Annotated in this window: 56 protein-coding genes and 1 riboswitch (1 of these 57 running past the window's edge); of the genes, 37 read left to right on the forward strand and 19 right to left on the reverse strand. The window is 31.9% G+C overall.

Annotation, left to right across the window (positions count from 1 at the left end; translation table 11 throughout):
• Window positions 1–161: 161 nt before the first annotated feature.
• The 9 genes from BMX03_RS02315 to BMX03_RS02355 all read left to right on the forward strand — a co-directional run bounded on the left by BMX03_RS02315 (window position 162) and on the right by BMX03_RS02355 (window position 7,991).
• Window positions 162–779: a MotA/TolQ/ExbB proton channel family protein gene (locus BMX03_RS02315; protein ID WP_015561859.1), complete on the forward strand. Its 618-nt coding sequence runs from the start codon at window positions 162–164 to the stop codon at window positions 777–779.
• A 2-nt stretch (window positions 780–781) separates the two neighbouring features.
• Window positions 782–1,201, forward strand: a complete 420-nt coding sequence (locus BMX03_RS02320) for an ExbD/TolR family protein (protein ID WP_015561858.1) — start codon at window positions 782–784, stop codon at window positions 1,199–1,201.
• Window positions 1,202–1,264: 63 nt separating this feature from the next.
• Window positions 1,265–1,445: riboswitch (cobalamin riboswitch) on the forward strand.
• A 218-nt stretch (window positions 1,446–1,663) separates the two neighbouring features.
• On the forward strand, window positions 1,664–2,671 hold the full coding sequence (locus BMX03_RS02325; RefSeq protein ID WP_091693517.1) for a sirohydrochlorin cobaltochelatase: 1,008 nt from the start codon (window positions 1,664–1,666) through the stop codon (window positions 2,669–2,671).
• 172 nt (window positions 2,672–2,843) lie between these two features.
• The gene (gene cobI, locus BMX03_RS02330; protein ID WP_008539399.1) at window positions 2,844–3,551 is read left to right on the forward strand and encodes a precorrin-2 C(20)-methyltransferase; all 708 of its coding nucleotides are present in this window, start codon (window positions 2,844–2,846) and stop codon (window positions 3,549–3,551) included.
• A 20-nt stretch (window positions 3,552–3,571) separates the two neighbouring features.
• The gene (locus BMX03_RS02335) at window positions 3,572–4,534 is read left to right on the forward strand and encodes an ABC transporter substrate-binding protein (RefSeq protein ID WP_008539400.1); all 963 of its coding nucleotides are present in this window, start codon (window positions 3,572–3,574) and stop codon (window positions 4,532–4,534) included.
• Window positions 4,535–4,546: 12 nt separating this feature from the next.
• Window positions 4,547–5,572 carry a FecCD family ABC transporter permease gene (locus tag BMX03_RS02340; RefSeq protein WP_091693520.1) on the forward strand — a complete coding sequence of 342 codons (1,026 nt, stop codon included), beginning with the start codon at window positions 4,547–4,549 and terminating at the stop codon, window positions 5,570–5,572.
• A gap of 1 nt (window position 5,573) precedes the next feature.
• On the forward strand, window positions 5,574–6,368 hold the full coding sequence (locus tag BMX03_RS02345) for an ABC transporter ATP-binding protein (RefSeq protein ID WP_091693523.1): 795 nt from the start codon (window positions 5,574–5,576) through the stop codon (window positions 6,366–6,368).
• Window positions 6,369–6,387: 19 nt separating this feature from the next.
• Entirely contained in the window at window positions 6,388–7,251 is an 864-nt protein-coding gene (locus tag BMX03_RS02350; protein WP_008539403.1) for an ABC transporter ATP-binding protein, read from the forward strand.
• A gap of 2 nt (window positions 7,252–7,253) precedes the next feature.
• Window positions 7,254–7,991 (forward strand): ABC transporter permease, encoded by a 738-nt coding sequence (locus BMX03_RS02355; RefSeq protein WP_022228452.1) that lies wholly within the window; start codon window positions 7,254–7,256, stop codon window positions 7,989–7,991.
• Between the two features lie 51 nt (window positions 7,992–8,042).
• Here the strand turns inward: BMX03_RS02355 and cobO are convergent, their stop codons facing one another.
• Both cobO and BMX03_RS02365 read right to left on the reverse strand, forming a co-directional pair.
• Complete coding sequence (gene cobO / locus BMX03_RS02360) at window positions 8,043–8,582, reverse strand: cob(I)yrinic acid a,c-diamide adenosyltransferase (RefSeq protein ID WP_022228451.1); 540 nt, start codon at window positions 8,580–8,582, stop codon at window positions 8,043–8,045.
• A gap of 25 nt (window positions 8,583–8,607) precedes the next feature.
• Window positions 8,608–9,588, reverse strand: a complete 981-nt coding sequence (locus BMX03_RS02365; RefSeq protein WP_075554919.1) for a cobalamin biosynthesis protein — start codon at window positions 9,586–9,588, stop codon at window positions 8,608–8,610.
• 145 nt (window positions 9,589–9,733) lie between these two features.
• On the opposite strand from BMX03_RS02365, the gene BMX03_RS02370 reads away from it, so the two are divergent.
• The 6 genes from BMX03_RS02370 (at window position 9,734) to nirJ2 (ending at window position 15,429) form a co-directional block, all read left to right on the forward strand.
• Entirely contained in the window at window positions 9,734–10,729 is a 996-nt protein-coding gene (locus BMX03_RS02370; RefSeq protein ID WP_022228449.1) for an asparaginase, read from the forward strand.
• Between the two features lie 89 nt (window positions 10,730–10,818).
• Window positions 10,819–11,376: a chromate transporter gene (locus BMX03_RS02375; protein WP_075554917.1), complete on the forward strand. Its 558-nt coding sequence runs from the start codon at window positions 10,819–10,821 to the stop codon at window positions 11,374–11,376.
• 43 nt (window positions 11,377–11,419) lie between these two features.
• Window positions 11,420–11,986, forward strand: a complete 567-nt coding sequence (locus BMX03_RS02380) for a chromate transporter (protein ID WP_091693526.1) — start codon at window positions 11,420–11,422, stop codon at window positions 11,984–11,986.
• 90 nt (window positions 11,987–12,076) lie between these two features.
• The gene (locus BMX03_RS02385) at window positions 12,077–13,024 is read left to right on the forward strand and encodes an HTH domain-containing protein (RefSeq protein WP_091693528.1); all 948 of its coding nucleotides are present in this window, start codon (window positions 12,077–12,079) and stop codon (window positions 13,022–13,024) included.
• A 228-nt stretch (window positions 13,025–13,252) separates the two neighbouring features.
• Window positions 13,253–14,443, forward strand: a complete 1,191-nt coding sequence (nirJ1, locus tag BMX03_RS02390) for a putative heme d1 biosynthesis radical SAM protein NirJ1 (RefSeq protein ID WP_008539412.1) — start codon at window positions 13,253–13,255, stop codon at window positions 14,441–14,443.
• Window positions 14,443–15,429: a putative heme d1 biosynthesis radical SAM protein NirJ2 gene (gene nirJ2 / locus BMX03_RS02395; RefSeq protein WP_008539413.1), complete on the forward strand. Its 987-nt coding sequence runs from the start codon at window positions 14,443–14,445 to the stop codon at window positions 15,427–15,429. The genes nirJ1 and nirJ2 overlap by 1 nt, the downstream gene beginning before the upstream one ends.
• 51 nt (window positions 15,430–15,480) lie before the next feature.
• Here nirJ2 and BMX03_RS02400 read toward each other — a convergent pair whose 3' ends face one another.
• The 3 genes from BMX03_RS02400 to cbiM are packed head-to-tail and all read right to left on the reverse strand — an operon-like array spanning window position 15,481 to window position 17,955.
• Window positions 15,481–16,155, reverse strand: a complete 675-nt coding sequence (locus BMX03_RS02400) for an energy-coupling factor ABC transporter ATP-binding protein (RefSeq protein ID WP_091693531.1) — start codon at window positions 16,153–16,155, stop codon at window positions 15,481–15,483.
• Window positions 16,152–16,982 (reverse strand): energy-coupling factor transporter transmembrane component T, encoded by an 831-nt coding sequence (locus BMX03_RS02405; protein ID WP_091693533.1) that lies wholly within the window; start codon window positions 16,980–16,982, stop codon window positions 16,152–16,154. The genes BMX03_RS02400 and BMX03_RS02405 overlap by 4 nt, the downstream gene beginning before the upstream one ends.
• Window positions 16,960–17,955, reverse strand: a complete 996-nt coding sequence (cbiM, locus tag BMX03_RS02410) for a cobalt transporter CbiM (protein WP_091693536.1) — start codon at window positions 17,953–17,955, stop codon at window positions 16,960–16,962. The genes BMX03_RS02405 and cbiM overlap by 23 nt, the downstream gene beginning before the upstream one ends.
• A 205-nt stretch (window positions 17,956–18,160) precedes the next feature.
• Between cbiM and BMX03_RS02415 the strand changes: the two genes are divergently transcribed.
• Complete coding sequence (locus BMX03_RS02415; protein WP_091693539.1) at window positions 18,161–19,348, forward strand: MalY/PatB family protein; 1,188 nt, start codon at window positions 18,161–18,163, stop codon at window positions 19,346–19,348.
• 58 nt (window positions 19,349–19,406) lie between these two features.
• Here BMX03_RS02415 and BMX03_RS02420 read toward each other — a convergent pair whose 3' ends face one another.
• Window positions 19,407–20,258 (reverse strand): HAD-IIB family hydrolase, encoded by an 852-nt coding sequence (locus tag BMX03_RS02420; RefSeq protein ID WP_091693541.1) that lies wholly within the window; start codon window positions 20,256–20,258, stop codon window positions 19,407–19,409.
• Between the two features lie 273 nt (window positions 20,259–20,531).
• Here BMX03_RS02420 and BMX03_RS02425 point away from each other — a divergent pair, with 273 nt between their 5' ends.
• Window positions 20,532–20,876, forward strand: coding sequence for a hypothetical protein (locus tag BMX03_RS02425; RefSeq protein ID WP_022228440.1), 345 nt, complete (start codon window positions 20,532–20,534; stop codon window positions 20,874–20,876).
• Window positions 20,877–20,928: 52 nt separating this feature from the next.
• On the opposite strand, the gene BMX03_RS02430 is transcribed toward BMX03_RS02425, so the two are convergent.
• The 6 genes from BMX03_RS02430 to BMX03_RS02455 all read right to left on the reverse strand — a co-directional run bounded on the left by BMX03_RS02430 (window position 20,929) and on the right by BMX03_RS02455 (window position 27,697).
• The gene (locus BMX03_RS02430; RefSeq protein ID WP_015561839.1) at window positions 20,929–21,822 is read right to left on the reverse strand and encodes a 4-deoxy-4-formamido-L-arabinose-phosphoundecaprenol deformylase; all 894 of its coding nucleotides are present in this window, start codon (window positions 21,820–21,822) and stop codon (window positions 20,929–20,931) included.
• A gap of 87 nt (window positions 21,823–21,909) precedes the next feature.
• The gene (locus BMX03_RS02435) at window positions 21,910–22,941 is read right to left on the reverse strand and encodes a bifunctional UDP-4-keto-pentose/UDP-xylose synthase (RefSeq protein ID WP_015561838.1); all 1,032 of its coding nucleotides are present in this window, start codon (window positions 22,939–22,941) and stop codon (window positions 21,910–21,912) included.
• A 37-nt stretch (window positions 22,942–22,978) separates the two neighbouring features.
• A complete protein-coding gene (locus BMX03_RS02440) occupies window positions 22,979–23,896 on the reverse strand; it encodes a formyltransferase (RefSeq protein ID WP_022228437.1) in 918 nt (305 codons plus the stop codon).
• Entirely contained in the window at window positions 23,889–24,842 is a 954-nt protein-coding gene (locus BMX03_RS02445) for a glycosyltransferase (protein ID WP_015561836.1), read from the reverse strand. Before BMX03_RS02445 ends, BMX03_RS02440 begins: the two co-directional genes overlap by 8 nt.
• A gap of 10 nt (window positions 24,843–24,852) precedes the next feature.
• Complete coding sequence (locus BMX03_RS02450) at window positions 24,853–26,019, reverse strand: DegT/DnrJ/EryC1/StrS family aminotransferase (protein WP_015561835.1); 1,167 nt, start codon at window positions 26,017–26,019, stop codon at window positions 24,853–24,855.
• A gap of 28 nt (window positions 26,020–26,047) precedes the next feature.
• The gene (locus BMX03_RS02455; RefSeq protein WP_091693544.1) at window positions 26,048–27,697 is read right to left on the reverse strand and encodes a phospholipid carrier-dependent glycosyltransferase; all 1,650 of its coding nucleotides are present in this window, start codon (window positions 27,695–27,697) and stop codon (window positions 26,048–26,050) included.
• A gap of 217 nt (window positions 27,698–27,914) precedes the next feature.
• Between BMX03_RS02455 and BMX03_RS02460 the strand changes: the two genes are divergently transcribed.
• Both BMX03_RS02460 and BMX03_RS02465 read left to right on the forward strand, forming a co-directional pair.
• Window positions 27,915–28,280 carry an EamA family transporter gene (locus BMX03_RS02460; RefSeq protein ID WP_008539496.1) on the forward strand — a complete coding sequence of 122 codons (366 nt, stop codon included), beginning with the start codon at window positions 27,915–27,917 and terminating at the stop codon, window positions 28,278–28,280.
• Window positions 28,281–28,317: 37 nt separating this feature from the next.
• Window positions 28,318–29,076, forward strand: coding sequence for a hypothetical protein (locus tag BMX03_RS02465; RefSeq protein WP_022228435.1), 759 nt, complete (start codon window positions 28,318–28,320; stop codon window positions 29,074–29,076).
• Between the two features lie 60 nt (window positions 29,077–29,136).
• Here the strand turns inward: BMX03_RS02465 and BMX03_RS02470 are convergent, their stop codons facing one another.
• The 3 genes from BMX03_RS02470 to BMX03_RS02480 all read right to left on the reverse strand — a co-directional run bounded on the left by BMX03_RS02470 (window position 29,137) and on the right by BMX03_RS02480 (window position 32,876).
• The gene (locus BMX03_RS02470) at window positions 29,137–30,822 is read right to left on the reverse strand and encodes a phospholipid carrier-dependent glycosyltransferase (RefSeq protein WP_091693547.1); all 1,686 of its coding nucleotides are present in this window, start codon (window positions 30,820–30,822) and stop codon (window positions 29,137–29,139) included.
• A gap of 85 nt (window positions 30,823–30,907) precedes the next feature.
• Window positions 30,908–32,197 (reverse strand): sensor histidine kinase, encoded by a 1,290-nt coding sequence (locus BMX03_RS02475; RefSeq protein ID WP_091693550.1) that lies wholly within the window; start codon window positions 32,195–32,197, stop codon window positions 30,908–30,910.
• Between the two features lies 1 nt (window position 32,198).
• Entirely contained in the window at window positions 32,199–32,876 is a 678-nt protein-coding gene (locus BMX03_RS02480; RefSeq protein ID WP_022228432.1) for a response regulator transcription factor, read from the reverse strand.
• A 307-nt stretch (window positions 32,877–33,183) separates the two neighbouring features.
• Between BMX03_RS02480 and BMX03_RS02485 the strand changes: the two genes are divergently transcribed.
• The 4 genes from BMX03_RS02485 (at window position 33,184) to BMX03_RS02500 (ending at window position 39,098) form a co-directional block, all read left to right on the forward strand.
• Window positions 33,184–34,449, forward strand: coding sequence for an S-layer homology domain-containing protein (locus BMX03_RS02485; protein ID WP_075554902.1), 1,266 nt, complete (start codon window positions 33,184–33,186; stop codon window positions 34,447–34,449).
• 101 nt (window positions 34,450–34,550) lie between these two features.
• A complete protein-coding gene (locus BMX03_RS02490) occupies window positions 34,551–36,113 on the forward strand; it encodes a purple acid phosphatase family protein (RefSeq protein ID WP_075554901.1) in 1,563 nt (520 codons plus the stop codon).
• Window positions 36,114–36,332: 219 nt separating this feature from the next.
• Complete coding sequence (locus BMX03_RS02495; protein WP_177159341.1) at window positions 36,333–37,862, forward strand: purple acid phosphatase family protein; 1,530 nt, start codon at window positions 36,333–36,335, stop codon at window positions 37,860–37,862.
• A gap of 102 nt (window positions 37,863–37,964) precedes the next feature.
• A complete protein-coding gene (locus BMX03_RS02500; RefSeq protein ID WP_091693555.1) occupies window positions 37,965–39,098 on the forward strand; it encodes a YibE/F family protein in 1,134 nt (377 codons plus the stop codon).
• A gap of 72 nt (window positions 39,099–39,170) precedes the next feature.
• On the opposite strand, the gene BMX03_RS02505 is transcribed toward BMX03_RS02500, so the two are convergent.
• Window positions 39,171–40,523: an esterase-like activity of phytase family protein gene (locus tag BMX03_RS02505; protein ID WP_091693558.1), complete on the reverse strand. Its 1,353-nt coding sequence runs from the start codon at window positions 40,521–40,523 to the stop codon at window positions 39,171–39,173.
• A 267-nt stretch (window positions 40,524–40,790) separates the two neighbouring features.
• Between BMX03_RS02505 and BMX03_RS02510 the strand changes: the two genes are divergently transcribed.
• Both BMX03_RS02510 and BMX03_RS02515 read left to right on the forward strand, forming a co-directional pair.
• Entirely contained in the window at window positions 40,791–41,495 is a 705-nt protein-coding gene (locus BMX03_RS02510) for a tetratricopeptide repeat protein (RefSeq protein WP_008539481.1), read from the forward strand.
• A gap of 105 nt (window positions 41,496–41,600) precedes the next feature.
• Window positions 41,601–42,887, forward strand: coding sequence for an MFS transporter (locus BMX03_RS02515; protein ID WP_091693561.1), 1,287 nt, complete (start codon window positions 41,601–41,603; stop codon window positions 42,885–42,887).
• 36 nt (window positions 42,888–42,923) lie between these two features.
• Here BMX03_RS02515 and BMX03_RS02520 read toward each other — a convergent pair whose 3' ends face one another.
• Complete coding sequence (locus BMX03_RS02520; RefSeq protein WP_091693564.1) at window positions 42,924–43,640, reverse strand: HAD family hydrolase; 717 nt, start codon at window positions 43,638–43,640, stop codon at window positions 42,924–42,926.
• A gap of 230 nt (window positions 43,641–43,870) precedes the next feature.
• Here BMX03_RS02520 and rpsO point away from each other — a divergent pair, with 230 nt between their 5' ends.
• The 6 genes from rpsO (at window position 43,871) to BMX03_RS02550 (ending at window position 49,175) form a co-directional block, all read left to right on the forward strand.
• Window positions 43,871–44,137: a 30S ribosomal protein S15 gene (rpsO, locus tag BMX03_RS02525; RefSeq protein ID WP_008539476.1), complete on the forward strand. Its 267-nt coding sequence runs from the start codon at window positions 43,871–43,873 to the stop codon at window positions 44,135–44,137.
• A 118-nt stretch (window positions 44,138–44,255) separates the two neighbouring features.
• Window positions 44,256–46,325, forward strand: a complete 2,070-nt coding sequence (locus BMX03_RS02530; protein WP_022228573.1) for a polyribonucleotide nucleotidyltransferase — start codon at window positions 44,256–44,258, stop codon at window positions 46,323–46,325.
• An 18-nt stretch (window positions 46,326–46,343) separates the two neighbouring features.
• The gene (gene trmL / locus BMX03_RS02535; RefSeq protein ID WP_008539473.1) at window positions 46,344–46,826 is read left to right on the forward strand and encodes a tRNA (uridine(34)/cytosine(34)/5-carboxymethylaminomethyluridine(34)-2'-O)-methyltransferase TrmL; all 483 of its coding nucleotides are present in this window, start codon (window positions 46,344–46,346) and stop codon (window positions 46,824–46,826) included.
• 14 nt (window positions 46,827–46,840) lie between these two features.
• On the forward strand, window positions 46,841–47,758 hold the full coding sequence (murB, locus tag BMX03_RS02540; protein ID WP_022228574.1) for a UDP-N-acetylmuramate dehydrogenase: 918 nt from the start codon (window positions 46,841–46,843) through the stop codon (window positions 47,756–47,758).
• Between the two features lie 103 nt (window positions 47,759–47,861).
• Entirely contained in the window at window positions 47,862–48,458 is a 597-nt protein-coding gene (locus BMX03_RS02545; protein WP_255361392.1) for a LysE/ArgO family amino acid transporter, read from the forward strand.
• Between the two features lie 114 nt (window positions 48,459–48,572).
• Window positions 48,573–49,175, forward strand: coding sequence for a DUF1847 domain-containing protein (locus BMX03_RS02550; RefSeq protein ID WP_091693569.1), 603 nt, complete (start codon window positions 48,573–48,575; stop codon window positions 49,173–49,175).
• A gap of 363 nt (window positions 49,176–49,538) precedes the next feature.
• On the opposite strand, the gene BMX03_RS02555 is transcribed toward BMX03_RS02550, so the two are convergent.
• Entirely contained in the window at window positions 49,539–50,753 is a 1,215-nt protein-coding gene (locus BMX03_RS02555; protein ID WP_008539469.1) for a dicarboxylate/amino acid:cation symporter, read from the reverse strand.
• A 162-nt stretch (window positions 50,754–50,915) separates the two neighbouring features.
• Entirely contained in the window at window positions 50,916–51,515 is a 600-nt protein-coding gene (locus BMX03_RS02560; protein WP_018998852.1) for a TetR/AcrR family transcriptional regulator, read from the reverse strand.
• Between the two features lie 187 nt (window positions 51,516–51,702).
• Between BMX03_RS02560 and BMX03_RS02565 the strand changes: the two genes are divergently transcribed.
• The 6 genes from BMX03_RS02565 to BMX03_RS02590 all read left to right on the forward strand — a co-directional run.
• Window positions 51,703–52,164, forward strand: coding sequence for an HPP family protein (locus BMX03_RS02565; protein ID WP_015561817.1), 462 nt, complete (start codon window positions 51,703–51,705; stop codon window positions 52,162–52,164).
• 20 nt (window positions 52,165–52,184) lie between these two features.
• Window positions 52,185–52,640 carry a metal-dependent hydrolase gene (locus BMX03_RS02570; RefSeq protein ID WP_022228578.1) on the forward strand — a complete coding sequence of 152 codons (456 nt, stop codon included), beginning with the start codon at window positions 52,185–52,187 and terminating at the stop codon, window positions 52,638–52,640.
• A 20-nt stretch (window positions 52,641–52,660) separates the two neighbouring features.
• The gene (locus BMX03_RS02575) at window positions 52,661–53,545 is read left to right on the forward strand and encodes an NAD(P)-dependent oxidoreductase (protein WP_022228579.1); all 885 of its coding nucleotides are present in this window, start codon (window positions 52,661–52,663) and stop codon (window positions 53,543–53,545) included.
• Window positions 53,535–55,301 carry a DNA helicase RecQ gene (recQ, locus tag BMX03_RS02580; RefSeq protein WP_255361397.1) on the forward strand — a complete coding sequence of 589 codons (1,767 nt, stop codon included), beginning with the start codon at window positions 53,535–53,537 and terminating at the stop codon, window positions 55,299–55,301. Before BMX03_RS02575 ends, recQ begins: the two co-directional genes overlap by 11 nt.
• Before the next feature lie 40 nt (window positions 55,302–55,341).
• A complete protein-coding gene (locus BMX03_RS02585) occupies window positions 55,342–56,856 on the forward strand; it encodes a phosphohexomutase domain-containing protein (RefSeq protein ID WP_091693577.1) in 1,515 nt (504 codons plus the stop codon).
• Between the two features lie 207 nt (window positions 56,857–57,063).
• Window positions 57,064–57,671: the 5' end (the start) of an ATP-binding protein gene (locus BMX03_RS02590; RefSeq protein ID WP_091693580.1), read on the forward strand. It continues 622 nt past the right edge of the window; the window shows 608 of its 1,230 coding nt (coding positions 1–608); the start codon lies at window positions 57,064–57,066; its stop codon lies off the right edge, out of view.

Below are 57,671 nucleotides of genomic sequence, written 5' to 3' on the forward strand. Positions count from 1 at the left end.
TTCACAAGCAAGAAAATGCTAATATGTAGGATTCGTTGTATCCGAATTTAAGCCTTTGGAGAATCATATCAAACGAAAGTAGCTATGGCAAAATCGGATTCAATGAAGAAGGAAATAAACAAATTTTTATATTTTTATAGATTTTTGGCAACGGTCTTTTCATGGACTTATTGATGCAAGGTGTAGAGTATTTTCATAAGGGCGGATTAGTAATGTATATATTATTAATATGCTCAATTTTTATTATCACTATTGGTGTAGAACGCTTATTATATTTTATGAAAGCTGATTCAGGAAGAGCTTTTGCACAAAATTTTTATAAATTGATGATTAATAATAAAATTGAAGAGGCTAGAAATTTAGCACAAAATAGCAAGGGGGATTTAGCTTTTTTAGTCGATTTTGCTTTCAATAAAATGCAAAATAAAAATATCAATTTGATGATGTTGTTGGAAGTTCAATCAGGGATAAGTATTTCTAAATTTAGAGAAAGACTTTATTATTTAAATGTAATTGTTACTATGGCTCCTTTATTAGGTTTATTGGGGACAATAATTGGTATGATTTCAGCTTTTAGCGTATTTAATTTAGAAGAAGGTCAAGCTATTGCTATCACTGGGGGTGTAGGTGAAGCATTAATCGCAACAGCTACAGGACTTTGTGTAGCTATTGTTTCTTTGGCTATTCATGCATATTTTGTGCAGAGAATAGATCGTATCGTAACTGATATGGAACAGGCTTTTTCACTAATTGAAGGTTATATAACTAGAGGTGAATAACAATGCGTTTAAAAGATAGAAGAGCGTTTTCTAAGCCTGAAGTCATGATTATACCAATGATTGATATTATGTTTTTCTTATTGGTATTTTTTATGCTCAGCACGCTATACATGGTGGATTTAAAAACTATTCCTGTAAATATGCCTAAAGTGCAAAATGCCCAAAGTCAAACAAATGTTAATTATTTAGTCACGATGAAAGCTGATGGCACTTTGTATTTAGAAAATAAATTGATAGATGAAGATACATTACTTCAAGGTGCAAAAGAAAAATATGAAGAAAATAATAATTTTGCTGTAGTAATTCGTGCTGATGAAAATGTAGATTATGGAAAAATTATGGCATTATTAGATAAATTTAAAGCTGTGGGGATAACTAAATTTGGTTTGGCTACAGAGACTATGGTAGATGAACATAAATAATGTCTTGACAGATATACTCTTAAGTGTTATCGTAAAAATGAAATTATTTTTCTAACAATTTTATATTTATTGAGTGGAATAGGTGCCCCTTTTGGGCTTAATAGAGAAAGCAGTAAAAGCTGCTACGGTCCCGCCGCTGTGAAAGTGAGCAACTTCAAATTTATGTCACTGAGATATTTCTTGGGAAGGCTTGAAGAAGCGATGAACTTGAGTCAGAAGAACTACCTATTTGTCAATCACCGTTATGACCTGCGAGAGATAGGTAGGAGATTTATTATAGTAAACACTATCTCTACAAGAATATTTATTTTGTAGAGATTTTTTTTATCTATAAGCCATAATATTCTCATGGAAATAAGTGATACTCAATAATGACTTTATAATCGAATAGATGAAGTATTTAATATTTATTTAAATATCAAATTTAGGACATTATAAATAAATTAAGAGAGGAACGATATTATGAAATCTAATTGGAAAAAAATGTTAATCGCATCTATGGCATGTGTAGCTTTAACAGGAGTATCTGCAACATCTTTTGCAGCAGGATATAGTTTAAATCCAGAAGTAAAAACAGCAACTCCTGCACTTTTACAAGCTTCTGAAATCGGTGTACGTACATATAATACAACTGATGCAGAACTTCAAAAAGCTCCAAATAAAGATGCTATTGTAGTAATGAGCTTTGGTACAACATACAAAGATACTCGTGCAAAAACAATTGAAGCTACTGTAGAAGAAATTCAAAAAGCACATCCAAATACAAAAGTTGTATTAGCATTTACTTCTCATATTATTATTGACCGTGTAAAAGCAAATGAAGGTATTACTATTCCTACACCAGAAGAAGCATTGGCACAACTAAAAGCTGAAGGCTATAATCGTATAGCACTTACTTCCTTAGATGTTATTCCTGGTATGGAATATGCTTATAAAACAGCTGTATATGATATCTATAAAACACAATTCAAAAAAATGACTATTGGTACACCTCTTATGTATTGGATGGGTCAAGAAGGTCAAAGAGATGACGTTGAAGCAGTAATGCAAGCAATTGGTTCTCAAATGCCAAAATTAGGTAAAAAAGATGCAGTATTAGTGATGGCACATGGTACACCAGATCCATCTAATGCTTATTATTCTGTAATGCAAGATCGTTTAAATAAACTTTATGATGGTAAAGTAATGATTTATACAGTTGAAGGCTGGCCATCTCTTGAAGATATTATTCCTCAATTAAAAGCAAAAGGTATCAATCATGTTACAATGATGCCTCTTATGATGGTTGCAGGTGATCATGCAAATAATGATATGGCTGGTGCAGAAGAAGATTCTCATAAATCCATCTTAGAAAAAGAAGGTATTAAAGTAGACGCATACATTCATGGTCTTGGTGAAAACCAAAACGTTCGTCAATTATTTGTAGATAGAGCAAATGAAGCATGGAACGCTCTTGAAGCAGAAAAATAATAGATTTTGAATAAATCCTGTATGCTTGACGCTTTTATATGCCAAGTGTAAAATAAATAAGAGCATTATTTTATTAAGTAATTTAGTTTCTACTAAAATATGCAAAATGTAATACAGTAAGGTATGTGGCAAATTTTGTCACATACCTTTTTATGCAGGAGGATTTTTAATCATGGCAGGAACTTTTTATGGTATTGGTGTAGGTCCTGGAGACCCAGAATTATTGACAATGAAAGCTATTAAAGCTATTGAAAAAGCTGATGTACTCATTGCACCAAAAACAGAAAAAAAAGATGGTAGCGTAGCTTTAAGCATAGCTAAACCTTATTTAAAAGATGATATTGAAATTGTATATCAAGTTTTTCCAATGGTAGTTAATTTTGAAACTACTGATGCATGGCAGAAAAATAAAGAAGAGATTTTAGCTTTATTACAAGCTGGAAAAAATGTAGTATTTTTAACATTAGGCGATCCAATGTTTTACAGTACATATATTTATGTATATCGTCTTTTAGCAAAAGAAAAAGATATAAATATTGAAACTATCCCAGGTGTGCCAGCATTTTGTGCGATTGGTAGTAAATTAGGTTATCCTTTAGTTGAAGGCAATGATATCATCAGTGTAATTCCAGCAACTGCTGATAAAGAAACTATTGATAAAGCTTTAGCTGTTTCTAATAATGTGGTAATGATGAAAGTTTATAAAAATTATCCTGAAGTAGTAGATGCTTTAGCTGAAAATGATATGGTGGATAATGCTGTACTTGTAAGCCGTTGTGGTCTTCCAGATGAAGAAATTATAAATGATTTACAAGCTCAAAAAGATAAAAAATTAAATTATTTATCAACTATTTTGACTAGAAGGAGTAAAGGTATTTAATTGCCTTAGATAATGTTACTATGAAAAAATTAAATGGTTTGTTTTGTATATTAGCTTTAGTAATATGTTTTTCAGTAATATTAGTTGGTTGTGGTAGTCAAACAGAGGAAAAAAATGCTTCGAGTGGAACTGATAGTTATTTAACTATTACAGATGATGCTGATAGACAAGTAGTTTTGACGAAAAAACCAGAAAGAATAGTACCATTATCAGCATCTTTTTTAGAGCCACTTCATGCTGTTGATGGAAAAATAGTGGCTAGGGTATCAGCAAAAACAGGTATTCCCAAAGAAGATGAAAATCTACCACAAGTAGGAAATGTCTATAATATTAATATTGAGAAAGTAATAGAAGCTCAACCAGATTTAGTAATTGCTTATAAGGGTATGAATGATAAATTTGTATCTACATTTGAAGAAAATGGTATTCCTGTAGTTGTTCTTGAAATGCGTACGTATGACCAAGTAAAACATACTGTAGATGTTTTAGGACAGATTGCAGGAAATACCGATAAAGCCAAAACTTTGATACAAGATATGGATAATAAAATAGCAGAAATAAAAGCCAAATTGCCAAATGAACATAAACGTATAGCGATACTACATAGTACAGCTCAAAATGTAACTGTACAATTAGAAGGTAGTATTGCAGGTTCAACGGCAGAGATTTTGGAATTTGAAAATATTGCTAAGGGATTGACTCCACTAGAAAGCAATCCAACTTCTGCGCCATATAGTTTGGAAACATTAGTATCAGCAAATCCAGATGTTATCTTTGTTACAAGTATGGGAAAACTAGAAACTATAAAGAAATCTATGATGGAGAATGTAGAAAATAATCCAGCATGGCAGACTCTTCCAGCAGTAAAAGAAAAGAAAGTATATTTCTTGCCACAGGAATTATTTTTACTAAGTCCAGGCATTCATTATCCAGAAGCGGTTGAAGCTATGGCTAAGCTTGTTTATCCAGATAAATTTAATTGATGGTGAATTGATATGACTATGCAAAAACAAGAAGTTTTACAAACCACAAAATTTGGCATAGCGATTAATAAATGGCGAATACTAATGATGATAGTATTCGCCATTTTAGCTTGCTCGGGCATTATATGCAGTATAATAAGTGGAGCAGTAGCTATTCCAATAAGTGAATTGAAAAATATTTTTATCGATGGTGTAAATAGTCCTCATCAGCAGATTTTATATAATATTAGATTGCCAAGAACGATAGTAGCAGGATTAGTAGGCATGAATTTGGCTATGGCAGGAGCTATTTTACAAGCTGTGATGAAAAATCCTTTAGCTGATCCACATATCATAGGGATTTCTTCTGGGGCAGGGCTTACAGGTATTTTAGTGATTGTATTATTTCCTGCTATGGAATATCTAATAACGCCTATAGCTTTTGTTGGTGCTATGATTGCAGCTATTTGCATTTATTTATTGGCATGGAAAAATGGTATAAGACCGTTGCGTATTATTTTAGCAGGGGTGGCAGTATCAGCATTTTTAGGTGCAGGTATTTCCGCTATTTTAGTTTTATATAGTGATAGAATACATGGTGCTTTGATGTGGATGGTAGGGGGCTTATCGGCTCGTTCATGGCCACATGTAGATATTATTTGGCCTTATGCTTTAATTGGATTTATTTTAGCAATGCTGGGTTCACGCCATTTGAATATTTTGCAATTGGGTGATGATATAGCAAAGGCTTTAGGAGTTAATGTAGAATTAACACGCATTTATTTGACTGCTATAGGAGCATTATTGGCAGCAAGTGCTGTATCTGTAGCTGGTTTATTAGGTTTTGTAGGACTTATAGTGCCACATACAGCTCGTTTGATTGTAGGTTCAGATTATCGCTACTTGATACCTTCGTCGGCACTTTTGGGAATAGCTGTAGTTACTTATAGTGATACTTTCGCCCGTGTAGCTTTTGCTCCACTGGAATTGCCTGTGGGAATTTTCATGGCGATATTAGGAGCTCCATTCTTTTTATTTTTACTTAGAAAGGAGCTTTGATATGGTTAATTTAAAAGTATCTGATTTAATGATAAAAATATATGATAAATTGATTTTAGATGGAATTAATATTGATTTTAAAGCTGAAAAAAAGACATCTATCATAGGGCCAAACGGTTGTGGTAAATCGACTTTATTAAAAGCTATCTCAGGATTAAATCGTCAATATAAAGGCGAAATCTTGATTGATGGAGAAAATATTTTGCATTTATCCAGAAAAAATCTAGCGAAGAAAATGGCAATATTACCACAGGGAGCGACAACACCAACAGATTTAACGGTAAAAGAGCTTGTGAGTTATGGCAGATTTCCTTATCGCTCCATGTTTAAATCATTGAATAGTAGAAAAGAGCAAGCGGTTATTGAAGAAGCAATGGAAAAAACACATATTACATCTTTTTCTCATCGCTTAGTCAGCACTTTATCTGGCGGTGAAAGACAGCGTACATGGATTGCAATGGCACTTGCTCAACAGCCAAAGATTTTATTATTAGATGAGCCAACTACTTATTTAGATATTGCTCATCAAATAGAAGTCATGCAGATAGTAGATGAATTGAATAAACGCGAAAAAATGACAGTGATTATGGTCTTACACGATATAAATCATGCTCGTATGTATGCTGATGATATAGTTATCTTGAAAGATAAACATGTATTTGAGCAAGGTGAGCCAAATACTGTACTTGATGTAGAAAATTTAGCTAAAGTATTTGGTGTGAATGCTAAGATGTATCAAAACTGTCAAAATCCAGAAGATAAAATAATTTTTCCAGTATCTTTAGTTAAAAATTAATATAATAAGGGGAATAAATATGCTTGAAATAAAATCCCTAAAGAAAAATTTTGTTTCTAAAAATAAACAAGGTAAAAATATAGAAAAAACGGCTGTAAGAGATTTAAATTTGACGATTGATGAAGGTGAAATCTTTGGACTTTTAGGGCCAAATGGAGCAGGTAAGACGACAACTATTCGCATGCTTACCATGCTTACAAAGCCTACAGCTGGAGAAATTTTATATAAGGGAAAAGATATATTCAGCGACGAATTAAATGTAAAAAAATATATAGGAGTAGTACCGCAACATATAAATTTTGATCAGGATTTGACTGTTTGGGAAAATATGGAATTGCATGGAAGATTGCATCACATTCCCAAAAGTGAGCGCCATGCTCGCATTGAAGAATTATTAAATTATGTAGAGCTTCAAGATAGAGTTAATGATAAAGTAAAAAGTTTATCTGGTGGTATGAAAAGGCGTTTATTGATTGTGCGAGCTTTGATGCATAATCCTAAAATCTTATTTTTAGATGAGCCAACGGTGGCTTTAGACCCACAGGTGCGCCGACGTATTTGGGATTTAATACGTCGATTGCCAAAAGATGGTGTTACTGTAGTTTTGACTACACATTACATTGAAGAAGCAGAAAATCTATGTAATAGAGTGGCTATTTTAAATAAAGGTAGTTTAATAAAATTGGATACGCCAAAGGCTCTTTGTGAGCAAATTGGCAAATATGTTGTAGAATGGGATAGCGAAGAGTCTAGAGAGTATAAATTTTTTAATTCTCGTAAAGAATGTGCTGATTTTGCTGGAACTTTAGATGTAGCGACAACTATACGTCATTCCAATTTAGAAGATGTCTTCGTAGAATTGACAGGAAGGACGGTGAGCTGATTATGCTATATGATATTTGGACTGTTTTTTGGCGAGACTGGGTAGTATTGAAACATCGCATGATAAAATTCATCTTAAGCCGTATGGTGGCACCTATTTTATATATGGTGGCTTTTGGCTGGGGTTTAGGTAGAAGTATTAATACAGGGACTGGTTCATATTTAGATTTTTTAGTTCCAGGGATTTTGGCTTTAAATTCTATGAATATAGCTTTTAATAGTTTGACTCCTGTACATGCAGAGCGTATATACCATAAATCTTTAGAGGAATATTTAGTATCACCTATTCGACCAATAGCTTTTGTAGCAGGAAAGATTTTAGCTGCTGTGCTTCGTGGTATGATTTCTTCGGCTATTATCGTTGTTTTAGCTTATTTATTTGGTGCGAAATTTGCGATTACGCCATTATTTATAATTGTATTGATTATAAATTGTATTATCTTTGCTGAAATTGGCTTTTCAGCAGCAATGATAGTACAGACTTTTGAAGATATGGCAAGATTTAATACGTATATTTTATTGCCGATGTCATTTTTATGTGGCACATTTTTCTCTACGGATAAATTGCCATTATTACTGCATTATTTTATTGAAGCTTTGCCACTGACACATACATCAACTTTGTTGCGTGCTATCACACATAATCAAGAGATTTCTATATTGTCTATTGGTATTTTATGTTTATATATGGTTGTATTATTTATTATTTGCAATCGCATTTTAGGTAAGATAAAAAATTAAAAAATGCACTCCAATAGGAAAACTTTCCTTGGAGTGCATTTTTGTTTAAATTTAAAATTCAATACCTTTTTGGGCTTTGATGCCTTCTTTATAAGGGTGTTTGATTTCTTTCATTTCCGTTACTAAATTAGCCTTTTGAATGATTTCTTCTTTGGCATTTCGTCCTGTCATAACGAGATGTAAATCAGCAGGTTTTTCGGCGATTAAATCTAAGACATCTTTTAAATTGACTAAATCAAAATCAATAGCATAATTTATTTCATCTAAGATAATCATATCCCATTTATTGCTTATCATTTCCATTTTTGCTTCTTGAAGTGCTTTTTTAGCAGCTTCTTGATGGATTTTTATATCTGTATTGCCTCGGCGAGTAAAACCTTCACCACATTGTTTCACTGTGATATCTGGAGCAAATTTAGCTAAAGCTTTTAATTCACCATATTTCCAACTGCCTTTGATGAATTGGAGAATTAAAACTTTTAAGCCTTCGCCCCATGCACGGATTGCAAGCCCTAAAGCTGCTGTAGTTTTTCCTTTGCCGTTTCCAGTGTGAACGATTACTAATCCTTTTTTATATTGAGTATCTTGCATTATCTATTATTCACCTACTTATGATTTAGAGACTAAGTTCTTGATATTTTGTGATTACGATATAACCAATGCACATAATGATTAAAAATAAAGTAGAAACATTGTACATTAATTTTATGGTTTGTTGAATATGTCGAGCATTTAATTCATTGATAGCTTCGCCCATATAAGCTCGGAATGATTGACGACCAAAATAATAGTTTATACCGCCTAGGCGAATATCTAGTGCGCCAGCTACTGTAGCTTCTGTATAACCACCATTAGGGCTAGGATGTTTTTTAGCATCACGCATCATCATTTTTAAAGCACCTTTGGCATTTAATTTGGAATAAAAGGCTACAACTATTAATAAAAGTCCTGTTATGCGCGCAGGAATGAAATTCAAAACATCATCAATGCGGGCAGCTGTTCTGCCGAAATAAAGATATTTATCATTTTTATAGCCAATCATAGCGTCCATGGTATTACTCATGCGGTAAAGTACAGCGAGCGGTAGTCCACCGATAAAGAAATAAAATAAAGGTGAGATAATACCATCTACGATATTTTCTGCTACGGTTTCTACAGTGGCACGAGTGATATCTTGTTCATTCATGCGATTGGCATCGCGACTTACGATATAATTTACTTTTTTGCGAGCTTCATCAAGATTGTGATTGATTAATTCATCATAAATATCTTTGCCTGCTTTAGCTAGAGATTTTGGTGAAATCATAAAGCTTAAGATTACAGCTTGGATAAAGATATTGAGCCAACTAGGACAATTAAATATATCAAGAAGTGTGATTATGCCATAAGTTATGCCATAGCTAAAGCTCAATAATATAGCCACCAAAATAAAGCCACAGACTAATTTTGTAGGTTCAGTAGCATTATCTTTGCGCAATAATTTATCGAGGATATCAATTAATTTTCCCATCAAAGCTACGGGATGATATTTAGAATTAGGGTCGCCAATTATGCAATCAATGACAAAGGCTAAAAAAGCAATTAAAGCTATTTCCATTACATTCAACTCACATTTTTAAAATTTTTCTATGCATATTAATTATAGAAGCTAGATATTTTAAAATCAATAAATTACTACAAAAAAATAAAGTGCTATGGTATGATAAAAGATAATCTAAAGATTTTATTATTGAGGTGAGAAAATGAGTGTAGAATTATTACATTACACAAGAGGAAAATATGTAGAAAATATTCATCGAGGCGATGCTGTTTGTGTTGGCGTTGATGGCAATATTATTGATAAAGTAGGCAATGCTCACCTACCAATGTTTTGGCGCAGTGCAGCGAAACCTTTTCAATTATTACAGTTCGTAAAATTAGGTGGCGTTGAAAAATATAATTTAACACAACAAGAATTAGCAATACTTGCTTCTTCTCATAGCGGTGAAGATATTCATGTAGAAACAGTAAAATCTATTTTGCATAAATTAGGTTTAACTGAGGAAGTATTAAACTGTGGTTCTGCTCGTCCTATGAGTGGAAAAGCTTTCAAAGAATTAGTAAAAAATAATTTAAAACCATCAGCATTGCATAATCCTTGTTCTGGTAAACATTCAGCAATTATAGCTCTTTGTCAGTTGTTGAATATACCAGTAGAAGATTATATAAAACCAGACCATGAAGCTCAAAAAATCATTCATCAAATAGTAGCTATGTCAGCTGGTATTCCTGAAGATGAATTGGATATTGGTATTGATGGTTGTGGTGTGCCTGTATTTTATTTACCACTTGATAAAATGGCATATGCTTATGCTCGCTTGATGAATGCAGAAGAAGGAAATTGGGGCGAATACACAGAAGCTGCGATAAAAATTCGCGATGCTATGTGTGCATATCCGCAGATGGTTTCTGGAACAGGTAGAATTGATAAAGCAGTAGCAGAAGTAACAAATGGACGAGTATTGGCTAAAATTGGTGCAGATGCAGTATATTGCTTAGCTTCTCGTGAATTAAAATCTGGTATGGCTTTTAAAATCGAAGATGGAAGTTATGCAGCAGTAACTCCAATGGTAATTGCAATGCTCAAACATTTTAATTATATTAATGAAGAAGAATATAATAAATTATTGTCAATGTATCCACCTGTATTGAAAAATCATCGTGGCGATATCATTGGTGAAATTAAAGCTGTTTTTTAAATGGTATTTTAAGTTAATTTGAAATCACTATTATTGTATATTCAATCGATAATAGTGATTTCTTTATTTTATGTAAAAGGAATGTTGAAATGGAAAAGGCAGAGAATTTTTATTGGAAATTATTTAAATCCACATTTATTATCAGTGCTTTTACTGTGGGTGGCGGTTTTGTAATCATACCGCTATTGAAGGCAAAATATGTCGATGAATATAAATGGATAAAAGAAAAAGATGCCTTAGACTTAGTAGCTATAGCTCAATCTATGCCAGGGGTAGTGGCGATTAATTCTGCTGTAATTTTGGGATATAAAATGCGTGGCGTAAAAGGAACTTTGACAGCTTTACTAGCTACTGTATTGCCACCGCTTATCACTTTATCTTTAATTTGTATTTTTTACAATTTATTTGCTACAAATCCATATGTGAATTTGCTATTAAAAGGTATGCAATGTGGTGCTACAGCATTGATTATCAATGTAGCCTACGATTTGTTGAAAAAAGAAATAAAGAAAAAATATATATTATCCTTATTTATTATTTGTTTTACCTTTGGTATGAGCTTTTTTACAGATATAAATGTAATGTATTTAATCGTTATTGATGGAATTATTGGTTTAATTTTGATGAGGGATAAAAAATATAATTAAAATAATTAATTTAGTGATAGAAAAATAGCAAAGGATTTTTACCATGATTTATTTAGAATTATTTTGGAGCTTTGTTCAAGTAGGTTTATTTTGTGTTGGCGGTGGATATGCTTCTATGCCACTAATTCAAGCACAAGTAATAGATGTGCATGGCTGGCTTAGCATTAGTGAATTTATAGATATTTTTACAATTTCTCAGATGACTCCTGGTCCTATCGGTATTAATGCAGCGACTTTTGTCGGCATGAAAGTAGCAGGGTTTTTAGGTGCTATTGTGGCAACATTGGGATTTGTAGCGCCATCGTTTATTTTAGGCATTATTTTAGCGAAATTATTTTTTAAATATGGAAATATTGGGGTGATTAAAGGTATATTAAATGGCTTAAGACCAGCTGTTGTAGCATTAATTTGTTCTGCTGGTATGAGTTTTATATTTTTAGCTTTGTTCAATACAGAAAAAATGCCAATAAATGTAGCAGATATTGATTATTTAGGTTTATTTGTATTAATTGTAGCTTTTATTGCTGTTAGAAAAAAAGTGGGAATTATAAAAATTTTGGCTGGTTCTGGTGTATTAGGGCTTATTTTAGGACTAATTGGAAAATTTTAGGGGGATTTTTTAGCATAATATATTGAATTTATCAATGGTATATATTATGATTATAAATAAGATATATACATATGAAAGAGGCGAAATGAATTGGCAGCAAAAGTATTTACCGAAGAACAAAGAAAAATTCTCAGTAAAAACCCTAATGTAGAGTCAGTAGAAAAAACAAGAATTATTTATACAGAAGCATTTAAATCTTATTATGTAAAAAATTATTTAGCAGGGAAAAAACCTACAGAAATTTTTATTGAAGCAGGTTTTGACCCATCAATTTTAGGCAATAAACGCATAGAAAGAGCTTCAGCAAGATGGAGAAAATTATATGCTGATGGTCAATTAATCATAGATACTAAAGAAAATATATCAGTAGAAACAAAGGAAGAAAAAATAATGAATAGTGAACCAACAAAAAAAAGAAGAGGTCGTCCTCGTAAAAATCCTGTGGTAGAAACAGTAGCAGAAACAAAAAAAGAAGAATATACAGTGGATATGCCAAAGAAAAAACGCGGTCGTCCTCGTAAAAATCCAGAAGTTGTATCACAAGTAGAAGCTACAGAAAATAAAGCAAAAACAGTTAAAAAACGTGTAAATAAAATTGCTGCTATGGCGCAAAATATAAAATTAGCTGAACCTATGGTTAAAAAAGAAGTAAAAGAAGAAGCACCACAGAAAAAAAGAAGAGGCCGTCCACCTAAAAATGCACAAAAAGCAGTAGAAACAAAAGTGGAGACTAAGGTGGAAAAAGTAGAAACACAAGTAAAAGCAAATGAACAAGTAGCAAAGAAAAGAAGAGGTCGTCCTCGTAAAATTGTACAAAATGTAGATGAAACACCAGTACAGAAAAAAGAAAATATCGAAGTAAAACCAGTAGTTAAAGCAAAAGAAGAAAGCATTTCTAAAGTAGAAAAAGTGGAAAAAGTAGAAACTGTAGAACAAGCAAATCCAGTAGCTGCTTTAGTAAAAGCTATCAATAGACTTACACGTGAAGTAAATTCTTTAAAACGTTTAGTCGCTGGTAAAAAAAGAATAAATTATTAAGATGTAAATATCTTTTTATCTCTGTAGAATATATGGGGATAAAAAGATATTTTTTTGGTCAAAATAGAAAAATTATTATAAAAGCTTTTTATTGACCTTTAACCTTTATATTGTTATTATAAATATATTGTAAATGTGAATGTCGTTCATAATTACTTATACATATATTGAATATATAAATATTTGCTTGTATAAACTAGAATTAAAATAAGGAATAGGTGAAATAACTTGATAAGCGTAACGAAATTATTATTTGCAACAGAATATTTTGGAGACTCTCTTCGTTATACAGATAATGCTCATAAAGCAAGAAATGGCGTAAGAGAAGGCATGGGACCAGTAGTAGTTTGGAACTCTACACGTACATGTAATTTAAAATGTCGCCATTGTTATATGAGTTCTGATGCTAAAAAATATCAAAATGAATTGACTACAGCGGAAGCAAAACAATTCATTGATGATTTAGCAGATTTCAATGTGCCAGTATTATTATTTTCTGGCGGAGAACCATTAATTCGTCCAGATTTCTTTGAACTTGCAGACTATGCAGCGAAAAAAGGTGTACGTCCTACATTATCTACTAATGGTACTTTGATTACACCAGAAGTAGCTCGCAAAATCAAAGATATTGGTGTAGGTTATGTGGGCATTTCTTTAGATGGTCTTCGTGAAGTAAATGATAAATTTCGCGGAAAAGCTGGAGCTTTTGAAGCTGCTATGAATGGTATCAAAAACTGTGTAGCAGTTGACCAACGCGTAGGACTTCGCTTCACTATCAATCATCACAATATCCAAGAATTAGAAAATATCTTTGATTTCATTGAAGAAGAAAATATCAATCGTGTATGCTTTTATCATTTAGTATATTCCGGTCGTGGCAATCAAATGATGGATGAAGATGTAACAGCTGAAGAATCTCGCCGTGCTATGGATATAATCATTCGTCGCACTCGTGATTTTGAAGAACGTGGTTTGAAAAAAGAAATCTTGACTGTAGATAATCACTGCGATGGTGTATATATGTATTTAAAAGCACTTCAAGAAGGCAAAGATGAACTTGCTCAGCAGATTAAAAAATATATCGCAATGAATGGTGGTAACCGTTCTGGTATGGCTTTTGCCGAAGTTGACCCACTTGGGTATGTACATCCTGACCAATTTACACAACACCATACTTTTGGCAATGTTCGTGAACGTAAATTTGGTGATATTTGGCAAGATACAACAAATCCTATTATGGCAGGATTGAAAGATAGAAAACCATTATTAAAAGGTCGTTGCAGTAAATGCAAATTCTTAGATAATTGTAATGGTAATTTCAGAACACGTGCTGAAGCTCGCACTGGAGATTTTTGGGAATCAGACCCTTCTTGTTATTTAACTGATGAAGAAATTGGTATTACAGGAGCTGAAAAATAATGATTATTTCATGGAATACAACAAATGCTTGTAATATGTTTTGCGACCATTGTTATCGTGATGCTGGTTGTAAAGCAGATGAAGAATTAAATACGCAAGAAGCGAAAACGCTTTTAGAACAGATTGCTAAAGCTGGCTTTAAAATCATGATTTTTTCTGGTGGAGAGCCACTTATGCGTCCAGATATCGTAGAACTTGTGGAATACGCTACAAAATTAGGTCTTCGCTCTGTATTTGGTACAAATGGCACGCTTATCACAGAAGAAATGGCTTTAAAATTAAAAAATGCTGGCGCTATGGGCATGGGAATTTCTCTTGATTCCATGGATGCAGAAAAGCATAATAATTTCCGTAAATTCCCTAATGCTTGGGAAGGCGCTGTTCGTGGTATGAGAAATTGTCGTAAAGTAGGGTTGCCATTTCAAATTCATACAACAGTGATGGATTGGAACCAACATGAATTGGAAGCTTTAACAGATTTTGCCGTTAAAGAAGGCGCTGTAGCTCACCATATTTTCTTTTTAGTGCCAACAGGTAGAGGAAAAAATATCGAAGCAGAAACACTTCGCGCTAAAGAATATGAAGATGTTATCACAAGAATTATGAAAAAACAGCAAGAAGTGGATATCGAATTAAAACCTACTTGCGCACCTCAATTTATGCGTATAGCTGACCAAATGGGCATGAAACTTCGTTTCCGTCGTGGTTGCTTGGCTGGTACATCTTATTGCATAATCAGCCCTCGAGGAAAAGTACAGCCATGTGCTTATTTAAATATGGAACTTGGCGATGTTCGCAAAACTCCATTTGATGAAATCTGGAAAAACAGCGAAGTATTGAATAAATTGCGTACTTTTGAATTTGAAGGCAATTGTGGTAAATGTAAATATAAATTCAGCTGTGGTGGCTGTAGAGCTAGAGCTGCTTATTATAATGATGGCAATTATATGGCAGAAGAACCATGGTGTTTATATAGTCATAAATAATAAAAGTGTTGTATATGGTCTAGGCTATATACAACACTTTTTTAGTTGATTTTAATTTAAAATAGTATGCTTATCATTGAATTTTATAATGCGACTATGAGGCAGAGATAATAATTCTTGTTCATGCGTGGAAATTAAAATAGTTTTATTAGCTTTGATAAAATCTATGAGAAAATCTTTAAACCATTGTCTAGTCTTATTATCAAGCCCATTTAAAGGCTCATCAATCATAAGTATATCTGGATTTAGAGCTAAGATTGCAGCAAGAGCCACCTTTTTCTGTTCGCCACCACTTAGATGATAAGGTGGTCTATCTTGTAAATGTTGTATATTTAAATAAATTAAAAGTTCATTTACACGTTGATGAATGATATCTTCATTTAAATTCATTTGTCTTGGGCCGAAGGCGATTTCATCATATACTGTAGCATTGAATAATTGCACATCTGGATTTTGAAAAATATAACCAATGCGTTTATGAAAGTTTTTAGCAAATATATTATCTTGCAAAGTATTTTTATCGATTTTCTTATTATCAAAGTAATATTCACCTTTAGTAGGAAAGATTAGACCATTTAAAAGTTTAAATAAAGTGGATTTACCACAACCATTAGGGCCTGTAAAAAAGATTAATTCTCCGGCATAAATTTCAAGAGAGATATCATTTAAAGCAGAAACTTCTTCATAGTTATAGCTTATATGAGATAGATTTATAATTGGTGTCATAGAAAATATCCTTCACTGAAAAAATAAAATAATAGATAAATGATAATTACGATAGTATGCCAAATATATTTTAATTTAAATTTATGTTTAATAACTGGCGTGTAATTTTCATCAAAACAACGACATATCATAGCATGATATGTTTCTTTGGTATAAATCTGTGATTTTAGAAATGTAGTGCCTGATATAGAAGCTAGACTTTGATATTTAAAATTATTTTTACCGACAGAGCGTAATTTTAGAGAAATTAATAAATTGGTAAAGGTATCTCCTAAAATCACGATATATTTTAGTGTTAAATCTAAGGTTAAAATAAATATCGCAGGAATATGAAATAGGCGAAGAATTTTACTTAGTCTATAAAAAGGGATAGTTTGAGCGATATAAGCTAAAAGAAGAACAGTTATAAAAATTTTAAAAGGCAGATAGAAAAGGCGAGTATTATTTAGTAATAGAGAAGGTAAAATTATTATCAAAGAAAATAAAGTTGATATCAAAGTCGGTTTTAATATAGAAATGATGATTTTTGTATTTAAAGTCGATAGACAAATTAAACTAAAAGCTAAAATAATTAAAGGAAAAAATATTTTTTGTGCAGAATTTATTAAAATTATGGTGAGAAAAATGAACAATAATTTTTCACTGGGATTTAGCCAACTATTTTTATGGGGATAATTATGATGGCGAAGAAAAATTAATTTAGTAGTAATGGAAAATAAAGTTTTTTGCCAAAAATTATCTTTATCCTTTGGGGGTGTGTACTCATCTGTAGTTAAAAGCCATTTAGGAATTTTAGCAGAATTATCAAAGTGATTGTTTTTTTGCATAAATAATATTTCCAAGCATTTTAAAGATAATGATTAAAAGAGCGACACCAATAATAGCTGAAGCTATATAAGCTAAAATATCAGTTGTCCCACTCATAGTATAATCAGGAAAAAAAGCTTCATAATTAAATCCATTTAATAATTTTTCTGGAATAAATCCAAGAGGAACCCCCGAAGAAGTATCATTTAAAATTTCTTCTGGAGCCCATTCACCCCATGCAGTGCCTTCAGCTATGAGTCCAAGTGGAGAAATGATAATTAAAAATGCTAATAAAGAAAAAATAGAATTTAATTTTATCTGTTGGCAATCATAAATTATATTTGGAGATGTCTTGAGGATAAAAAGATATAAAGATAAAGTAAATAAACCTTCTGCTATGCCGGCAATCGTCAAGTGAGATAAAGCCATGGCAGGTATTGATATCCAAAGAGGATACGGACAATAAAGCGGTTGACCTAAATTATCTACAAATAATAATGGCTGAATACCAAGTTCTAAAGCTGTGAAAAAGGCGGCTAAATTTATACTGATATAAGCAGATAGAAAAATAGTGCATTTATGATAAAACGGAGATAAATGAATTTTATTTAAAATTTTATAAATAAAAAAGCCTGTGAAAGGTAAAATAAATGCTATATTAAAACAATTAGCTCCAAAAGATAAAATACCACCATCACCAAAGATTATAGCTTGAATGAAAAGTGCTACACTGATAGCTATACAGGCGGCATAAGGCCCTAGCAGTAAAGCAATAAGTGTTCCACCAACGGCATGGGCTGTAGTGCCATCAGGAATGGGCAGATTAAACATCATCAAAATAAAAGCAAATGCGCCACCTATACCAATTAAAGGAATTTTATCAGCAGATAAAGTTTTATTTATCTTGCGGATAGAATAGTACCAGATAGGTGTCATAGCTACAAATAAAGTAGCACAAGTGGAAGGGCTTAAATAATTATCAGGAATATGCATGATGAAATCCTCCTTATAAATAATATTATTTGCCATCATTATATTATTTATAAATGATAAATATAAGCCTATGTATAGGATAGAAATAAAAATTAAAATAAAATCATGGATATCAAAGCATTAAGCTATAATTTAGGAAAGTGAAAATATTTTTATATGGGGGTATGGGGGAATATGATAATTAAAAATGAAAGAGGTGTATTTTATGAAATACGATTTAGAAAATATTAATGCTCGCTTTGGCATTGGTAGTCAAAAATGGCAGGACATGAAAAATAATCCTTTAGTAGATGAAAAAGTAATTCCTTTTTCTGTAGCTGATATGGAATTTAGACTTGCCCCAGAAATCACAGAAGGACTAAAAAAATTTATAGATGATAATATTTTAGGCTATGCAGGCACGAATAAAAAATATCGTGAAAGCGTTTGTAAATGGCAACAAAAGCATCATGATTTTACAGTTGATGAAAAATGGCTTGTAGAAACACATAGTGTAGTAAATGCTTTTTTTACTGCTGTAAAAGCATTTACGCAAAAAGGCGATGGTGTGATGTTATTTACACCTGTTTATTATCCTATGTATAAAGCTATAGAAATCAATCAAAGAAAATTAGTGGAGATACCTTTGATTAATAATAGTATGACATATGATATTGATTGGGACTTATTTACAAAAAAAGCTAAAGCAATAGATACAAAAATGTTGATACTTTGTAGTCCACATAATCCTTGCGGTCGTATTTGGACAAGAGAAGAATTAACTAAAATTAGTGAAATTTGCTTAGCAAATGATATTTTAGTAGTAGCAGATGAAATTCATGCAGATTTAATCATGCCAGGATTTAAACATGTTTCCTATGGTACGATTTCTAAAGAAGCATTAGAACATTCAATTATTTGCACAGCACCAAGTAAGACTTTTAATCTAGCAGGTATGCAACTTTCTAATGTATTTATAGCTAATGAAAATTATCGCAATCTATTTAAAGCAGAACAAGCAACTGATGCAGATTTTGCTTGTAGTATTTTGAGTTATGAAGCTTGTCGTTTAGCTTACGAATATGGTGAAGAATGGTTGACAGAGGTCATAAATATCATTGATACAAATAAAAAAATAATCATGGATTTTATGCAAGAGTATTTTCCACAAGTGAAAATAACACAGCTTCAAGCGACATATTTATTATGGCTTGATTTTAGAGCATTTAATTTAACTAATGAAGAATTAGAAATGCGCAATCGCCAAAAAGCGTGCCTTTATTTTGATGAAGGTTATATATTTGGTAAAGCAGGTAGTGGGTTTGAGCGTTGGAATTTGGCTTGTCCAACAAAATATATTCATTGGGCATTAGAGCGTTTATATCAGGCTTATAAAGAGTTTGCTGTGAAATAAATTTATAGATAAAAAAAGAAAAACCTTCTATGTTAGGGCTATACATAGAAGGTTTTTCTTATGCAGTTTGAAGAGTTGTTATCATCAGTTTATCTAAATTAGGAATAATTTTGTTGATAACATGAAAAAGAAGGTGTTCATCACAGCTTACGCCGATGATGTCTGCTACTTGTTTAAGGTTTTGCGTAGCATTTTGAGCAGCAATGCCGTAGTCGGCAAAGAGAAGCATTTCTATATCATTGTCAAAATCACCAACAGCGATAAATATTTTATCCTTGTACATAGGCATTTTACGTAAATTATCCAACATAATACCTTTAGAAGCATTTTTAGGAATTAATTCAAAATAACTAGACCAAGAAGTAAAATATTTGGCAATTTTATCCATCTCCATAGATTTGGCGAAAATATGGAGCCATGATATCGTATGAGTATTTGTTGTATAGAATTGGACTTTTAAGATATCTAAATCATAAAGGTCATCTAGATTACTTCTGATATAAGATAAATTTTCACGTTTGATAACAGGGTCATCAAATTCTTCTTTAGTGATAATGTGAAAAGTATCTTTAGTATGAAGTTCTATACAAGTGTTAGGACAATGAATTAAACATTGTTTGAGAAAATTGAAAAGAATTTTTGTTTGCAGTGATAATGTTTTTAAGACTACATTATTATTCGTGTCTTGCAAGATTGTGCCATTATAAAATATGCTAGGTGCATTTATAGGAAGCTCTGGAATATATTGTTTACAACTGTGGAGGGTTCTTCCAGTAGCTACTGCAAATGTACCACCGGCTTTAGTGAATTCATTTAAAGCATATTTATTAATAGTGGAAATTTGCGATTTAGAATTAATTAATGTGCCATCCATATCACTGATTAAGAAAACATTACTAAAATCTGTCATAATTATTACCTCAAAATGGAGTTAATTTTGTAGAAGATAGAAGCTACCACGCATAGCAAGTCGTCTTCTTCTACAAATGTATCTAATAACCAGAGGTGCTATTTCCTAACTGATATGCTTTTATTATAAATGGTATATTTTAAAGGATAATGAAGTAAATGTAAAAAAATAATAAAAATTTCTAAAAAATATTGATATTTTTTAGAGACCTGCTATTTTAGTAGGCAAGTATCGTTTGTATCCAAGAATCCCCTGCCTTTAGGCATGGGGAGTATGTCAATTCCTGCTATTTTAGGTGTTTATGAAAAGCAAGGTATAAAAGATGGTGCACCAAACAATGTGATGAAAGGGCCTGCTTTTAAAACAGAACTTGCTACTGCATATCCAGATTGTCGTCTTGTTGTTACAAAAGAAACAATGACAGTTGAAGGTATGATAAAAATTGTTTATGAGCTTTTAAAAGATAAATTAAATATTGTAAAACTCACTTTCTCTAGTGGAGTTAATTTGGCATCTGAAGAATATGAACCACATCTTGAAGTTGATCGTTGTCCATTATGTGGTATTGCATTGAATGAAGATGGCGTTTGCCCAAAATGCGGTTATAAGAAACCATAATTATATTTATAGATAAAAAAGCCACAGCATATGCTGTGGCTTTTTTATCTAATTATCTTTGACGAGCAACTGTTCCTGCTCTACCTGGTAAATATCCATGATAAACTTCACATTCTTTTATATTAGGAACATATTTACCTTCTTCTAATTTTACAAATTCATAACCAAGTTTTTTGGCTTTTTTGATGAAATCATGAAGAATAGGTAATTGTTTTAAGCCTTCCATTTCTGAATGGATAGTTAAAACATTAAATTCTTGATCGCAATGACTCAACCAATAATCATTGATATTTTCTTCAGTGATTAATTTATTATCTAAAGTACTACCTAAACATTCATCCATAGTGAGCAATGTTCCTGGAATTTGTAATGGCAAATATTTTTTATCATTCATGATAGGATAAAATGGATAATATCCGCGAACATCACTGCAATAATCAAAACCTAATTCTTGTTGAACTTTTAAACTGCGAGGAGTTACTTGCCAGCCAGGAGCAGCACAAGCTTTAGCTTTAAAGCCAGCGATTTTTTCAAAGAGATTAATGGCTTTGGTCAATTCTTCTTTTATAGTATCTTCAGATAGGAAAGGCAATTTATCTTGCCAGTAAACATGATCCCAACAATGAATACCACATTCGTGATTTTCTTTGATAGCACGAAGAAATGGCATAGGATTTGGTTCGACGATATGAGGTGCAGGTAAAAGAGTACCATACATCATAGTTTTAAAACCATAAGTACTAGGTGCTTTAGTGCGTAGCATTTTAGTTAAAAAACCTTTGCGAAAGATACGGCGAATAGCTTTACCAGAATTGTCAGTACCCATGGAGAAAAAGAAAGTAGCTTTGATATTTTCTTGTTTAAAAACATCAAGCATGCGAGGTACGCCTTCATCATAGCCACGTTTTGTATCTACATCAATTTTTATAGCAATTTTTTTAGCCATAATATCCTCCAAATTTTATATTTTAGTTAAAAAGCCATCGCCACTAGCAAATGCTGAGGCAATGGCTTTGATTTTTATAAATAATAATTAAGCTTTATCTAAATTTTTAGCATACCATTCAAGTGTATAGTGGATTGCTTCGCGAAGTGTAGCTTTTGATTTCCAACCGAGGCGAGTTTCCATTTTTTTCACAGATGGCAATCTATCTTGCATATCATCATAATTTTTACCGTAATATTTATCGGAGTCCATAACGATAAATTCTACTTTATCAGCTTTATCTTTGAATTCAGGGAATTTTTTCATTTCATCAACAACGATTTCAGCCATTTCTTTGATGGAATAATTGTTTTCTGGATTACCAATATTGAAGATTTGTCCTTCTGCTTGGTTATCTTTATTAGTGATGATATCAATTAAACCTTGTACGCCATCGCCTACCCAAGTAAAGCTACGACGTTGAGCACCACCATTTACAAGTGTTATTTTGCCAGTGTACAAAACATCATAGATGAATTGAGTGATGGAACGACCTTTATGTTCACTTGCATCTTTGAAGCTATCAAGGCGAGGTCCTACCCAGTTAAATGGGCGGAATAAAGTGAATTTAAGCCCCATTTCTTGACCAAAAGCGAAGATTACTCTATCCATCATTTGTTTACTACAACTATAAATCCAACGGCTCTTAGATACAGGACCTAAGATTAAATTACTGTTATCTTCGTCCATGACTTTATTGTTAGGGTCAGGCATACCATATACTTCAGAAGTTGAAGGGAAAATAACGCGTTTACCATATTCAGCACATTTACGAACCATTTTTAGATTTTGTTCAAAATCAAGTTCGAATGTCCAAAGTGGACGAGTAATATAATAAGCTGGGCGAGCGATACCGATTAATGGTAAAAGAACATCACATTCTTTAATTTGTTCATTGAGCCAAGCTTCTTCTTTGAAGATATCGCCTTTTTTCATAGAAAAGCGAGGATTATCTAAGAATTGAGTGATATTATTATCTGCTAAGTCAAAACCTTGAATTTCCCAGTCTGTTTGAGCAAGTGCCATTTCAAGGAAATGAGAGCCAATAAAACCGTTTACACCAGTAACAAAAATTTTCATATGATAAATACTTCTTTCTATCTTTATTTATAATAGTTTATTCAAGTTCGAATTTAGTACCGATTGGCAATAAATCAGTGAATGCTTTAGCATCTAATTCAGCTTCATTTTCAAATTGTAATTTTTCCAATTGAAGTAGACCTTTTCCAGTGCCGATGCAAAGTGGATTAGTGCTTACAATTTCACCGATATTTCCTGTTCCTTCGATTGGTTTTGCCCACCAGATGAATAATTTTTTATTATTCACATAGGTGAAAGCTCCAGGAAAAGGATGTGTAACGCCACGAATGAGATTGTATAAACTAACGGCGTCTTTAGAAAAATCCAATAAACCATCTTTAGGGCGACGTCTGCCAAATTTTGTGGCTTGTGTATCATCTTGTGGTGTCAAAGTAATAGTACCTGCCTCTATTTTTGGCAAACAATCTTTGATGATTTCACTAGCGATTTTACTAACTTTAATGAAAACATCTAAGGATGTATCTGTAAATGCTATATCAAATCCACGCTGGTCTACAATATCACCTTCATCGGCTTTTTCTGTCATGAGATGAAGTGTGGCACCAGTGTGTGTTTCACCATTTACTACAGCCCAATTGATACATGTTTGACCGCGATATTTAGGCAATAGAGCACCATGAAGATTATAAGCACCTAAACGTGGTTTTAAAATGATTTCATTAGGAATTAAACGGCGAAAATAGAAAGAGAAGATGATATCTGGATTTAAATTTAAGATATAATTAGTAGCTTCTTCATCTATTTTTTTTGGTCTAAATACAGGTATATTATTAGCTTTAGCCAAATCATATACAGAATGAAACCATATTTTTTCATCAGGATCATCTTGATGAGTATATACAGCTAAAATATTAGCTTTAGCTTCTATTAAAGCTTTAAGACAAGTATATCCAGGTTCACTATAGGCAAATACAACGATAGAAGGTCTATTCATCTTCTTTAGCACCGTCCTCATATATTTTTCTGATTATATAATGTGGTCGTTGCTGAATTTGCTTATAAATTCTACCAGTATATTCACCGATAATACCGAGAGCCATGATAGTAACACCGATTAAAAAGAAGTTTATGGCCATTAAAGTGAAAACGCCACCAGCTTCAGGACCTACGACAATGCGGCGTAAAATTAAATATAAGAAGAAGATAATACTTAAAAGGGAGATACCCATGCCACTCATAGTAACCATTTGTAGAGGAGCTATAGAAAAGCTTGTCATTAAGTCAAAATTTAAGCGGAGCAAACGGAAAAAGCTATATTTAGACTCGCCAAATTCACGTTCACGATGACTGACAGGAATTTCTATAGGATTTACTGCAAATTTTTGACCTAATGCAGGAATGAAAGTAGTACTTTCACGACTTTGAACGATGATATCGACAATGCGACGACTATATCCGCGGAGCATACAGCCATAATCACTGATATGCAAACCACTGATGCGATTAGTCATTCTGTTTACAAAGCGAGAAGCTACTTTTCTAAATAAAGGATCATGACGATTTTGACGACATGTGCCAATTACATCATAGCCTTCATCCATTTTGGCAATGATTTTAGGGATTTCTTCTGGTGGATTTTGAAGGTCAGCATCTAAAGTAATGATGTATTTTCCACGAACATTAGCAAAACCAGAAGTGATTGCCATATGCTGACCAAAATTACCATTTAAATCAATGACGCGAACAGTTTTTTCATGCTCTTTTTGAAAGTCATAGAGCATAGCAAATGATTTATCACGACTGCCATCATTGATAAAGATTATTTCAAAACTACGCTGTAAATTTTCCATTACAGGATAGAGTTCTTTAAATAATTGAGGGAGAGATTCTTCTTCATTGTAAACTGGAATTACAATAGAAATTTCAGGACTTCCTAGCATTTTTTAGTTATCAGCCTTTCATACCACAGATTTCTTTGATTGCTTCGATAACATCTGTTACATCTTCATCAGTCATTGCAGGGAAGAGTGGTAAGGAAACAATACGTTCAGATACATATTCAGAGTTTGGTAAATCGCCAGCTTTAAGACCAGTGAGTTCGCCAAAGCAAGTAAATAAATGAAGTGCTTGATAATGGTAAGCTGTACCGATATTTTTAGCACTCATTTTTGCCATGAAATCATCACGACTAAAACCGAGTTCATCAATATCAATTAGAGGTGTGTATATATGCCAAGAATGAACATTGCCTTCTTCAATTTCTGGAGGAAGGATTAAACCACGTACATCTTTTAATTCTCTTTGATAGCGAGCTACGATTTCACGACGACGATCATTGAATTCTTCAAGATGTGTGAGCTGGTCGCGACCGATAGCAGCTTGAATATCCATCATTTGATATTTTAAACCTGGACGGAAAATATCATAATGAGCTTTACCATTTGCTTGATAACGGTTCCAAGCCCCTTTACTCATACCATTTTGACGTTGCATAGACATGAGTTCAGCTGCTTCTTCATCATTTGTACAAATCATGCCACCTTCACCAGTTGTGATATTTTTTGTTGGGTGGAAGCTAAATACAGCAATATGACGAGCGCCACGACCAAAGCCGATTTTTTTACCTCTATATTCTGCACCAAGAGCATGAGCGGAGTCTTCGATAATGCCAAGATTATATTTTTGTGCAAGAGCTTCAAGTGCGTCCATATCGCAAGGGCGACCTGCAAAATGAACAGGAATGATAGCTTTTGTTTTTGGTGTGATAGCTTCTTCAATTTTATTTATATCAATATTAAATGTATGAGGGTCAATATCTACTAAAACAGGTTTACCACCAGCAAATACGATTGCATTTACAGTGCTAGCAAATGTCATAGGTGTAGTAATGACTTCATCACCAGGCTCGATAAGTGCCATTGCAGCGAGGTGTAAACCGGCAGTAGCAGAGTTTACGGAGATACCAAATTTGCAACCTACATAATTAGCAAATTTTTGTTCAAAATCTACTGTTTTAGGGCCCATAGCGAGCCAACCTTTACGAATAGAGTCTGCTACATCAGCAATAGCTTCTTCGCTAACCATAGGTTTAGCAAAAGGTAAAAATTCTTTACGCATTGAAATATTCCTCCAAATAATTTAACTATTATTTATTAATCAAAATAGTATATGACCCTTCAGTTAATACTTGTTTCGCTGGAGAAGTCAATACATTGAGACATTTATCTTTATAACGTTCTTTAACCACAATTATAATACGCTTTTGACTGTTCCACAAATCATTTAACTCTTCGCCATTGAAAAACCAACCTGCACCACTTGGATGTTCAGAGCCAAACTCAAGTTCACCTTTGAAATCAGCAAGAGCAACTCGTTGATTAGTGTAATATGGTATGCCGTGATAAAAATCGCCATAATTTACAATTAAAGCGTCTTGTGGATTTAATTCATTGATTTTTTGGCTTACATAATATGCAGATTGATTATTGTGTACTTGTTGTTGAACATCATGAAGACCTAAACCAAAGAAAAATCCCATGACACAAAGAACACTTACAGTGCAACGAAATCTTTTTGTTTTTATCCAAACAAAAATAGAGGCAATAGTACCGATGAATAATGTTGCTGTGAGTAAACCACCTTCAGCAATGAATTCATCAATTGTCAAATAATTAGAACTTAAGACATAGCCAACTAAAGCTCCAACAAAAGCTAAGCATAAGATGCTATTGATTAAAAAGCTATGACAAAGCCAAGAATTTTCATCTTCAAAACGTTTGATGGAAGCTGCAATTAAAATAGCAAGTGGCATCCAGCAAGGCATGATATATGGTACTAATTTAGAATCAGAAATAGAGTAGAAAATGAAAATGATAAAGAACCATAATAATAAGAAGATGATATCAAAGCGATTGCGCTGAGATGTTGTTTTACGAATAACACCTTTTTTACTAAATAAGGATAATAAAAATCCAGTCCAAGGTAACATGCCGATGATTACAAATGGAATGAAGAACCACCAAGGCTGGAATCTATCGTGCATTTTAGTTGTAAAACGCAAGAAATGCTCACGAACAAAGAAGAAATAAAAGAAATCATGGTTTGCTTGGCAAACAAGGTAAAACCATGGAACAGTAACGATGAGAAAAGCTAAAATTCCAGGTAGATAAAATAATTTTAAGAATAAACGAGGTCTTTTTGTTAAAATTGTATACCAAAATAAAATACCAAATGGTAAGATTATAGCAACTAAGCCCTTAGTTAAAACACCAAAGCCCATGGCGATATAAAAGGCAACAAGCCATTTTTTCTTTTCTGTGCGTTCAAAAGCATAGAAAAATACCATGCAGGCTGTCATAAATAAAGTCAGAGCCATATCTAAAATATTAATTGAGGCAACGATTAAATTTAAACAAGATGTGGCTAGAATAGCACTAGCGAGTAGACCTACTTTGCGAGAATACATCATTGTACCTAAAAATCCAGCAAGACCAACGCAACCGATAGCTGATAATGCAGGCAAGATACGTCCGGCAAATTCTGTAACGCCGAAAATTTTCATCATGATGGCAGTAAACCAATATTGAAAAGCAGGTTTTTCAAAGTATTCTACGCCGTTTAAATGTGGAGTGATAAAATCGCCACTAAGTAACATTTCACGAGGTATTTGATTGTAACGACCTTCATCAGGGTCCATTAAATGATAAGAGCCTAAATGGGCTAAATAGAGATAGAAAATAGCTAAAACAAATATTCCCAACAGTAATTTTTTATTTTTTAGACAAAAATCACGCAAGAAAAAACCTCCTAGATAAATGATTTTAAAAATATGTTTAAACTATATAATTATACTATTTTTTATATTTCTCTACAATCAAGATATAGTATAGATATCTAAAATGATTTTTTCCTGAAAGAATAATGCAAGATAGCGAAGATTTTTTTGATTTTTGCTGTAAGATTGTATTAGATGTGTTAAGATTAATAATTGATAAATAAAGGGAGATGAAATTTTGACAAATTTATTATTGATATTAACAGGTGTGTTGTTAAATGCAGCTGCTCAATTAGTTTTAAAAAAAGGTATGTCGCAGATAGGAAGCATACAAGTAGATATTAATTCCATATTGACCATGGTTTTAAAAGCTAGCACAAATATTTATGTATGGTCTGGGCTTATTTTCTATGTGATAAGTTTTGTTGTTTGGCTTATGGTACTTTCACGAGTAGAAGTAAGTTATGCTTATCCATTTTTAAGCATAGGTTATATCATAGCTGCTTTTGTGGGCTATTTTTATTTTGGCGAGTCAATGACTTTGAATAAAATAGGTGGTATCATCATCATTTGCTTGGGAGTATTTTTATTATATCGTTCTTGATAAAATTATATTATTAATTTGAACATAGAAGGATTTTATGATGAAAGCTAAAGATTATGTAAAAGTAGGATTAGTAATATCTATCGTTTTGCATGTAGGGATTTTTGCTCTAGGTGGATATGTTATGAATAATATAACAAAAGAATTAAACGAAAAATCAATGCTACAATCCTCTGCTGATGAAGATATTACGTATGTAGATATTGGAATAACTCAAGAGGACGAGTCAAATGATATAGTAGTTGAAGAGGCAGAAGACAGCAATGCTCAATCGGAAATAGTTGTTGATGAAGAAGAATTAGAAAAGCAAAAACCACCAATAGAAACAATTAATCCACCAGAAGAAAAAAAGCCAGAACCTGTAGTAAAAAAAGAACCTAGACACAAGTTTCGCACATATAAAGATACAAAAATTGTAGTTAAAGAGATATCAAAAGAAAATCTTGTATTGAATTTTAGCGATGTAAAAGATTCTAAGGATTTAATGCCAACTTATAAACATAAAGAAAAGCCTGTTTATGATTATAATTTAGTACCAGAAGGCGAAGCTATTATCATAGTAGTGGAATATATCATGGACGAGCAGGGCAAAATAATACAGGCTTATCCTGTGTTACCTGCTGAAAAATCTGATTTAGGTTTAAGTGAAGAAGAATATCAAGATTTAAATACAGCATGTATACAAGCTTTAGAAAAATATGAAATTATTCCACCTAAGGATAAAAGAGGAAATATTCCTCAACAGGAAAAATTTATCTTAACTCATGATGGTGCAGTAGAAAAATTTGAGTTTTAAATAAAAAATAGCATGTTAAAGGTTATGTTGAATTTCGTAATCTTTAACATGCTTTTTTATTTAGTTATGAGTGATGATTAAATATTTATTAGTTTCAAAGTAAATAACAGCATTTTCATCATTTAATTCAGCTAAACATTCTTGTTTATATTTTTGAGGAACGACTAATATCGCATAAGGATTTTGTTGCCATGTGGACAGAAATTCTTCTTTGTTAAAGAACCAGCCCTGTCCGCTATCGTGTTTAGAGCCAAATTCTAATTCACCTAGATAATCGTAAATGGCAATGCGGGATTTTGTATAAAATGGTAAATCTTGAAGATAATCTTTATAGGAGATTATTAGCGTATCTTTTGTTTTTAAAGTATTTACTACTTGAGCAATTTCTTTTCCTGTGCGATGTTGGGCCACTTGTGTGATTACAGGTTGCAAAGAAAAGCTAAATAAAATAGCAGATATAGCATAAATTGCGATTATTTGTGAGAAATTTTTATATTTATACCAAGATATAAATATTATTAGATTAGAGATGAATAGCACTAAAATGATGAAACTGCCAGAAAAGATAAATTCCTCTAAACTGATGAAATCGCTTTTAATAGCTGTTACGATTAAAGCAACAATGATGAGCAGGGAAATAAAAGCGTTAATGAATAGAGCAATTTTTATTTTAGTTGTCTGATAAGAAATGTGATTTAAATGACGACTAATCAATATAGCCATAGGCATCAAACAAGGAACTATATAAGGTACGAGTTTAGAGTCTGACATGGAGTAAAAAACAAAAATTATACTAAACCATAGACATAAATAAATATATTTATGTCTATGAGGATTAGTTATAAATTTATACCATGTTCTTTTTGGTGATTTGGATAATAAAGAGGAGATAAAAAATCCAGTCCATGGGAAAATTCCTAAAATGATACAAGGTATGAAGAAATAAAAAGGTTGATAACGGTCATGAACTTTAGTTAAATAGCGTAAAAAATGTTCATGGATAAAAAAGAAATAGAAGAAGTCTGGATTATCTTTGCAAACTAAATAAAACCATGGCACACAAATTACGAGAAAAATTAATATACCGATAAGAGAAATACTTTTCAATAGTAGTTTTAAATTTTTAGTGAGCAAACAATAACAAAATATAATGGCAATAGTTAAAACAATAGCGATTAGACCTTTTGTCAGAGTACCAAAAGCCATAGAAGCGTAAAATATATATAGATATTTTGATTTTAATGTAGTGCTAAATTGATAATAACTCACCATAGATAGGGTGATGAAAAAAGATATTGCCATATCTAAGATATTTAAAGAGCCTATAATTAAATAAAGAAAAGAACTGCCAATTATAATGCTAGCTAGAAAACCTGTTTGGCGATTAAACATCTTAGTAGCTAAATATCCTGTTAAATAAATACCCCCTAAAGCACATAGAGCAGGAAATAAACGCACGGCAAATTCATTTTCGCCAAATATATACATAAAAAAAGCTGTAATCCAGTATTGAAGGATGGGCTTTTCAAAATACTCTACGCCATTTAAATGTGGAGTAATGAAATTTTTATTAGCAAGCATTTCGCGAGGAATTTCAGCATATCTACCTTCGTCAGGGTTTATCAAGGGGTATAGACCGAGATGCCAGAGGTATAAAATTATGAAGATTATAGCTATAGTAAAAATAGAAGTTTTGTCGAGATTTTTAAAGTCGAATAATTGAGATGAAGTTTGCTGCGATTTCATAAAAATAACTCCTTTATGATTAATTTAAGAAAATCATAAAGGAGCATTCTGAAAAAAAGCTGAAGTGAAAATAAAAAATACAATATTAATTTTTAGAGATTATTAAAGTAAAACAAGAACCTTTTTCTTTATTATTTTCAACGAGAATATTACTGTGATTTTTTTGAGCGAGTATTTGAGCTATTGATAAACCAAGACCATTACCATAATAAGTGCGAGTATTATTAGCACGATAAAATGGCTTAAATATATGCGGTAAGTCTTCAATGGATATGCCAGGACCACTATCTTTGATGGCAATTTTTATACATTGTTTATCTTCTGTTATAGTGATAAAAATAGAACTATTTTCATCACTGTATTTAATAGCATTATCCACTAAGATGGCTAATATTTGTTCAATATGAGACATATCAGCTGTTATAAAAATATTTGGAGGGTTAGAAATTTTGAGGGTGATTTGTTTATTTTTAGCTAATAAAGAAAATTTAGTGTAGATTTTATTAATGAGATTGTTGAGGTTAAATTTAGTGCTATGCACAGTTAATGTATTATTAGTATTTCTTGCAGATAATAATAAATTGTCAATGAGTTTTTTCATCTTTAAGCTTTCATCATTAATATCATCAATAGTATCTATGGAAAATTTAGAGAGATTATTTTCATCATCTGTTTTTAATACAGTTAATCCAGACATTATAATGCTTAAAGGTGTTCGCAATTCATGAGAGGCATTGGCAATAAACTGTTTTTGTTGCTCAAACGATTGAACGACAGGTTGCATAGCTTTATTTGCCATTTTATAAGCGACATAGCGTACAAAAAATAAGGATAAAGAAATAATTATTAATAAAATGAAGAATATGCGAATTTGTTCACGCACCCAATGAGTTATTTCTATGCCAACATAGACTTCACCTAAAAATACATTATTTTCTAAGAGTGGATAGCGCATATAAATTAAATATTTCAAATGGCGATTATCAACTAAATTAAAATCAAAATATACCTTATGAAAAGAAAGTGAATTATCATTAATAATTTTAGTGATAGATTTTTCAGACCATTCCATATTATTATGTTCAAATACTAATTGATGGTCTTTAGTATATTCATAGATGAAAATTTTATTGAAATAATTGTCTTCTTCAGGCGAGTTATCATCATCTTTAGGAAAATTTTTTAAATCCTTAGTATTGATTTTATAAAATAAGTCTTCACTTTCTTCAATAGCAAGCATTTTTATATGAGATAATTGGCTTTTATATGATATAGAAAAACCTACAATATATAAAGAAAATGATACAAATAATAATAGTAATACAGTAAGATAGCAATAATCTTTAACGATTTTTTCTTTGAATTTTGTAAACATATTATATATCCATTTCAAATTTATAACCGATACCACGAATGGTATGAATACAATCACTTAATGATAATTTAGTTAATTTTTGACGTAGAGATTTTATTGTTACATCTAAAGTATTGGAATTTATATTAGTATCATATCCCCAGATTTTATCAATAATTTGTTCACGAGGTAAAATTTGATGTGTATTTCTAATTAATAATTCCATGAGTTGATTTTCTCTAGGGCTTAAAGATACTTCTATTTGTTTATAAGTCAAAATAGCATTGCAACAATTTAATTTTAGATTGTTATATTCAATGATATCATTATAAAATGTTTTGTTGATGCGACGAGATAGAGCTCTTATTCTAGCTAGTAGCTCTGGAAATTCAAATGGTTTGGCTAAATAATCATCGGCTCCACTATCTAAACCATCAATTTTATCTTCAAGAGAATCCCTAGCTGTTAACATTAAAATAGCAGTTTGATTATTTTTTGCTCGCAGATATCTACATACTTCGATACCGGATTTTAAAGGCATCATCCAATCTAAAATGATGATATCATAATCTGATAAATTAGCATAATCAATAGCATCTTGTCCATTATATACACAATCTACAATGTAATTTTCTTTTTTTAGAAGAAAATCAATCATTTTAGATAATCTTTTATCATCTTCAGCAAATAATATTCGCATAGAAACACCTACTTTTCTAATTTAATATTATGAAGTATATGATATTTAATATTTTATAGTATTGGCATATAAAAATAAATATAGCGTGAAATTTTACTTTTATTTTATTTAAATATATTTTGTTACATATTTTTTACATATCCTTAATATAGTTTTTACAAACTATTGATTTAAATTTAAAAAAATCTTTTTATAATAGTAACCGTTTTGAAATATTTCTCTGAAAAATTAATCGGAGTTATTTTGAGCAAATTTGTTTTTACTTTTTTTAGGTAGAGTATATTAATCATTTTTGGAGGAATATTTAATGTTTAAGAAAAAGCTTATTACAAGTGCAATCACCGCAAGTTTAATGATGGGAATAGCAAGTACATCTTTTGCAGCAACTAATCCATTTAGTGATGTGCCAGCTGATAGTTGGGCATATGATGCAGTTACTACACTTGCTAATGATGGTGTGATTGATGGTTATCCAGATGGTACATATCAAGGTCAAAATACTATGACTCGTTATGAAATGGCACAGATTGTAGCACGAGCTATGGCAAGAACTGATCTTGAAAAAGCGGACAAAGCAATTGTTGATAAATTAGCTGCTGAATTTGCAGAAGAATTAGATAATCTTGGTGTTCGTGTGTCTGATTTAGAGAAGAAATCCGATAATATAAAATGGAAGGGCGAATTAAAATATAAGTATGTTCAAGCTAATCATGATGCCAAAAAAGATAAACGTTCAAATAAATTAGAATTTAAACTTGAACCAAAAGCTTATATTGGCAATTCCGATTGGACAGCTAATGCTAAAATTGAATATACAATGTATCCAGAAACAGATAGCAATGCAGATGGTGTAAAAGTAAGTAAGGCATATGTAGAAGGACCTTTATTTGGTGCAACAGTAACAGCTGGTAGAACTTCTTTAGATATTTGTCAGGGCATGATTTTTGATGATGAAATTTCTGGTATGACAGCAGATTTTGGTAGTGATGTATTTAATACAAATATAGCTATTGGTCGCTATAGTGAAAATGATCATGATGGTGAAATCCCTGATGGTAAAACAGCAAAAGATATCACTGCTGATTACTATGGTGTACAATTTGATTACACACCAAACGATAATTTAGCATTCAATGCAGGTTATATTTTATTGAGTGGATTAGATAAAGATGTTGAATTAGATTTAGACGTTGATGATAATAAAGCTAATTTATGGTATGCAGGTGGCAAATATAATTTTGATAAAAATGTAGCATTAGTTGGTCAATATTTACAAAATGCTGATGCTAATAGCTATGATAAAGCAGGTAGTGTAGAAGTACAGTATAAAGGCGCAAATGCAAAAGATGCAGGTTCTTGGGGAGCATATATAGGATATCGTCATCTCGGTGAAAATGTAACTATTGAAACAGGTTATGATGAGGCTGCAGAAGGTCAAAAAGGACTTGTAGCTGGTGTAGAATATGTATTTACTCAAAATGTAATAGGTTCACTTTTATATTTTGACGGTAAGGATTTAAAGACAGATACAGATGCTAATACTGTATATACTAGCTTAAAATTTAAATTTTAACCTTATAGAGCAAGAAACTTTCACTTGTAGTTATTAGCGAAAGTGGTGGAAGTATATCACTTAAAGAGAATATTATTTATTAGAGATTTGGAGCAATGAGAATGTTTTATTTAAAAAAAAGAAGAAAGCAAATGATTGCACTTTGTTTAAGTGCAGCTTTAAGTGTAGGCTCTTTAACAGCTTATGCGGCAACAGAATATTGGAATGATGCTTCTACAAAACCAATGGTAGAAACTAAAACACCTATTTCTGATAATACTAATTGGGAACAGTGGAAAGCTGGCTGGGATAATTTAAAAACAAATTATGAACAGGTAGCACTTACACCAGGCGCTGATTTTTCTAAATTAAATTTTGGTTGGTATTCTAAAGAAAAAACAGATAAAGCAATGGTACGTATTGCTGATAATAAAGAAATGAAAAATGCCAAAGAATTTAAAGGTACTTGTACAGAAGGTACTGTAATCAATGGTGTGCAGTATTATAGCAATAAAGTAACAGCTGATGGTTTTAAACCAAATAGCACATATTATTATCAAGTAAAATTAAATGGTGAATGGCAACAAGCTCAAGAATATAAAACAGGTGATCCAGATAATTTCAGCTTTATGTTTGTAGGTGACCCACAGATTGGTTCTTCATATAAACAAAAAAATGCAGAATCTAATGGTAAAAAATTAGGTAACGATTTAGCTGCTAGAAATGACTCTTATAACTGGAATGTAACTTTAAATAAAGCAATGGAACAACATCCAGAAATTGACTTTTTAGTATCCCCTGGTGACCAGGTAAGTGTAAAAGGTAATGAAGACGCAAAAGATTTAAAAGAACAAGAAGACCAATATTCTGGATATCTTTCCGCCTCTGTACTTCGCAATTTACCACAGGCAGTAGCTATTGGTAACCATGATTGTAGCTCTGCAAGCTATCAAAATCACTTCAATAATCCAAATCCATTCCTTGAAGAATCTACACCAACACCTGCTGGTAACGGATATTTTTATAGTTATGGTAATGCTTTATTCATTGTTATTAATGCTAATAACTATAATGCAGCAGACCATAAAGCTTTGATTGAAAAAGCTATCAAAGAAAATCCAAATGCAAAATGGCGTATTGTTGTAATGCACCAAGATATTTATGGTTCAGGTTTAGACCATTCAGATTCTGATGGCATTATCTTGCGTACACAATTGACACCAATTTTTGATGCAAATGATATTGATGTAGTATTACAAGGTCATGATCATAGCTATGCACGTACTTATCAGCTTACAAGTGATGGACAGGCACATGATGAATTCTTAGAATACAAACAAGATCAAGGTGGATTTAACCACGATAATTTTGATGAACGCTTTGAAAAAGATGGCGTATTTAGAGCATATTATAAATCTCAAAATCTTTGCTACAATATAGCCGATAAATCACAAGGTACAGTTGTAAATCCAGAAGGTGTATTTTATTTGACTTCTAACTCTGCAACTGGTTCTAAATTCTATAATTTAATTCCAGAACAACAAGATTATGTAGCAGCTCGTAGTCAAAATTGGAGACCATCTTATTCTGTAATCAACATTACAAAAGATAGTTTCACTGTTAATACTTATGATGTAGAAACAGGTGAAGCAATAGATAGCTCCTATACAATTATAAAAAAATAAATGATGATTTGATATAAAAGTGATAAGAATTTTTCTTATCACTTTTATTTTACAGTTATTTTTGTATATATTTATTTAAATTTTACGTTACGTTTACAGTATTTTTAAAAATAAAATATAGAATAAATATATCTACAAAAGATATAGAAATTATCTTACTTTTGATTAGAACTAAGGAGAGTGACTTTTGTGTTTTATTTGAAAAAAAATAAAAAAAGAATGTTAGCTTTATGCTTAAGTGCAGCACTTAGTGTAGGCTCTTTAACTGTTTATGCGGCAACAGAACAATGGAATGATGCTTCTTTAACACCAGCTTTTACTACTAAAACAGATGTATCAGAACATACAGATTGGGCAGATTGGAAAGCTAACTGGGATAAAATTAAAACAAATTATGAACAAGTTGCTTTAATTCCAGGCTCCGATTTTTCTAAATTAAATTTTGGTTGGTATTCTAAAGAAAAAGCAAATGAAGCTGTAGTGCGTATTGCTGATAATAAAGATATGAAAAACGCTAAAGAATTTAAAGGTACTTGTACAGAAGGTACTGTAATCAATGGTGTGCAGTATTATAGCAATAAAGTAACAGCTGATGGCTTTGAACCAAATACTACATATTATTATCAGGTAAAATTAAATGGTAAATGGCAACAAGCTCATGAATATAAAACAGGCGATCCACATAATTTCTCATTTATGTATGTAGGTGACCCACAGATTGGTGCTTCTAAAGGTCAAGTTCCAAATGAAAGTGCTGTAGAACAAAGTGAAGATGTTGCAGCTAGAAATGATGCTTATAACTGGAATAAAACATTAAATAGTGCTTTAGCACAACATCCAGAAATTAATTTCTTAGTATCTCCTGGTGACCAAATTAATGAACCAGCTGGTAATAATGCTGAAAAACATTTATTACAGGAATATGAATACTCCGGATATTTATCTGCAACAGCTTTCCGCAATTTACCACAAGCAGTAGCTATTGGTAACCATGATTGCTTGACTACTAGCTATCAAAATCACTTCAATGTGCCAAATCCATTTACAGCAGAAACTAATTCTACAGTTGCAGGTCATGGATATTATTATACTTATGGCAGTGCTTTATTCATTGTCATCAATGCTAATAACTATAATGCAGCTGACCATAAAGCTTTAGTAGAAAAAGCAGTAAAAGAAAATCCAAATGCAAAATGGCGTATTGTTGTAATGCATCAAGATATCTACGGTTCAGGTTTAGACCACTCTGACTCTGATGGTATTATTTTACGTAACCAATTAACACCTATCTTTGATGCAAATGATATCGACGTAGTATTACAAGGTCATGACCATACTTATGCTCGTACTTATCAGCTTACAAGTGATGGTAAACAATATGATGATTTTGCAGAATATAAAGTAGGTCAACATGGACAAGACCATAAAGTACTTGATAATAAATTAAAATCTGACAGTGCTTTCAAAGAATACTATACTTCTCAAAATCGTTGCTACACTATTGCTGATATGAAACAAGGCACTTTAGTAAATCCAGAAGGTGTATTCTACATGACTTCTAACTCTGCAACTGGTTCTAAATTCTATAATTTAATTGAACAGCAACAAGATTATGTAGCTGCTCGTAGCCAGACTTGGAGACCAACATATTCTGTAATCAATATTACTGATGATAAATTTACTATTAACACATATGATGCTCAAACAGGCACACCAATCGATGAAGCTTATAGCATTATTAAGAGATAATAAGTAAGATTTAATTTTTCTCTAACTGCGGTAAAGTATATGCTTTACCGCAGTTTTTACATTAAAGAAATTAATATAATGATAATAAGAGAGGAATTTTTTATGAATTTGTTAAAAAATATTTGGGTTCGTGGGATTATAATTATTTGTATATTAATAGGTGGTTTTTTCTTTTTACAATCGTATAATCAGGTAGAAAAACCAACTTTAGTAAATACACAAGGGCGCGCTTTTGAAAAAGCAACAGTAGTGGAAGTTTTAAAAGATAATATACAAGAAGATGGTTCTCGTGTGGGCGACCAAGTTGTATTATTACAGATGGAAACTGGACCACAAAAAGGGCAGATTTTGGAGGCAAATAGTCCTAATGGATTATTATTTGGAACAGCATGTAAGCCGGGTTTAGAAGTAATCACTATTTCTAGTGTAGTGGGGCAATTACATGTTACTACTGTATATAATGTAGACCGTTCTATGCCAATATATATTTTTATAGCTATTTTCTTGATTTCACTTTGTATTATCGGTGGGAAAAAAGGCGTAAAATCGGCAATTGCACTTATTTTTAGTTTTATTTGTTTTGTATTTGTATTTTTCCCTATGATAATGAAGGGAACTTCTCCATCTTTAGCTGCTATTTTTACAGCGACAATTGTTACAGCTATGACTATTTGCTTGATTAATGGTTTTACGATAAAAGCTTTATCTGCTATTTTGGCAACTTTTTTGGGCTTATTAATTGCAGGTTTGACAGCAGATATTTTTGGCTATTTCACATCACTTTCAGGTTATAATGTATCCAATATTGAAGCATTATTATTTATTGGACAAAATACTTTAATTGATGTAGGTCAATTACTTTTTGCTGGTGTTTTATTTGCAAGTTTAGGTGCTGTAATGGATATAGCAATGGACGTATCTTCAGCAGTACAAGAATTGCATGTTAAAAATCCAGAATTAACACCTAAAGAATTATTTAAAAGCGGTATGAATGTTGGACGAGATATTATGGGTACAATGTCAACAACACTTATTTTAGCTTTCTTTGGTGGTTCTCTTGGTGTATGGGTATTAGATTATGTTTATGATTTACCATATTTGCAATTGATAAATTCAAATTCTATTGGTATAGAAATCATGCAAGGGATATCTGGTAGCTTTGGCGTTATTTTAACAGTGCCAATAGTAGCATTATTTTCTGCATGGCTTCCTCATTATTTAGAAAACAAAAAATAAGAATTATATTGTTTTGAGAATAAAAAAGAGATTATGGTTTGGATAATAAACCATAATCTCTTTTAGTTTATTTTAGAGTTTTTGATTTAATTTGAATAGATAAATTTGACTTTGCTGTTCTTCGGGTGCATTTTGTTGTAAGCCTATATGGATATCTATTTGCTGATTATTTTTATTTAAAAAGATTTTTTTATCAGCATCATAAGTGTAATCTTCTACAGAAGCGTTGTTATTGTTAGCATCGTCTACTTTAACAGCAATTCCAAAATCGTTATCATTTACTACAGCGATAGTTTGTCTATCTGGAAGTATAGCTAATCCTTCAGCTTTTTCAATATTCCAGCCATATTGACGTAAATCTAGTAATAATTCTTTTTTGGCAGGAACAAAATTTTGAGGAACTTTGCCATATTCTAAATCGCCATTAGTATCGACAGTTGTAGCATTTTTTAAATCTACTTTATAAATGAGATTTTGCATTTTGCCATTTTGCTTACCTTGTTCAATAAGTAAATATTCATCATTACCAATAGATGTAATATCACCTAGTTTGGCATTAGAGAAATTTTTATAATTTTTATCTACAGGATAAGCGTACATTTTTACTTCTTTTGTCTGAGGGTTTAATTTTACTATTCTAGTATATGGTGCAGTTTTGGACGTTTTACCATCTACATCTAAAGGACTTTGAACAATTCCTACAATATTGCCATCATCATCAATAGTGAGACCTTCAAAACCACGATTAGGAACACGTTGTGCTAAGATAGATGGTAACCCCATTCCAGGACCATATTTTTCTAGTATTTTTCCATTAGAATCTGTTTTTATTAAAAATGGACCATATTCATCGCAAAGCCAGAAATTACCGTCTTTATCACGAGTAATACCTTCTGTATCAAGTCCGTTGACATCAGTGCCTAGATCATTCATTTTAAAATCTAAGGCAACTTCACCAGTAGAACCAATGGCACCGAATGGAATTACTTTGCCGGATATTTTATGATTATTTTTATCTTTTAATGGAATACTATCAATGATTTGGGCTTTGTTCTGATCGATTTTTAAGATACCTATACTAGGTGTGAATTTTGGTGTAGGAAAGAATTTTCCAGGATATGTTTTACCATCTTTTATATATGTTGGGATATCGCCATTAGGACCGCGGTCTGTTACACAATAAAATTCAATACTACCATCATTATTTAGAGATTTGAACATAAGTCCAGAGCCATATCCAGGATTTATACCATTGGCAAATTCTTTTTCTTCTTCATCATAAGGCAGTTGATAATTATCAGCAGTAACAATATAGTGAGAAACTGTAGCAGTATTACTTTGAGCATAAAGATTTGTAGGTGATGTGGAAAATACAGTTCCTAATGCACAACTTAATAATAATAATTTCTTTAAAGATTTACGCATAATTTTTACCTCATAAAAATATAGTTTGATTTTAATTATAAATTTATTTTGTAAAGAGCAATTTAGAAGGAAATAAATTCTAGGTAAAAAATATTTTATGAAGATTAGAAGGTAAACAATAGGGAGATTATGATAAGAAAATCTACTTTTGTTTTATTTTTTTATAAATGTGATAAAATGTATCTAAATAGTAAAGATGATAAAGTTAATAGTATAGAAAATATCTTTATTATTTAATTATAAAAATATATATTAGGAGGATTTTTAATGAATAGTCATGAGTTTCATGAACTTACACATTATGTAATGGATTCACCTGCGAGTCCACCTGCTAGTTTATTTGCTGGCGGTTTTGATGATTGGAGAAGTAGAGCACGTTTAGCTCATTTTTTGGCAATGCCAGAATTAAAAAAACATGATGAAGCAATAGAGTTGTTTCGTTCTGTTGTTGAAGTAGAAATAGATGAAGAAAATCCTGAACAGGTAGAAGAAAAAGTTTATGCTTTGCAAAGATTATCTTCTTGCCTTCGTGAAGATAAAAAATATGATGATGCTCTTCACTATATAAATTTAGCTGTGCAATTAGTAGAGTCTACAGATTATTTATATAAATATATTCTACGTGGAGAAGTTTGGGCTGACCGCTGGAATTTATTATATAATAAGCAAGATATTGAAACAGCTGAAAACGAAATCGATGAAAAAATTCGCGTATTTGAGAATTTAGACGTGAAACATAATAGTTATTTATATTATGGTTATCGTTTTAAAGCTCAATTAATGGCTACCGGTCTGATGAAAGAGGAAGCTTTAAATTATATGAGAAAGGCTTTATCTTTTATGGATATTCCTGAAAAATATAAGCCTGCTATAGAAAAAGCTTTTAGTGCTACTCATAATAATGTCGCATGGATTTTAAATACGATTGACCATGCTTGCCCTTCACCAGAAAAAATTCATTGGGATATTTAAGTTTGCAAAAAATACATATATGACATTAAGTATTAGTTATATATGTATTTTTGTACATATATATATTTGGACAAAGATAGTATAGATAATAAGAGGAGAATTTTTATGGCGAAGGAAAAACATGTAGAAGGAGAAGCAGACCATTATATTAAGACATTAATAGGTGCTGTATTAGGATATGCAGCTGATGGTCTGGATATGTTTTTATTATCATTTATTTTAGTTTTTATTATTAAAGATTTTGGACTTACTACAGCAGAAGCTGGGAATTTAACTTTAGCAACAACGATTGGTATGTGGATTGGTTCATATATTTTTGGATTGCTAGCAGATAAATATGGACGTACAAAGATATTATCTTTTTCGATAATTTTATTTGCGGTAGCCACATTCTTGATGTATTTTGTTGATAATTATACAGTATTGCTTGTTTTACGCTTTATCATTGGTCTTGGTATCGGTGGTGAATTTGGTATTGGTATGGCGATTGTTACTGAAACATGGGCACCTGATATGCGAGCAAGAGCTACTTCATGGGTAGCACTTGGTTGGCAAGGTGGTGTATTATTAGCAGCAGTTATACCAGCTATAATTGTGCCAATGTTTGGCTGGCGTGCAGTATTTCTTGTAGGCTTAGTCCCTGCACTCATCGCAATTTATGTACGTATGCATCTTAAAGAACCGATTTTATGGCAACGTAAAAAACAGCGTCAGCAAGAATTGATTGTTAAAAAAGAAAATGGAACTATCACTGAAAAAGAACAAAAAGAATATTATTATTTAGCAGGTATGCCACTTAAAAAATTATTCACTACAAAGAGAATAACAGCGACAACAATAGGGCTTACAGTGATGTGTTTAGTGCAAAACCTTGGCTATTATGCGATATTTAGCTGGATGTCAACAATTTTATCTCAAAAATATGGCTATAGTTTAGCGCAGACAAGTGGTTGGATGGTAATATCTATTGCTGGTATGGTTTTAGGTATAATTTTATTTGGTATTTTGGCAGATAAAATTGGACGTAAAAAGACTTTTGCACTTTGGTATATTGGTGGAACAATTTACTGTGTAATTTATTTCTTTTTCTTTACAAGCCAAGCAAGTTTATTATGGGGAAGTTTCTTATTAGGTTTCACTGTAAATGGTATGATGGGTGGTTATGGTGCAGTTATTGCTGAAAATTATCCATCTGAAGCACGTTCTACTGCAGAAAATATAATTTTTGGTACAGGTCGTGGTCTATCTGGCTTTGGCCCTGCTATAATTGGTTATTTGGCAACAGGTGGAAGCTTGATAGGAGCAATGAGTCTTGTATTTGTTATTTATCCAATAGCACTTATTTTTATGTGGTTCACTGTTCCAGAAACAAAAGGTATAGAAATCGATTAATAAAAAAAGGTTATGCTTTTGCATAACCTTTTTTGTTTATAATTCATCAATAGAGGATAGAAGCTCTGTATAATTGTAGAGATAAAAATCAGCTTGTGCTTTTATTGCCTCTGTATCAGCATCAGAATATTTGTCATAAATGGCAATGGTTTCAATACCAGCTTTTTTAGCAGCTTCAATACCGATTAATGAATCTTCAAAGATGATACATTCTTCTGGTTTGGCATTAAATTTTTGCATAGCTTTTTGATAAACTTCAGGGTCTGGTTTGATTTTGCTGACATCTTCACGTGTATAGATTAAATCAAAATATTCATCAAGTGGAGCTTTGGCGTTGATATTTTTATTTAAAGTGCGATATATATCCATATTTGTGCGTTTTGTAGTTGTTGTTATAGCAAGCGTAAAATTCTTTGCTTTTAATTTTTTGATGATTAAGTCAGCTTGTGGTTTATAATCAATTATATTTTGGAGAAAATCTTGAGCTATTTCATAACGCAATTTGATGATTTCTTCAGCTGAAATTTGAGCTGAATATTTATCCTTGAGATATTGGCAATAACATAAATAAGGATTTGGTTGTGCATTGAATTTTTTTAATTGTGTATCACGGTCGTTTTGCACAGTTGTTTCATCGATTGTTTTATTGGCTAATTTTTCAATGAGTTTTTGGTCGATTTGGTTCCAGATGCCAACAGAGTCAATTAAAGTGCCGTCCATATCAAAAAAAGCAAATTTTTTATTTTTTAGCATGACAAAATTCCTTTCTGACAATAAAATGGTTTAGGTATATTGTAACAATTATCTAAAAAAGTTGAAATATATATTTATCCTTAAAATAAAAGCATTAATCTTTTTCTTTACAGTAATATTTATTTATGATATATTAATTTTTGTATGCAAAAGACATTCCCATTCTAGGGTAAGCGAAACTCCAACGCTGTCGTGGATTCGGGAGAAATAAAATTTAGGAGGATATTTTAATGTTAACTCAAGAACAAAAATTACAAATCATTCAAGATAACGCTACTCATGAAGGTGACACTGGATCCCCAGAAGTACAGGTTGCTTTATTAACTGCACGTATCGCATATCTTACTGAACATCTTAAAAACAATAAAAAAGACCATCATTCCCGTCGTGGCTTATTAAAAATGGTTGGTCATCGTAGAAGACTTTTAAGCTATTTATATGATATCGATGTAGAACGTTATCGTGCTCTTATTGCAAAATTAAATTTACGTAAATAATTAATTGAAAAAGCGGGAGCCTTTCCCGCTTTTTCTTTTAGTTTGCTTGATTTTAAGTTAAAATAGGTATAGACACAAAGATTAAAATATTGATAAATACATAAATAGGAGGTAAGTTATGTATACTTTTGAAACAACACTTGGCGGTCGCAGTTTTGTTGTAGAAACAGGCAAAATGGCGAAACAAGCAAATGGCGCTGTATTAGTTAGATATGGTGAAACTGTCGTTTTAGTAACAGCAACAGCTTCTGCTGAGCCACGTGAGGGAGTAGATTTTTTCCCTTTAACAGTTGATTATGAAGAAAAAATGTACGCTGTTGGTAAAATACCTGGCGGTTTTATAAAAAGAGAAGGTCGTCCTGCTGAATCTGCTATCTTAAATAGCCGTTTAATCGACAGACCTATTCGCCCATTATTCCCAGAAGGTTATAGAAATGATGTTCAGATTGTAGCTACAGTTTTATCTGTAGAACAAGATAATGCTCCAGAAATCGCTGGTATGATTGGTGCATCTTGTGCGCTTTCTATTTCTGACATTCCATTTTTAGGACCAATCGCTGGTGTTCGTGTTGGTCGCATTGATGGCGAATTTGTTATTAATCCAACAGTTGAACAGCGTGAAAAATCTGATTTAAACTTGACTGTAGCAGGTTCTTATGATGCTGTAATGATGGTTGAAGCTGGTGCAAATGAATTATCCGAAGAAGTTGTTCTTGATGCTATTTTATTTGGTCATGAAGAAATCAAACGTTTAGTAAAATTCCAGCAAGAAATGATGGAAAAATGCGGTAAAGAAAAACATCAGCCAAAATTATTTACTGTTCCAGAAGAACTTGTAAATGCTATTCATGAATACACTTATGATAAATTTGATGCTGCTGTTCGTGATGCTGATAAACTTCGCCGTGATGAACATGTAGCAGAAGTAAAAGCACAAGCAAAAGAACATTTCTTAGAACTTTACCCAGAAATGGATATGGAAATAGATTATGTGCTCTACAAAACTTTAAAAGGCATTGTACGTCACATGATCACTCATGAAAAAATTCGTCCAGATGGTCGTGGCTTAGAAGAAGTTCGTCCTATTAGCTGTGAAGTAGGTATTTTACCTCGTACACATGGTAGTGCACTTTTCACTCGTGGACAGACTCAAATTTTAAATGTTACTACACTTGGCGCTTTAGGTGATGAACAAGTAATTGATGGTATCGGTGATGATACATCTAAACGTTATATTCATCATTATAATTTCCCAGGTTATTCCGTTGGTGAAGCTCGTCCAATGCGTAGCCCAGGTCGTCGTGAAATCGGTCATGGTGCGCTTGCAGAACGTGCATTAGTGCCAGTTATTCCTTCTGTAGAAGAATTCCCTTATACACTTCGCCTTGTATCTGAAGTTTTAGAATCCAATGGTTCTAGCTCCATGGGTAGTGTATGCGGTAGTACACTTTCCTTAATGCATGCTGGTGTACCTATTAAAAAACCAGTATCTGGTTGTGCAATGGGTTTAGTAAAAGATGGCGATGCTTACACAATTTTAACAGATATCCAAGGTATGGAAGATGCTCTTGGTGATATGGACTTCAAAGTAGCAGGTACTCCAGATGGTATCACAGCTATTCAAATGGATATCAAAGTAGATGGTCTTAGCAGAGAAATTTTAGCAGATGCTCTTGCTCAAGCAAAACGTGGCCGTGAATTTATCTTAAGCAAAATGCTTGAATGTATCAGTGAACCAAATAAAGAATTATCTCCATACGCTCCACGTGTAAATAGCATGAAAATCCCTACTGATAAAATTCGCGATGTAATTGGACCAGGCGGAAAAACAATTAAAAAAATAATTGATGAAACTGGTGTGCAAATCGATATTCATGATGATGGTAATGTATTTATCACAGCAGTAGGTGCTGAATCTGCACAGAAAGCTCAAGATATGATCAATGCTTTAACTGCTGAAGTTGAAGTTGGTGCAGTTTATAAAGGTAAAGTTACACGCATTATGAATTTCGGTGCATTTGTAGAAATTTTACCAGGTAAAGAAGGCTTGTGCCATATTTCTCAATTAGCAAAAGAACGCGTAGGAAAAGTAGAAGATGTTGTAAATATTGGCGATGAATTAGAAGTAAAAGTTACAGAAATTGACCGTCAAGGTAGAGTAAATCTTTCTCATAAAGTGCTTCTTTAATAAGGCTGGTGAAAATAAGTGCATATTGTTTTGATTGAACCTGAAATTCCAGCAAATACTGGTAATATTGCACGTCTTTGTGCAAATACAGGTATTGAACTTCATTTAGTAAAACCACTTGGTTTTTCTACTGATGATAAATATTTAAAAAGAGCAGGTCTTGATTATTGGCATTTAGTAAAAGTGCATTATCATGAAAACTTTGATGAAGTTTTAGAAAAATATAAAGGTCATAAATTTCATTATGCTACAACAAAAGCCAATCATGTACACAGTGATGTAACTTATGGCATGGATGATATGCTTGTTTTTGGTAAAGAAACAGCAGGTATTCCTGAAAGTATTTTAAAAGAACATTGGGACGATTGCATTCGTATACCGATGATAAGTGAATCACGTTCTTTAAATTTATCTAATTCTGTGGCTGTAATTGCCTATGAGGCTATGCGACAACTTGATTATGCAAATTTAAAACAAGTTGGTTTTGATCATTTAGATTGATAGGAGCATAAATAATGCAAAACTTAAATGAATGTATAGCTAAATTAAAACAAATTTTGCCAGAAGATAGTGTGTTAATAGATGAGCCAATGTCTAAACATACTACATTTCAAATTGGCGGTCCAGCTGATTGCTTTGTAATGCCTTCAACAGTTGAAGAAGCTATCGCTGTTATAAAAATAGTAAAAGAATATGATGTACCACTTACAATGCTTGGCAATGGCTCTAATTTGTTAGTCATGGATAAAGGTATTCGTGGTATTGTTGTAAATTTAAATGAACGTTTTGCTAAAATTACAAGAGATGGTAATTTCATTAAAGCTCAATGTGGTGCTTTAATGGTTGATGTTTCTAAATTTGCAGGTGAAGCTTCACTTACAGGTCTTGAATTTGCAGTGGGTATCCCAGGTAGTATCGGTGGTTGTATCTTCATGAATGCTGGTGCTTATGATGGTGAAATAAAAAATGTAGTTCATCGCGTTAGTGCTATTGATAAAGAAGGAAACCTCGTATACTATACAAATGAAGAAGCTCAATTTTCTTATCGTCATAGTATTTTCCAAGATAATGATAATTTGATTTTAGAAGTTGAATTAGAATTACAAGAAGGAAATCAAGATGAGATTTTAGCTAAAATGGCAGATTTGACTAATCGTAGAGAAACAAAACAACCACTTGAATATCCAAGTGCAGGTAGTACTTTTAAACGCCCACCTGGATATTTTGCAGGGACTTTAATTGACCAAACAGGTTTAAAAGGTCTCACTGTTGGTGGTGCGCAAGTTTCTAAAAAACATGCTGGTTTTGTAGTTAATATCGGCGGAGCAACAGCTCAAGATGTACTTGATTTAATCAAAGAAGTACAAGATAGAGTTTATAAAGCTCATGGCGTGAAACTTTATCCAGAAGTAAAGATGATTGGTGAACAATAAAATATAACATAAAAGCTATAGCAAAGAATTTATTTTGCTATAGCTTTTTATTTAAATTGAAAATAAATTATTAACTATTAAGGATATAAAAATGATATATTTTATGCAGGGCTTATTATTTGGATTGGCTTATGTTATGCCTATTGGCATACAAAATATATATGTTATTAATTCTGCTATGCAAAGAAATGTAAAAATAATTTGTTTGACTACGATATTTGTAATTATATTTGATATTTCGTTAGCTATTAGTTGTTATTTAGGTATTGGAATTTTATTAGATAAATATCAATTTTTACGTGATTTCGTGATGTTTATTGGAGCTATGGTTATTTTCTATATTGCTTTTGATTTATGGAGAACGAATAGCAAATTAGAAATAAAATCAACTCATGATTATAGATTGTCAAAAATAATTATTTCGGCTTTTTCTGTAGCATGGTTAAATCCTCAAGCTATTATTGATGGTTCATTGATTTTAGGTAGCTTTAGAACATCTTTAGTGGGAGATAGTTTTATATATTTTATCATAGGAGTTTGTATCGCTTCTTGTTTATGGTTTTCTGTATTAGCTTTTATAGCACATAAATTTATAAATAAATTATATAGATTTGTTAAATATATTAATCTTATTTGTGCTATTATTTTGTTTTTATATGGATTAAATTTATTGTATATGTTTTGTTTAGATTTATTATGAATTATACATATAATTAAATTTTGGAATTATCTTGATTAAGACCCTAAGAGTTTTAATACTTTTAGGGTTTTGTTGTATAATAAAATAAATATATACTTATTTGGAGGTGTTAATATGATTGGTGATTGTGCGAATTGTAAAAGTCATATTTGTGCAGGCAGAGGTATTAGTTGTAAAAAAATAAATCAAGATGAAGTAATTGATTTATATACAGATGAAGAGAAAAAAATAATGAAAGCGGCAGCTTTTGTGGAAGCCACATATTATAGTGAGCTTACACGTTTAGAGGAAACTGTAGAATTTGCCAAACAAATGGGCTATAAAAAATTAGGTTTAGCTTTTTGTATCGGTTTAAATAAAGAAGCTTATTTAATTAATAAATTTTTAGCACGTGAATTTGAAGTAGTATCTATTTGCTGTAAAAATTGTGCGATAGCAAAAGATAAATTAGGTTTGAAAAAAATAAATCCTCAAAGTGCAACAGAAAGTATGTGTAATCCTAAATATCAAGCTGAATTTTTAAATCAAGCAGGTTGTGATTTATTTATTTCTTGTGGTCTATGTGTAGGTCATGATGCTATATTTAATAAAAATTGTAATGGCCCTGTAACTACATTAGTTGCAAAAGATAGAGTGCTTGCCCATAATCCATTAGGTGCAATTTATTCACGTTATTGGCGAAAAAAACTAAAATTAATGGAAGAAAATGAAATATAAATAAAAAGGAACAATATTTTGATATACATCAAAATATTGTTCCTTTTTTATTAATAGTTCTTGGATACTGTAAAAAGATGCTAAAATGTGGAGATTATAAAAACGAATAATAAATAAGAGTAATTCTATAATCTACCTTAATAATATTTGGTAATATTTATTTTTCCGCATTATAAAATTTTAGTGGTAACCGTGAGGTTATTGAAAATAATTATCGTTGAATACGGTTTTAGTCTGAATGTTTGAGCGAAGCGAGTTTCTAAGCGTTGTATGAAGCGATAATTATTTTCAAAACTAAAATTTTATCTGCGGTGATTTCTTTGGTTCGTTTCTTTGTCATCAAAGAAATGAACAGTTTAATTATTATTCTCTAAATCTATCAACGATAGTTGCACAAGCAGCATCGCCTGTGATATTTACAGCAGTACGAAGCATATCGAAAATACGGTCAACACCGAATAAAATTGGAAGTGCTTCGATTGGAATATTAGCAGACATGAGAACGGCTACTACTAAAAGTGTAGGGCCAGGAACACCTGCTTGACCTACAGCACCAACTGTAGAAGTAAAGATAATGGCTATATATTGTGTAATAGTGAGTTCGATACCAAACATTTGAGCAAAGAAGATAGCAGCCATAGCATAATAAGCAGCATTACCATTCATATTGATAGTGGCACCGAGAGGAAGTGCAAAAGAAGTAGTTTCTTTAGAAACATGTAATTCTTCAATAGTTGTTTTCATATTAAGTGGTAATGTAGCCATGGAAGATGCAGTAGTGAAAGCGAATAATTGAACTTTGTACATAGATTTAAAGAATTGTTTAAATGTAGTACATTTAGAAAACATAGCAACACTACCGCCAATAACACCATAATTAACGATGAGGAGAACGATAATATATAATACTACAAGATAAGCTAGTTTTACTAAAATTTCTGAACCGAATTTACCGATAGAACCTGCCATTAAGCCGAATACACCAAGAGGTGCAATACACATAATAGCAGTCATAATATTTACAGTAACCTCAGTCATGTAATTGAAGAATTTAAGTAAGAATTCTTTCTTTTCACCGCTTAAGTTAGCGATAGCAAAACCAATAAATAAGCTAAATACAATGATTTGTAAAATATTACCAGAAACGAGAGCTTCAAAAGGATTTGCAGGAACAAAACCGATTAAAGTTTCCCAAAATCCAGGGATACCGCCTTTATCAGCATATTCACTAGAAGCTTGAACTCCTAAACTAGCTAAACTAATTCCTTCACCTGGTTTAAATACTACACTGAAAATAAGACCTATAACAGTAGCAATGATAGTAGTAATTGTATAATAAATAAATGTTAAAAGACCGATTTTCCCAGCAGAACTAGAATTTCCTAGTGAAGCCGCACCACCAATTAGTGAGAATAAAACCATAGGTACTACGACCATTTTGATTAATTGCATAAATAAATCGCCGATTGGCGCAAAGATTTGTGCTGTTTCACCTAAAGCCAAACCAACAGCAATGCCTAAAATCATGGCAATGAGAATAAGCGTACCGAGCTTATTAATGATCATTTTTGCTGTCATTATAAAAGACCTCCTAAAGATATATTTGTATATTATATAAAAATAACATAACGAAATTATACTCTTTTTGGAGTGAATTTACAACTATACTGTAGCTTTTAGAAAAAATACGCACAAAATATCTTTTAAAATGTTTATTTGTTTTTTGTATACGTACAAATTTTATTTTAAAATAATACCGGAAAGCACTAAATTTAATTTATAGCGAATGTTTTCTTGATATTTAAGTGGTAGGCTACTAAAAGAAGCAGATTGAAATAGAGAATGAAACATTTCTGTGATAATTTCAGCTGGAATATCACTGCGAAATTCGCCATTATCTTGACCAGTTTTAATGATTTCATCAAAAATATCTTTGAATGGAAGTGGTTTTTTTATCGAAACATGTGGCTGTATAGTTAATGCACTTCTATCTACAGCGCGCATAAATAATGGCAAAATAAAACGATTTTGGTCTAGTAGATTAGCAGTATATAAAACAAGTCCTTCTAATACTTGAGCTTGAGTTTTTTCTTTATTTATAGATTCAAGATAATGTTGACGAATATCCATAGCTAATTGAATGAGCAGACTACGGAGTAAATCATCTTTAGATTGAAAATAATTATAAAATGTGCCAATACCTAAATTAGCTTTTTGCATGATATCAGCAATAGAAGTATCTTTCAAACCTTTTTGAGCGAATAATACGATAGCGGATTGAATGATGGTTTTTTTTGATTTTATTTTTTTTGCTTCACGTTTACTAAGTGTATGTTCCAAAATAATCACCTGTTTATTTATATTTTATAAAAATGAATGCGGTTCGTTTTCTTTAAAATATATTATAATGGCATTTATCTTTTTTCTCAAACCGTAATAGTTTTTCAATAGTATGCTATAAATTAATGTTATTTTTTGATATAATTGCAATTAGATTTAAGGAAAAAATATAAAGGATTTCAATTTTATGAAAAAAGATGAAATACTATCAGCTATTGGTATTTTTTTCGGCATTGGTATTGTAGCTTTAGTATCTAAATCTATTGATAATAATTTATTATTAGCACCATTTGGAGCGACAAGTATAATCGCTTTTTTACTATATGACAGTGAATATGCTCAGCCGAGAAATATTATCTTAGGCTATATTATTACAAGTATTGTAGGTATTTTAATGGCTTATATTTTAGGGCATAATTGGATTGTTTATGCTTTAGGTGTAGCTATAGCCATGTTAGTGAAATCGTGGTTTAAAGCAATTCACCCACCATCTGCTGCTATGCCGATTATATTATTAAAAGCGAATGAACAAGGTATTATCAATTATTTTTTATTTGATGTAATACCAGGAATTTGTTTATTAGTTTTTATTGCTATAGTCTATAATAGATTTATTTTACATAGAGATTATCCTTTATGGCATAGATAATAATTTTAAGGAGAATTTTTGTGAAGTGGGCTAATCATAAATTAGTAACGACTGTAGTTGTATTTGCAGGAACAGGAAATTTTTTATATGCAGCATATAGTTTTTTTGGTAGTGTATTGCCAGATAGATTGGAAGGTAAACCACCAAAAGAAAGTAAAGCTTATTGGAAGTGGCGTTCAAAGCATCGCCAAAATACACATTGGACAGTGCCTTATTTAGCGATAATCGCTATTTTATTTTATTTACATGAAGTTGGTATATTAAAAGACTTATTTTGGGAAATAGCACAAGTTCCGATATTTGTCTGTGTAGGTGCTTTACTTCATATTATTGAAGATGGAATTTGTGGCAAGGTGCCACTTATCTGGCGAAAGCGAAAAATAGGTATAAAATTATTTCGCGTGGGCAGTTCATGGGAATATTTTATAAGTTATACGATTTGTGTAGCTGCTTTATATTATAAATTTATGTTGTAATAAGTTTCAGGTAAAAGAAAGTGGTGAAATATATGCAAAAACTAAAAATTGGTTTTATTGGTATAGGTGTAATGGGAAAATCCATGGCAGATAATCTCTTAAAAGCTGGATATGAAGTCATGGTTTATACACGTACAAAGCAAAAAGCTGAAAATTTATTAGCCAAAGGTGCAAAATGGTTTGATAGTGCTAAAGCTTTAGCCCAAAATGTAGATGTAATCATCTCTATGGTGGGTTATCCTCAAGATGTAGCAGAAATCTATTTAGGTGAAAATGGTGTAATTAAAAATTTGAAACCACAAAGCATAATTATAGATATGACTACTTCTAGTCCAAGACTGGCTCGAGAGATTTATCAAGAAGCTCAAAAATATGAAATAAAATCTTTAGATGCACCTGTATCTGGTGGAGATGTAGGAGCAAAAAATGGTACACTTGCCATTATGGTCGGTGGCGATAAAGAAGTTTATGAAGAAGTTTTGCCGATTTTTGAAGCTATGGGAAAAACTATTTGCTATTTTGGCAAAGCAGGTTCTGGTCAATATGCAAAAATGAGCAATCAAATAGCCATTGCTTCTAATATGATGGGTGTTTGTGAAGCTGTTGCTTATGCGAAAAAATGTGGATTAAATCCTCAAGATTTATTAGATGTAATTTCTACAGGTGCAGCAGGTTCATGGTCGCTTAGCAATTTAGCACCAAGAATGTTAAAAGGTGATTTTGCACCAGGATTTTTCATTAAACATTTTATTAAAGATATGAAAATAGCTATAGAGTCAGCTGATGAAATGAATTTAGATTTACCAGGATTGAAATTGGCAAAATCTCTATATGAAAAATTAGCCAAAGAAGGTTATGAAAATAATGGCACTCAAGCCTTATTGAAATATTATGATGCTGAATAAAGCAAGACAAATACTACAAAAATTTTATGGATATGAAGACTTTCGACCAGGGCAGAAAAAAGTAGTTGAAAGTTTATTAAATAAAAATGATACAGTGGCGATTATGCCTACAGGTGCGGGAAAATCTATTTGTTTTCAAATCCCTGCATTATTATTTGAAGGGGTAACACTTGTTATATCGCCACTTATTTCTTTGATGAAAGACCAAGTTGATAGTTTGCGTCAGCTAGGGATAGCGGCAGTATATATTAATAGTTCTGTCAGTAAGGCTCAATTATATAAGGATTTACAGGACATATCTGCTGGTTTTTATAAAATTATTTATATAGCACCAGAGCGATTGACATCTGAATATTTACCAGATAGTTTTAAAAATTTAAATATTAGTATGGTAGCAGTTGATGAAGCGCATTGTTTATCACAATGGGGACATGATTTTCGTCCTAGTTATCGCAATATCTTAAATTTTACTAATTCATTGCGCATTAAGCCGATTATCAGTGCTTTTACAGCAACAGCTACACCAGAGGTAAAAACAGATATTATAAATTTATTGGGACTTAAACAACCTAATGTATTTGTAACTGGTTTTGATAGACCAAATTTATATTTTTCCGTATTAAGAGGAGAAGTGAAAGATAAATTTGTCATAGATTATGTAAAAAAACATCAAGATGAAGCTGGAATTATCTATGTGGGCACTAGAAAAGATGTAGATGCTTTGCAAGTTTTATTGGAAATAAAGGGCATTAAAGCAGGTAGATACCATGCCGGTATGACAGATGAGGAAAGAAATCAAATGCAAGAAGATTTTCTCTATGATAATCTTTCTGTCATGGTGGCGACGAATGCTTTTGGTATGGGTATAGATAAGCCAAATGTACGCTATGTTATTCATTATAATATGCCGAAAAATATGGAAGCGTATTATCAAGAAGCAGGTAGAGCAGGTCGCGACGGACTTTCAGGAAATTGTATTTTACTGTATAGTCCGCAAGATACACAGCTTCAAAAGTTTTTGATAAGTAAATCTACAGAAAGTGAAATTCGTCAACAATTAGAATATAAAAGATTGCAGTCAATGGTGGATTATTGTCATATACCGCAATGTCTAAGAGCATTTATCTTGCATTATTTTGGTGAATTTGATGTAGAAGAACATTGTGATAATTGTAGTAATTGCAAATTAGAAGGCGAATTAATAGATATTACAATTGATGCACAAAAGGTTTTATCGTGTGTCTATCGTATGCATGAACGCTTCGGCGTGAAAATGATAGCTGAAGTCTTAAAAGGTTCAAAAAGTGCGAAAGTAAAACAATTTAATTTTGAGCGTTTATCTACGTATGGCTTGATGAAAGAGCGAAAGCTAAAAGATATCAGTGATTTAATTTTAAGACTTAGCGCTATGCAATACTTAGATATCACAGAAAGCCAATATCCAGTGGTTACTTTAAATGAATTGTCATGGCAAGTGCTTCGCGGTCAAAAAAAGGTTTGGCAAAAGATGGTAATTGTTAAAAAAGCCAAGGCTAAAGGTGAATTATTTGAAGCTTTACGTAGTTTGCGTAAAGAATTAGCAACAAAAGAAAAATTACCACCATATATGATTTTTTCTGATGCTACACTTACACAGATGGCAACAGATAAACCGACTGATTTAGAATTGATGAAAAATATTCGCGGTGTAGGTGAATTTAAATTACAAAAATATGGTGAGGAATTTTTAACAGTGATAAAGAGCTACATATCGTAAAGATATTTAGTATAGATTAAGAGAAAAAGGGGTAGATTTTATGGATCCAATTTTAAAATTACAAAACGGCAGTGATGTCAGAGGTGTAGCAGTTGAAGGTGTAGCTGATGAACCTGTTACTTTGACACCAGAATATGCTAATCGCATTGTGCAAGCTTTCGTTTTATGGCTCAGCAAAAAAAGTGGCAAAAAAGCAAGTGAATTAAAAATTGCAGTAGGTCATGATTCTCGTATTTCTGCACCAATGTTAAAACAACAAGCTTTAATGGCAATTGTAGCTCAAGGAGCAACAGCTGTTGATTGCTCTATGGCTACAACTCCAGCAATGTTTATGTCTTTAGTATATGAAGAAACAAAATATGATGGTTCTATGATGATTACTGCAAGCCATCTTCCATTTAATCGAAATGGTATTAAATTCTTTGAACCAGAAAATGGCGGTATGGAAAAGAAAGATCTCACTGATATGCTCAAAATCGCTTGTGAATTGACTGAACAGATAGCAGATATCAGCAGTGTAGAAAAATTTGATTTAGTTTCTCTTTATGCTGAAAATCTTTGCACAAAAATCCGTGAAGGTATCAACAGCAAAGACAATTATGATAAACCACTTACAGGCAATCATATCGTAGTAGATGCAGGTAACGGTGCTGGCGGATTTTTTGCACAAAAAGTTTTAGCTCAGTTAGGTGCAGATACTACAGGTAGTTTATACTTAGATCCAGATGGACATTTCCCAAATCACATTCCAAATCCAGAAAATAAAGAAGCTATGGATGCTATTCGCGGTGCAGTGCTTAATAATAAAGCTGATTTAGGTTTGATTTTTGACACTGACGTAGATAGAATGTCTGCTGTATTTAGCGATGGTCAAGAAGTAAATCGTGATGCACTAATTGCTATGATGGCTGCTATCTTAGTGAAAGATTATCCAAATTCTACTATCGTTACTGACTCTGTAACTTCCGATAAATTGACTGCATTTTTAGAAGGTGAATTACATTTAAAACATCATCGTTTCCAACGTGGTTATAAAAATGTAATCAATGAATGCAAACGCTTAAATGAAGAAGGCGTAGTATCTCCACTTGCTATTGAAACAAGTGGTCATGGTGCACTTAAAGAAAATTATTATCTTGATGATGGTGCATATATGGCAGTTAAACTCTTGATTGCTGCAGCACAGACAAAAGCAGAAGGCAAAACTTTAAACAGCTTGATTGAAAAACTTGAACCACAATTTGAAACAGCAGAATATCGCTTAAAATTAAAAGGTGAGGATTTCAAAGCTTATGGGGCAAAAGTTTTAGAAACATTTACTGCTCGTGCAAAAGAAAAAGGATACCATATTGTAACACCAAATTATGAAGGTGTACGCATTAGCTTTAAAGGTGAAGCAAATGGTTGGGCATTGCTTCGTCAATCTTTACATGATCCTAATATGCCACTTAATGTAGAAGGTAATGGTGAAGGCGATTGTGCAAAAATCACAGCTATGATGAAAGAATTATTAAGTGGTTTTGACCAATTAGATATCTCTGTATTTGACAAATAATAATATAACGGAAAATAACAGAAGTTTATATTATTAATAATAAAAACCTCGAGAAAGGTAGTTGTATGTTTCTCGAGGTTTTTATTTTATGTTTGTTTTTTCCATAGATACTCTTACATAGTTTATAAAATAATTTTTGCTGGTGTGTTTAATTTTTTATTGAAATGTTGTAAACTATAAGGAAACGCATTTGAAAGGAGTATTTTTATGGATTTACATAATTTATTGGTATTTCAAGATTTATTTAATGATGATGTTTTTAGAGATATCGAGAAAACTATTTCTCGAGAAAATTTAAATAAAGGGGCTGTTGCTGCTAAGTTGATTAATAAAGCGGAGCAGTTGGGTTTATCTGGAAATATTATACGTTCATATATGATTTATACTGTGGCTCATCAAAGTAATTGTGTATCTTATGCAGTGGAAAAATCTGGTGGTAAAATTGGTAAAAGTTTGTATCAAGCTTTTTGTCATGATATTGAATTAATAGAAAAATTATTGCTTTTAAAACCTAGTTTACTTTTGGATTGCGATTTATTAGATGATTATGAACCGACAAATATTAATCAATCTACAGCGTTCAATTTATTAGTAGAAAATCTAGATAAAGCACAAACTAGCAAGGATAAGGCAGATGTTTTTATCAATTATTATAGAACATTTGGCAGTGGAGATATGGCAGATTATCGAGCTTTCCGTTGGGATAGAGATGAGGATAGTTTAGTTGGTATTAAACATTTTGAAACGATGAAGCTTCAAGATTTAATAGGCTATGAATATCAGAAACAAGAATTATTAGCCAATACGAAAGCCTT

It is taken from the genome of Megamonas sp. Calf98-2, assembly GCF_900110235.1.
Lineage (GTDB): Bacteria > Bacillota > Negativicutes > Selenomonadales > Selenomonadaceae > Megamonas > Megamonas funiformis.

Bases quoted from the DNA above. Each gene is read 5' to 3' on its own strand.
- BMX03_RS02315 (WP_015561859.1), top strand. From the start codon at position 162: ATGGACTTATTGATGCAAGGTGTAGAGTATTTTCATAAGGGCGGATTA.
- BMX03_RS02320 (WP_015561858.1), top strand. From the start codon at position 782: ATGCGTTTAAAAGATAGAAGAGCGTTTTCTAAGCCTGAAGTCATGATT.
- BMX03_RS02325 (WP_091693517.1), top strand. From the start codon at position 1,664: ATGAAATCTAATTGGAAAAAAATGTTAATCGCATCTATGGCATGTGTA.
- cobI (WP_008539399.1), top strand. From the start codon at position 2,844: ATGGCAGGAACTTTTTATGGTATTGGTGTAGGTCCTGGAGACCCAGAA.
- BMX03_RS02335 (WP_008539400.1), top strand. From the start codon at position 3,572: ATGAAAAAATTAAATGGTTTGTTTTGTATATTAGCTTTAGTAATATGT.
- BMX03_RS02340 (WP_091693520.1), top strand. From the start codon at position 4,547: ATGACTATGCAAAAACAAGAAGTTTTACAAACCACAAAATTTGGCATA.
- BMX03_RS02345 (WP_091693523.1), top strand. From the start codon at position 5,574: ATGGTTAATTTAAAAGTATCTGATTTAATGATAAAAATATATGATAAA.
- BMX03_RS02350 (WP_008539403.1), top strand. From the start codon at position 6,388: ATGCTTGAAATAAAATCCCTAAAGAAAAATTTTGTTTCTAAAAATAAA.
- BMX03_RS02355 (WP_022228452.1), top strand. From the start codon at position 7,254: ATGCTATATGATATTTGGACTGTTTTTTGGCGAGACTGGGTAGTATTG.
- cobO (WP_022228451.1), bottom strand. From the start codon at position 8,582: ATGCAAGATACTCAATATAAAAAAGGATTAGTAATCGTTCACACTGGA.
- BMX03_RS02365 (WP_075554919.1), bottom strand. From the start codon at position 9,588: ATGGAAATAGCTTTAATTGCTTTTTTAGCCTTTGTCATTGATTGCATA.
- BMX03_RS02370 (WP_022228449.1), top strand. From the start codon at position 9,734: ATGAGTGTAGAATTATTACATTACACAAGAGGAAAATATGTAGAAAAT.
- BMX03_RS02375 (WP_075554917.1), top strand. From the start codon at position 10,819: ATGGAAAAGGCAGAGAATTTTTATTGGAAATTATTTAAATCCACATTT.
- BMX03_RS02380 (WP_091693526.1), top strand. From the start codon at position 11,420: ATGATTTATTTAGAATTATTTTGGAGCTTTGTTCAAGTAGGTTTATTT.
- nirJ2 (WP_008539413.1), top strand. From the start codon at position 14,443: ATGATTATTTCATGGAATACAACAAATGCTTGTAATATGTTTTGCGAC.
- BMX03_RS02400 (WP_091693531.1), bottom strand. From the start codon at position 16,155: ATGACACCAATTATAAATCTATCTCATATAAGCTATAACTATGAAGAA.
- BMX03_RS02405 (WP_091693533.1), bottom strand. From the start codon at position 16,982: ATGCAAAAAAACAATCACTTTGATAATTCTGCTAAAATTCCTAAATGG.
- cbiM (WP_091693536.1), bottom strand. From the start codon at position 17,955: ATGCATATTCCTGATAATTATTTAAGCCCTTCCACTTGTGCTACTTTA.
- BMX03_RS02415 (WP_091693539.1), top strand. From the start codon at position 18,161: ATGAAATACGATTTAGAAAATATTAATGCTCGCTTTGGCATTGGTAGT.
- BMX03_RS02420 (WP_091693541.1), bottom strand. From the start codon at position 20,258: ATGACAGATTTTAGTAATGTTTTCTTAATCAGTGATATGGATGGCACA.
- BMX03_RS02425 (WP_022228440.1), top strand. From the start codon at position 20,532: ATGTCAATTCCTGCTATTTTAGGTGTTTATGAAAAGCAAGGTATAAAA.
- BMX03_RS02430 (WP_015561839.1), bottom strand. From the start codon at position 21,822: ATGGCTAAAAAAATTGCTATAAAAATTGATGTAGATACAAAACGTGGC.
- BMX03_RS02435 (WP_015561838.1), bottom strand. From the start codon at position 22,941: ATGAAAATTTTTGTTACTGGTGTAAACGGTTTTATTGGCTCTCATTTC.
- BMX03_RS02440 (WP_022228437.1), bottom strand. From the start codon at position 23,896: ATGAATAGACCTTCTATCGTTGTATTTGCCTATAGTGAACCTGGATAT.
- BMX03_RS02445 (WP_015561836.1), bottom strand. From the start codon at position 24,842: ATGCTAGGAAGTCCTGAAATTTCTATTGTAATTCCAGTTTACAATGAA.
- BMX03_RS02450 (WP_015561835.1), bottom strand. From the start codon at position 26,019: ATGCGTAAAGAATTTTTACCTTTTGCTAAACCTATGGTTAGCGAAGAA.
- BMX03_RS02465 (WP_022228435.1), top strand. From the start codon at position 28,318: ATGATGAAAGCTAAAGATTATGTAAAAGTAGGATTAGTAATATCTATC.
- BMX03_RS02470 (WP_091693547.1), bottom strand. From the start codon at position 30,822: ATGAAATCGCAGCAAACTTCATCTCAATTATTCGACTTTAAAAATCTC.
- BMX03_RS02475 (WP_091693550.1), bottom strand. From the start codon at position 32,197: ATGTTTACAAAATTCAAAGAAAAAATCGTTAAAGATTATTGCTATCTT.
- BMX03_RS02480 (WP_022228432.1), bottom strand. From the start codon at position 32,876: ATGCGAATATTATTTGCTGAAGATGATAAAAGATTATCTAAAATGATT.
- BMX03_RS02485 (WP_075554902.1), top strand. From the start codon at position 33,184: ATGTTTAAGAAAAAGCTTATTACAAGTGCAATCACCGCAAGTTTAATG.
- BMX03_RS02490 (WP_075554901.1), top strand. From the start codon at position 34,551: ATGTTTTATTTAAAAAAAAGAAGAAAGCAAATGATTGCACTTTGTTTA.
- BMX03_RS02495 (WP_177159341.1), top strand. From the start codon at position 36,333: ATGTTAGCTTTATGCTTAAGTGCAGCACTTAGTGTAGGCTCTTTAACT.
- BMX03_RS02500 (WP_091693555.1), top strand. From the start codon at position 37,965: ATGAATTTGTTAAAAAATATTTGGGTTCGTGGGATTATAATTATTTGT.
- BMX03_RS02505 (WP_091693558.1), bottom strand. From the start codon at position 40,523: ATGCGTAAATCTTTAAAGAAATTATTATTATTAAGTTGTGCATTAGGA.
- BMX03_RS02510 (WP_008539481.1), top strand. From the start codon at position 40,791: ATGAATAGTCATGAGTTTCATGAACTTACACATTATGTAATGGATTCA.
- BMX03_RS02515 (WP_091693561.1), top strand. From the start codon at position 41,601: ATGGCGAAGGAAAAACATGTAGAAGGAGAAGCAGACCATTATATTAAG.
- BMX03_RS02520 (WP_091693564.1), bottom strand. From the start codon at position 43,640: ATGCTAAAAAATAAAAAATTTGCTTTTTTTGATATGGACGGCACTTTA.
- rpsO (WP_008539476.1), top strand. From the start codon at position 43,871: ATGTTAACTCAAGAACAAAAATTACAAATCATTCAAGATAACGCTACT.
- BMX03_RS02530 (WP_022228573.1), top strand. From the start codon at position 44,256: ATGTATACTTTTGAAACAACACTTGGCGGTCGCAGTTTTGTTGTAGAA.
- murB (WP_022228574.1), top strand. From the start codon at position 46,841: ATGCAAAACTTAAATGAATGTATAGCTAAATTAAAACAAATTTTGCCA.
- BMX03_RS02545 (WP_255361392.1), top strand. From the start codon at position 47,862: ATGCAGGGCTTATTATTTGGATTGGCTTATGTTATGCCTATTGGCATA.
- BMX03_RS02550 (WP_091693569.1), top strand. From the start codon at position 48,573: ATGATTGGTGATTGTGCGAATTGTAAAAGTCATATTTGTGCAGGCAGA.
- BMX03_RS02555 (WP_008539469.1), bottom strand. From the start codon at position 50,753: ATGACAGCAAAAATGATCATTAATAAGCTCGGTACGCTTATTCTCATT.
- BMX03_RS02565 (WP_015561817.1), top strand. From the start codon at position 51,703: ATGAAAAAAGATGAAATACTATCAGCTATTGGTATTTTTTTCGGCATT.
- recQ (WP_255361397.1), top strand. From the start codon at position 53,535: ATGCTGAATAAAGCAAGACAAATACTACAAAAATTTTATGGATATGAA.
- BMX03_RS02585 (WP_091693577.1), top strand. From the start codon at position 55,342: ATGGATCCAATTTTAAAATTACAAAACGGCAGTGATGTCAGAGGTGTA.